Here is a 57,671-nt window from a genome sequence, read left to right on the forward strand (position 1 = left end):
GTGTCATCTTCGCTTTGGTTGCAATGTTTGCAACAGCTTCAAGAAGAGCTACCAGCTACAGAATTCAGTATGTGGGTTCGTCCGTTACAAGCGGAGCTCAATGACAATACTCTTACTCTATTTGCACCGAACCGCTTTGTGCTGGATTGGGTGCGTGATAAGTACCTAAACAGCATTAACCGTTTACTGCAGGAATATTGTGGTAACGATATCCCACACCTTCATTTTGAAGTGGGCAGCAAGCCGGTATCGGCACCTAAGCCTGCAGCGCCTAAGCCTGCTCGTACCGCCGCAGATGTCGCAGCTGAATCATCGGCTCCGGCACAACTTCAAGCGCGTAAACCAGTTCATAACACGTGGCGTGATGAAGAGCCTGCAGCAGAGGTCGACCTTAACCACCGCTCAAACGTCAATCCTAAGCATAAGTTCAACAACTTTGTTGAGGGTAAGTCGAACCAACTTGGTTTAGCCGCAGCACGCCAAGTTGCGGATAACCCAGGCGCAGCGTACAACCCACTATTTCTTTATGGTGGTACTGGCCTAGGTAAAACCCACTTGTTGCACGCGGTAGGTAATGCCATTGTTGATGGCAAGCCGAATGCTAAAGTGGTGTACATGCACTCTGAGCGTTTTGTTCAGGATATGGTTAAAGCCCTACAGAACAACGCGATCGAAGAATTCAAGCGCTACTACCGTAGTGTTGATGCATTGCTTATCGATGACATCCAATTCTTCGCTAACAAAGAGCGTTCTCAAGAAGAGTTCTTCCATACCTTTAATGCGCTCTTGGAAGGCAACCAACAGATCATCCTAACTTCAGACCGTTATCCAAAAGAGATCAACGGTGTAGAAGATCGTCTTAAATCTCGATTTGGTTGGGGCCTAACGGTTGCGATCGAGCCGCCTGAACTTGAGACTCGCGTTGCGATCTTGATGAAGAAGGCAGAAGACCATCAGATTCATCTTGCTGATGAAGTGGCGTTCTTTATTGCTAAGCGTCTGCGTTCGAATGTTCGTGAACTTGAAGGTGCATTGAACCGTGTAATCGCGAATGCGAACTTTACCGGTCGTCCAATCACCATCGATTTTGTACGTGAAGCACTGCGTGATCTATTGGCACTGCAAGAAAAGCTAGTGACAATCGACAATATTCAAAAGACCGTAGCGGAATACTACAAGATTAAAGTGGCGGACCTACTGTCGAAGCGTCGTTCTCGTTCGGTTGCGCGCCCGCGTCAATTAGCGATGGCACTGGCAAAAGAGCTGACCAACCACAGCTTACCTGAGATTGGTGATGCATTTGGTGGTCGTGACCACACTACGGTTCTACACGCTTGTCGTAAAATTGCTCAGCTTCGTGAAGAGAGCCACGACATTAAAGAAGACTATTCTAACCTGATCCGTACCCTTTCTTCTTAATACACAGTATTCTTACACCAGAGATAATAGAATATCGGCCGCTCGTTGGATAACGGGCCGCCCTTGATACCTTAAGAGTAAGCTATGAAATTTACCATTGAACGCAGTCACCTGATTAAGCCGTTACAACAAGTCTCTGGCGCACTGGGTGGTCGACCAACCCTACCAATCCTAGGTAACCTTCTGATCAAGGTTGAAGATAACGTGTTATCGATGACCGCCACCGATCTAGAAGTGGAATTGGTGAGTCGCGTGACGCTAGAAGGTGAGTTTGAAGCGGGCAGCATCACTGTACCTTCTCGCAAGTTCCTTGATATCTGTCGTGGTCTACCAGATAGCTCAGTGATCACTGTTGTTCTGGATGGTGACCGTGTTCAAGTGCGCTCTGGCCGCAGCCGTTTCTCATTAGCTACGCTGCCAGCCGCGGATTTCCCAAATATTGAAGACTGGAGCAGTGAAGTTGAAGTGTCTGTGACACAAGCAGAGCTACGCGGTCTTATTGAAAAAACGCAATTTTCAATGGCGAACCAAGACGTTCGTTACTACCTCAACGGCATGCTGTTTGAGATTGAAGGCTCAACACTGCGCAGTGTCGCGACCGATGGTCACCGTATGGCGGTATCGCAAGCAGCATTAGGCGCTGACTTTGCACAGAAGCAGATCATTGTGCCTCGTAAGGGCGTTCAAGAGCTAGTTAAGCTATTAGATGCACCTGAGCAGCCAGTGACGCTGCAAATCGGTAGCTCAAATGTGCGCGCAGAAGTGAACAACTATGTCTTCACTTCTAAGCTTGTTGATGGTCGTTTCCCTGATTATCGCCGCGTAATGCCGCAAAATACCACTAAAACGCTAGAAACTAGCTGCGATGAGCTACGCTCAGCTTTCTCTCGTGCTGCCATTCTGTCGAATGAAAAATTCCGTGGTGTGCGTGTGAATCTTGCGGACAGTGAAATGCGTATTACAGCGAACAACCCAGAGCAAGAAGAAGCAGAAGAGATGCTAGACGTGAGCTACGAAGGCGATGCGCTAGAGATCGGCTTCAACGTAAGCTACGTTCTGGATGTACTGAATACGCTACGCTGCGAACAGGTACGTGTTTCTATGTCGGATGCCAATGCCAGTGCACTGATCGAGAACGCACAAGATGACAGCGCAATGTACGTTGTTATGCCAATCCGTCTATAGAGATGGTGCCGTCGTTAATGATTAATATGATGACGTTATGCCACTCTCTCGTCTGATCGTTAAGCAGTTTAGAAATATTGAAGCCTGTGACATTCAACCGTCATCAGGCTTTAACTTTCTTATAGGGGCGAACGGCAGCGGTAAAACCAGTGTCCTTGAAGCGATTTATCTGCTCGGGCATGGCCGCTCTTTTAAGAGCTCCTTAACCGGTCGCATCATCCAAAATGAGTGCAGTGAGCTGTTTGTTCATGGCCGTTTTTTGACCTCGGATCAATTTGAGCTGCCTATTGGCATTAATAAGCAGCGCGATGGCACAACAGAGGTTAAAATAGGCGGTCAATCTGGGCAAAAGCTGGCGCAATTAGCACAAGTCTTACCTTTGCAGTTGATTCACCCTGAAGGGTTTGATTTACTGACGGATGGGCCGAAACATCGTCGTGCCTTTATTGACTGGGGTGTGTTTCATAGCGAGTCTGGTTTTTACGATGCATGGGGACGGGTTAAGCGTCTCAACAAGCAACGTAATGCTCTGCTTAAAACGGCAACTCATTATCGCGAACTCAGCTACTGGGATCAGGAGTTGGCACGATTAGCTGAAAACATCAGCGAGTGGCGAGCTACCTATGTTGAGCAGCTTAAAGAAGTTGCGGAAGAGATTTGCGCCACTTTCTTGCCAGAGTTTGAGATAAAGATTAACTACTATCGCGGTTGGGACAAAGATACGCCTTATGCCGAGATATTAGAAAAGAATTTTGAAAGGGATCAGCAGCTTGGTTACACCTTTAGTGGGCCAAACAAAGCGGATCTAAAGATAAAAGTGAACGGCACTCCTGTGGAAGATGTCTTGTCACGAGGTCAACTGAAGTTGATGGTGTGCGCACTGCGCGTGGCTCAAGGGCAACACCTCACTCAGATGACAGGTAAGCAGTGTGTCTACTTGATAGACGACTTCGCTTCCGAATTAGATAGCCAACGCCGAGCACGCCTTGCGGAGTGTTTAAAGGCGACCCAGGCACAAGTTTTTGTAAGCTCTATTACCGCTGATCAGATTGCCGATATGCATGATGAAAATAGCAGGATGTTTCATGTGGAACATGGCAAAATAGAGCAAGGATAATTAGTCAGAGAGTAACTATGTCAGATAATTACGATTCATCGAGTATTAAGGTACTGAAGGGTCTGGATGCGGTACGTAAGCGTCCTGGAATGTACATTGGCGACACGGATGATGGTACCGGTCTGCACCACATGGTCTTCGAGGTGGTAGATAACTCTATTGATGAAGCACTTGCTGGTCACTGTAATGACATCATTGTTACTATTCATGACGATAACTCGGTTTCTGTTCGCGATGACGGCCGTGGTATCCCAACCGAAATGCACCCAGAAGAGAAAGTATCTGCAGCAGAAGTAATCATGACGGTACTTCACGCGGGTGGTAAGTTCGATGACAACTCATACAAGGTATCGGGTGGTCTGCACGGTGTAGGTGTTTCTGTAGTAAACGCACTGTCAAAGCAGGTTACTCTTACTATCCACCGCGGTGGTCAAATCCATACTCAAACCTATCACCACGGTGAGCCTCAAGCGCCACTAGCTGTGATTGGTGAGACGGACAAAACGGGTACAGAGATTCGTTTCTGGCCAAGTGAAGAGACCTTCTCTAACACAGAATTCCACTACGATATTCTAGCGAAGCGTCTGCGTGAGTTGTCTTTCCTAAACTCTGGCGTATCGATCAAGCTGCGTGATGAGCGTGAAGAAGACAAAGGCGACCACTTCATGTTTGAAGGTGGTATCCAGGCGTTTGTTGAGCACCTAAACACCAATAAAACACCGATCATCCAGAAAATCTTCCACTTCGATAACGAGCGTGATGATGGCATCACTGTAGAAGTGGCGATGCAATGGAATGATGGCTACCAAGAGAACATCTACTGTTTCACCAACAATATCCCTCAACGCGATGGTGGTACTCACCTTGCAGGCTTCCGTGCAGCGCTAACGCGTACACTGAACAGCTTCATGGATAAAGAAGGTTTCTCTAAGAAAGCGAAAACAGCGACGTCAGGTGATGATGCTCGTGAAGGTCTAACTGCGGTTATCTCGGTGAAAGTGCCAGATCCTAAGTTCTCAAGCCAAACCAAAGACAAGCTGGTTTCTTCTGAAGTGAAATCGGCGGTTGAGCAGGCGATGGGTGAGAAGCTATCTGAGTTCCTAATTGAGAACCCAGCAGAAGCGAAAACCGTTTGTACTAAGATCATCGATGCGGCTCGCGCACGTGATGCTGCACGTAAAGCACGTGAAATGACTCGTCGTAAAGGCGCGTTAGACCTAGCAGGCCTACCAGGTAAACTGGCTGACTGTCAGGAAAAAGACCCAGCACTTTCTGAACTATACATAGTGGAGGGTGACTCGGCAGGCGGCTCCGCAAAACAAGGCCGTAACCGTAAGAATCAGGCTATCCTACCGCTGAAAGGTAAGATCCTGAACGTTGAAAAAGCGCGCTTCGATAAGATGTTGTCTTCACAAGAAGTAGCAACGCTGATCACTGCTCTTGGCTGTGGTATCGGTCGCGATGAGTACAACCCAGATAAACTGCGTTACCATAACATCATCATCATGACCGATGCCGACGTCGATGGTTCGCACATCCGTACGCTATTATTGACCTTCTTCTACCGTCAAATGCCAGAGCTTATCGAGCGTGGCTACGTGTACATCGCTCAGCCACCGCTTTACAAAGTGAAGAAAGGTAAGCAAGAGCAGTACATCAAAGATGAAGATGCAATGAACCAGTACCAAGTAGCACTGGCTCTTGATAACGCAGCACTGCACGTAAACGCAGACGCGCCAGCATTGGCTGGTGAAGCGCTAGAGAAGTTGGTTCAGCAATACAACTCAGGTATCAAGCTGGTGGAGCGCATGAGCCGCCGTTACCCACATGCTCTAATGCATGAAATGATCTACATGCCTCGTCTAACTGCTGAGCAGTGTCACGATGAGTCAGCAGTAGAAGCATGGGGCAAACAGCTTGTTGAGCAATTGAACGCGAAAGAAGTTGGTGCAAGCCAATACTCGCTAGAAGTTGAGAAACACGAAGAGCTAGGTTTAAGCCTACCTAAAGTTGTGGTTCGTACACACGGTGTCACTCACGAGCACGCATTGAGCGTTGAGCTGTTCAACTCTAAAGAGTACGACAAGCTAGCAAGCCTATCTGAAGCTCTTGACGGCCTAATCGAAGACGGCGCATACATCAAACGTGGTGAGCGTACTCAAGAGGTGAGCAACTTTGTTGATGCACTGAACTGGTTAGTGAAAGAGTCTCGTCGTGGTCTAAGCCTACAGCGATACAAAGGTCTAGGTGAGATGAACCCAGATCAGCTTTGGGAAACCACCATGGATCCAGAAACGCGTCGCATGATGCAAGTAACGATTGAAGATGCAGTCGGTGCAGACCAGCTGTTCACCACACTAATGGGTGACCAAGTTGAGCCTCGTCGTAACTTCATCGAAGAAAACGCATTGAAAGTAGCCAACCTAGACGTTTAATCACTACGATGCGTCGTTATTTCGCATGATTTCTGCGTTCGGCGTACTCACATACACTTGTATGCTGCGTGCGCCTCGCTTGAACTAATGCGAACTAACTTAGCCTCGCAGCAATTAAATTAATGGTTTAGTTAACCAATTGAAAATTTAAAGCACTATCCTTTGGATGGTGCTTTTTTATGTTTGTAAGGTATTGAAAAACATCGAGTTGCAAAAATAATTGAAAATAATCCCTTGAAACTATTTTTCTCAATCCATATATCTATTTGTGAAGAGGGAAGCTGTCTTGCTCAACAGAGAAGAAACAGGCCTTCTGGAACGCTGAAGAGGTATCGCTCAGGAGAGGATAACCTTGAAGGCACACAATTGAACTGATTTATTACTACGTCCCAGCGTTATGAGAACCCGAGGAGTAGAGGATAAATCCCTTAGTCGGCAGCGATCGAACACACACTCGATCCGTGCAAACTCACGACTAAGACTATTGCTTACTAAAAGGATAGCATTATGAGAACTGTAGATTTCACTCCACTATACCGCAACGCAATCGGCTTCGATCGTCTATTCAACATGATGGAAGCGAACACATCGAAGAACTCTTCTGGCGGTTACCCTCCATACAACATCGAGCAGAAAGATGAGAACAACTACCGTATCACTATGGCAGTTGCAGGCTTTGCTGAAGAGCAGCTAGACCTAACTCAAAAAGAGAATATGCTGATTGTTAAAGGTGAGCGTAAACCAGAAGCAGAAAAAACTTATGTGTACCAAGGTATCGCAGAGCGTGATTTTGAGCGTAAATTCCAACTGGCTGACTACGTAAAAGTCGTCGGTGCGAGCATGGAAAATGGTCTTCTACATATCGACCTAGAACGCGAAATCCCAGAAGCGATGCAACCACGTAAGATTGCTATTAATGGTAATAGCCTACTAGAAGGTTAATTACTGTTAGCTCTTGAGAGCTAAAAATATCGGGAAATAAGAGTGAAAGAGCACCCAATGAGGTGCTCTTTTTTGTTTGTGCGGTTGGCGTCATTCCATAGAGGAACGACCGAGTCGGGGGAGCTCTATTTGCTCTCGCGATAAGCCTTTTCCACTTCTTCAGCAATAATCTTAATGCCTTTTTGCATTGCTTCATCGTCTTGTACGTAGTTCATACGTAAGCACTGATGCGCATGATCCCATTCGTCTTCTTGACCAATAAAGAAGTACTCTCCTGGAACAATCAATACTCCGCGTTCTTTTAAGCGCTTGTACAATTCCATTGTTGTGATTGGTAGTTCATCAAACCATAGCCACAAGAAGATAGCGCCCTCTGGCTTATGAATGCGAAAACGTGAGTCGGTAATGGTTTGCTGCAATAACTCAACAGCACGCTGTGATTTCTGTTGGTAGAACGGCTTGATGGTGTTCTCGCTCAGATCAAGCAGATCACCCTTTTCAATCATATGATGCGCCAGTGCAGGTCCGATACTGCCCGGAGCTAAGCTAATGATGCCATTCATATTCGTCATCGCCTGTGTCACTTCTTCGCTCGCAATCACAATACCGCAGCGCACCCCTGGTAAGCCAAGCTTAGAAAGGCTCATGCACAGAATCGTATTCTCATTCCAGAACGGTTCGACATCTTCAAAGATGATGTTTGGAAACGGCAGGCCATAAGCATTATCGATAATCAGAGGGATGTTGTTGTCACGCGCCAGTTTATCTAGCTTGCGGATCTCTTCATCGGTCAGTACGTTGCCAGTCGGATTGGTAGGACGTGAAGCACAGATTGCAGCGACCGATTCATCCACCTTCAGCTCTTCAAAATCGACGTGGTATTTGAACATGCGGTTGTCGAGCATTTCAATTTCAGGGTGGTAAGAGATAAAGATGTTTTCATCAATCCCAGCATCACCATAACCGATGTACTCTGGTGCTAATGGCAGCAGGATTTTCTTGTGTGAGCCATCTGGTTGCTTGCCTGCAAGTAGGTTGAATAGGTAGAAGAAGCCGCTTTGGCTGCCATTGGTTAGGCTGATGTTCTTTTCACTGATATTCCAGCCATAGGTCTCTTTAAGTAGAGAGGCCAACGCTTTTACAAAAACATCTTTGCCCTGCGGACCATCGTAGTTGGCGAGGGCGTTAATCAGGCCTCCATTGGCGAGGAGTTCTCCACTGGCTTGGTGAAAGTAGTCGAGCATGGCAGGAATGGCTGCTGGGTTACCACCACCGAGCATGATGGCACCTGGTGTGCGTAGACCATCATTTAAATCATCCATTAACTGCGTAATACCTGAGTACTGATTAAATTTTTCACCAAATTGAGAGAATTGCATTACTTACTTTACCTAATTCATTGTGATTGCTTGTTATGTGTCATTAAGGCAGACCTTATGTCTGCCATCAGTGTATTCCTTGAACATACCGCAATGTTTTTGCGACGCATAGCGCCAAATGCTCTAACACGTAAAAAACTTCTATAAAGTTTGGATAATGAGTAACAGCTTGCTTATTGAATACGATTTTTGTGATCAAAAAAGGAGAAGCCTGAGCTTCTCCTTAAATTTCTATGGGTTGTCTCCGGCATGAATTACTTTGAGCCGGTATAAACCACAAGCACCTTGTCATCTTGATACTGACGTTCAAAGGCGTAGTACCCATCGCTGTTGCGCAGGATATGTTTACCTTGTGCAACGGCTGGATGACGTTGGCGGAATTGGCCAAGTGTCTGCCAGTGCTCAAGTAGCTCTGCACGCTCTCCATTGATTTGTTCCCAAGGCATATCAGAACGTGTGCCCTGCATAGGATCTGATCCCGTTGGACCGAAGTCGCGAGCAATCTCATCTCCGTAATAGATCTGCACTGCACCCGGAGCTAACATCAGAGCGTTGGCCGCTTTGGTCTGTTTGCTAAAGTCACTGCCGTGCTGCGTCCAGAATAGCGAGGTGTCGTGAGACGATAGGTAGCTCAGCACATTGAATTTATCGTCACTGTTGATCTTCTCTGCGTAGCGAAGGTAATCGGCATCGAGATCTGAAAGGCACTTAAGCGCTTTAGGGGCGATGTCACTCTGGAATTCAAAGTTGATGATCGAATCAAAGCCGTTAGCAAAGTAGTCGGATTTCACCACACTGTGTGCCCACACTTCGCCCGTCATCCAGAATGGTAAATCATCCAAGGCTTTGTCTGGGTTGTTCTGTTTCCACTCTGCGAGTGCTTGAGTGGTACTCTCTTTTAGCTCTGCCCACGCATCAAGTTCGACGTGCTTGGCTGTATCGACCCTAAAGCCATCGACGCCGTATTCTCGTACCCAATCAGATAGCCAAGTGATTAGGTGGTCACGAGGTGTTTTGAGCTCATCGGTCGCGCTGGTGGATTTATTGCGATAGAAATTCGGTAGGCCAGTTGTTTCTGTCGATTCTGTCTTCAAATCTGGTAAGTGTGCCAAAGACATAGTCAGGTTGTTGTAGCCCGGTGAGTCGTAAGCACCGATATCACTGCGCAGCCACGCCTTGCCCCACCATTTTTCCCACGCCTCTTGATCGCTGTAGGAGATGTAATTGTTGAAGTAGTGCCAGTTTTGTCCCTCTTTTGGCTGCCAGTCTGTCCAGTTTTTACCAAGCGTCTGCTGCGCTTCTTGGTCACTGAGGTTGAGTTTACCGAAATCGAACTCCTGCATGTCGGCGAGGGTTGCGTAGCCGGTGTGGTTCATCACCACATCCCAAATCACGCGGATACCTTTACTGTGAGCGGTGTCGATGAAGGTTCTAAGTTCGTTTTCTGTACCCATGTTGTCATCGAGCTTGGTCCAGTCTTGGTGATAGTAGCCATGGTAAGCGTAGTGCTTAAAGTCACCACGATCACCACCGCCAACCCAACCATGGATTTGCTCTAAAGGAGAGGTAATCCAGATAGCGTTAGCCCCAAGCGATTCGATGTAGTCGAGCTTTTCGGTTAAGCCCGCTAGGTCACCACCGTGGAAGGTACCGATTTCGTCTTGACCATCTTGGCTGCGTCCATAGCTGTTGTCATTGTTTGGGTTGCCGTTGTAAAAGCGATCGGTCATCACGAAGTAAACCGTGGCGTTGTCCCAACTGAACGTTGCTTTTTCTGCTGAATCAACCTCTTCAAGCAGCAATAACCCTTGGCTTGAATTGGCAGGCTTCATGCTGATGGTGCCGTTAGTCACGGTCGCTTGTTGGCCTGAGAGTGCATCACGTAACAAGGTGCCATCTGCAAAGGTCTTGGTCACATCGACGGTGGTTGGTGAGTCGCTAGGCACCGGACATGTGAAGCTCTGAACCTTCTTCTGTTTCGGTTTTACCTTAACTGTCAGTTCATTAGATTGTGGATTGAGGGTAAATTGGTAGGTATTGGCCTTGAATACCTTGATATCTATCTGAGACTCTTCCGCGCAGTCGTCTACACGCAGAGGCTTATTAAACTTCACTCGGCTCTCTTCTGCCAAGGCGTAGCTTGTGCCACAGGTTTGCGCGGCGTCGCTGATGGAAAAGGTGTGTGTGCCTTTGCTGAGCTCGTGCTCGGCAATCAATGTACCTTGTCCTGTTGATTGAAAGGGCGGCGCTTGATCATCAATGGTCAACAGTAGTGGATTGTCGCTGGTTTGGCTGCATGCGCTGAGTGCAAGAATTGAGAGCGCGAGAGTGGTCTTCTTCATTGTATCCTTCCCCGAATAAGACTCTCGTTATATCAAAGGTTGGGATCTACATTCTGAGGAGTAATACAATCGAGGGGAGGCTATTACCTCTACAAATAAATACAGAGTTCACAAAAACAAAAAGGGAAGCACGCGCTTCCCTTTGGGTATTTACCTTTTGTTGCTCAGAGCATCGCTTTGAACAGCTTTCTCTCTCGTACTTATTTTTGCAGTAGAGAGATGTCAGCAATCTGTAGGAACAGGTTACGTAGGTTGTTCAATAGCGTTAGACGGTTCTTTTTAAGCGCTTCGTCATCAGCCATAACCATTACGTTATCGAAGAACGCATCAACAGGCTCACGTAGAGCTGCTAGCTTGCTTAGGGCTTCTTGGTAGTTACCTGTCGCGAATGCTGGTTCTAGTGCTTCCGTCATTACGGCAACGTTTTCAGCCAGTGCTTTCTCAGCGTCTTCTTGAAGAAGGGCTAGATCGATGTCTGCCGCTAGCTCACCATCGAATTTCGCAAGGATGTTACCTACACGTTTGTTCGCTGCTGCTAGAGCTTCTGCCGCTTCTAGTTCACGGAAGTGAGATACGGCTTTAACACGTTGGTCAAAGTCAGTTGGCTTAGTTGGACGATTCGCCAGTACCGCTTGGATGATGTCGACGCTGAAGCCTGCATCTTGGTACCATGCGCGGAAACGACCTAGCATGAAGTCGATAACGTCAGCTTCTACGTTTTCGTTAGTTAGCTTATCACCTAGCAGCTCTTTCGCTTTTGCGATCAGATCGGTTAGGTCTAGGTTGTAGCCATTTTCAACGATAATACGTAGCACACCTAGTGATGCACGACGTAGAGCGAATGGGTCAGAACCTTTTGGCGCTTGGCCAATACCGAAGATACCAACGATAGTGTCTAGCTTGTCTGCCATTGCAACTGCAGAAGAGATGCCTGTGCTTGGTAGGTCATCGCCTGCGAAACGAGGCATGTACTGCTCGTAAAGTGCTAGTGCAACTTGCTCGTCTTCACCATCGTGAGTCGCGTAGTGCATGCCCATTACACCCTGAGTATCCGTGAATTCGAATACCATAGAGGTCATTAGGTCACATTTAGCCAGTAGGCCTGCGCGCTTCGACTTCTCAACGTCAGCATCGATTTGCTCAGCGATGTAGCCAGCAAGTTCTGTGATGCGGTCTGTTTTGTCTTTGATAGTACCAAGCTGCTTCTGGAAGATAGCTTGGTCTAGCTCAGGTAGACGGTCGATCAGAGGACGCTTACGGTCAGTGTTAAAGAAGAATTCTGCATCCGCTAGACGTGGACGTACAACCTTCTCGTTACCTTCGATAACGTGGCGAGGCTCTTTCGATTCGATGTTAGATACAAAGATAAAGTTAGGAAGCAGCTTCTTGTTGTCATCGTAAACAGGGAAGTATTTTTGGTCACCCTTCATGGTGTAAACCAATGCTTCAGAAGGCACTTTTAGGAACTCTTCTTCAAACTTCGCTGTTAGTACTACTGGCCATTCAACCAGAGACGTTACTTCTTCAACTAGGTCATCTTCTAGGTCAGCAGTACCGCCAACCGCTGCTGCCGCTTTTTGCGAGTCAGCAAGGATGATTGCCTTACGCGCTTCGTAATCTGCCATTACTTTACCGCGCTCTTCTAGGATCGCTGGGTATTGCTCTGCAGAATCGATAGTGAACTCTTGCTCACCCATGAAACGGTGACCACGGATAGTGCGATCTGAAGCTACGCCTAGGATCTCACCTTCAATAAGGTCAGAACCCATTAGCATAGTTAGTGTTTTAACCGGGCGGATGAACTGAGTGGTCTTGTTACCCCAGCGCATTGGCTTAGCGATAGGCAGGTTTCCTAGTGCTTTTGCTGCTAGCTCAACAACGATTTCAGATGTTGCTTGGCCTTTTACTTCTTGTTTGAAAAGAAGCCATTCGCCTTTGTCTGTCACTAGACGGTCAGCTTGCTCAACCGTGATACCGTTACCACGAGCCCAACCTTGAGCGGCTTTAGTTGCGTTGCCGTCAGCATCGAATGCGACAGAAACCGCTGGGCCACGTTTTTCAACCACTTTGTCTTCTTGGCCTTCTGCCAGTGCTGCTACTTTAAGAGCAAGACGACGAGGTGCTGCATACCATTTCACGCCTTCGTGCGCTAGGTTTGCATCTTTAAGCTCAGCTTCAAAGTTTGCCGCGAATGCTTCTGCTAGAGTACGAAGCTGCGTTGGTGGTAGCTCTTCAGTACCCAGTTCAATTAGAAATTCTTTAGCCATGATTACTTCTCCTCGTCCTTTTTGCACATTGGGAAGCCAAGAGCCTCACGCGATGCGTAGTATGCTTCAGCAACAGACTTAGTCAGGTTGCGGATACGAAGGATGTAACGTTGGCGCTCTGTTACAGAGATAGCTTTACGCGCATCAAGGATGTTGAATGCGTGGCCAGCTTTTAGAATGCGCTCGTAAGCTGGAAGCGGAAGTGGCTTCTCAAGCTCAAGTAGCTCTTTACACTCTTTCTCACACTGATCAAAGAACGTGAATAGGAAATCGACGTCTGCGTGCTCGAAGTTGTAAGTTGATTGCTCAACCTCGTTCTGATGGAAGATGTCACCGTAAGTTACCTTGCTGCCGTCTGGTGCGATGTTCCACACTAGGTCGTAAACAGAGTCTACTTCTTGGATGTACATAGCTAGACGCTCGATACCGTAAGTGATCTCACCAGTAACAGGCTTACACTCAAGGCCACCAACTTGTTGGAAGTAAGTAAACTGAGTTACTTCCATGCCGTTTAGCCATACTTCCCAACCAAGACCCCATGCGCCTAGCGTTGGGTTTTCCCAGTTGTCTTCTACAAAACGAATGTCGTGTACTAGCGGGTCGATACCAAGAACTTCAAGTGAGCCTAGGTACAACTCCTGAATGTTGTCTGGAGATGGTTTTAGAGCTACTTGGAACTGATAGTAGTGCTGCAGACGGTTCGGGTTTTCACCGTAGCGACCATCGGTCGGACGACGTGAAGGTTGAACGTATGCCGTAGACATTGGCTCTGGGCCAAGTGCACGTAGACATGTCATTGGGTGAGAGGTGCCAGCACCTACTTCCATATCTAGAGGTTGAACAATAGTACAACCGTTTTGTGCCCAGTAATCCTGCAGCGCGAGGATCATTCCCTGGAAGGTTTTGATATCGAATTTTTGCATAGTCAGGTTCGCGCGATTCTTATAAATGATTTGAAAAATAACAATCAAGTATACCCAGATATTTGCCCAGCGAGTAGCGTTAATCTTGTTTAATTAATAGCCTTAAATCCCTTTTAATGGATTTTTTACCCTTTAATCTTCTTTTTTCGACTTAACGGGAATTTTTAGTCACTTTTCAGCTTGTTTTAGAGGAAGGGGCTCGCTAGAATCACGCCGTCTTTGGGGAGTAGCTTACCTATTTATCAACACTGGGATAATAGGTTCGTCCGTCAACATAATTGATGCAAAATCATCATGGCGTTCGAGACGACAATCGACCATAACCACATATAAGTCGACATCGTTTAGCAAGACCTTAGACAAACATCGTGAACCGGGGTGGGGCGCGAGGTTTGTCTACGGTTAAAATAATAATCCCGCCCCAAATGAGCATGTCGTGAGCGTTTTAGCAATCTCTATTACAACTGTAGCCTTGGCCGAAATCGGTGATAAGACACAGTTACTCTCTCTTCTGTTAGCCAGCCGTTATCGCAAGCCGATACCGATTATTGCTGCAATCTTCTTTGCCACTATTGCCAATCATGCTCTTGCAGCGTGGCTCGGTGTGGTCGTCGCTGATTACTTGTCGCCAGAAGTTTTAAAATGGGTGCTGGTGATCAGTTTTATTGCAATGGCGGGCTGGATTCTGATTCCCGATAAGCTCGATGATGACGAACAGATCTCAAACCGTGGCCCTTTTGTCGCTAGCTTCATTGCGTTTTTTATCGCTGAAATTGGTGATAAGACCCAGATTGCGACTTCTATTCTAGGGGCGCAATACGCCGATGCTTTGGCGTGGGTGATTCTGGGTACAACCATAGGCATGTTGCTAGCTAATGTACCTGTAGTGATCATTGGTAAGCTGTCGGCAGACAAGATGCCACTCGATCTGATTCGTAAAATCACAGCCCTGTTGTTTGTTGGTTTAGCCATCGCAGCGGCAATTTATTGATGATTTATCGGTGATTGGCCCGTGGGTTAGCTGGTGGGCCTATTGCTATATCTATCAATCTATAATTATAAACGTGCCAGTTTTTTCGGTGCGTTGTGCATTCTGTGTTGTAGTTCAAACTCTAACAGAGAGTTGCTGTGAGTAGCGTCAACTGACATATCACTGTCACACTTGTCATGATATTTTAATGTTGTGAGTTGAGAACACGAGGGCATGATTATGTTGACGCGTTATATGGGAATCACTCCACAAAGCCAAAGCTATCTGTTTACTTTTGGCTTGGCATTAACTCTATTGGGGATGGTATTAACTGACATGTGGCTGCCGATGGTGGCAGGTGCAATGATCATGACTGGGCTCGCCGTTGAGGCTTGGATTCGAGTCGCTCATATTATCCCGATGCGTAAAGAACTACGCTCAATTCAACACCAACTCGACAATATGCAGCAACGCAGTCGAGATAACGAATAACAAAAAGCCGCTCACTGAGCGGCTTTTTTACATCTGAATCAAATCGTTCGATTAGGCTTCTAGGCCTTTCTTGATCAAGTATTGGTATGGCACAGACTCAGTGTGCTGTCCGACGAGCTGGTGATCCATAAATCGACAGAAACTTGGAATGTCGCGTGTGGTTGAGGGATCGTCTGCCGTTACCAGTAATACATCGCCATCCTGCATGTTTCGAATTGTCTTTCTGACCATCATTACCGGTTCTGGGCAGCGTAGCCCTTGTGCTTCTAAAGTGTGTGTGGCCAGTTCAGGATTGAATGTCATGATAGGTGTCTCTTTCTGTATAACGAGGGGAATAATACGTCTGCAGAAAAAATATGCAATAAGTGCTTGGCAAACAGAATTATTTACTATAAATTATTTAACAAGTTGGTAACAACTTAAACAAATGACAACTAGCTAAGGAGTGGCGATGTTGACAGCACTTGATAGATTAACCATATATTCGGTTCTCTGCTTTATCTCTTTTTGCGCGTTAGTGTTACGCACACCAGCAGAGACCTCGTTAATGCCAATCTTTGGCATTGCAGCAACAATTATTGGTATTTGGGTTGAAATGAGACGCTGGCGTGGCTTGCCAGAAGAGCAGGAACATTAAACCGCGAAATCTCTAAACTTAAGTACAAAACGTTTTTCCGATACGACACATTCCGACACTATCCCCAAATTTTCTTGGGCTTCCCCGCGTAATTGCGGGATTTTTTTTATCTAAAGCATGCTATAAACACATTAATAATCAAACGTAATTGTTAACAAGCTCATTGGGTAAGCGTGTGGAATTAGAAGACATCTATCGTCGAGACTTAAACCTGTTGGTTGCTCTCAAAGTACTGATTGAAGAGGGCAGTGTTAGCCAAGCGGCCTTGCGTTTGAATCTCAGCCAGTCTGCGACCAGTCGTGTGTTGGGCCGACTTCGTGAACTTCTAAATGATCCGCTCTTTACCCGACAGGGGCAGCGTCTACTTCCGACGAAAAGAGCGCTCGAGATCAGCCAGCGTATTGATCAGCCGTTAGAATCGTTTCGTCAGTTGTTAAGCCCGAGTGACTTTGACCCGTATTATTGCACTGAACGTTTCCTGATCGCGACCACAGATTACGCGATGCAAACCATACTGCCATATGCACTGCCTAAGATTTATGAGCAAGCACCAAACATCTCTTTAGAGTTTGCGCCACTTCAGCATGAGCATTTGTTTAAACAGTTGAGCACAGAGCGTGTTGATATGGCGATATGCCGACCAACAGGGCCGGTAGCCCCTTTGCACCAGCAAGTATTAGGGCCTGTCGGCGTATCATGCTTGCTTTCTAAGAATCACCCTTTGGCTGATAGCACTTTGAGCCTCAATGATTATGTATCACTGCCTCATGCAATGATTGCGATCAGTGATGGCGTAAAAGCCTTGCTCGACAATGCGTTGGCAAATCAACCGCCTAGAAAGATGGTGTTGCGTGCGTACCATCTTGAAGCAGCCTTAGCGATTGTCGATAAAATGCCTCTGGTGATCACTGTGCCTGCCGATCTCGCCTATTTGGTGGCAGAGCGCTATGACCTAGTCGTCAAGCCACTACCGTTCGAATTTATGCCGTTTGATTATTCATTGATTTGGCATTCACGTTGCGATTCGTCAGCTTCTCAACAGTGGTTGAGACGAGTCGTGAAAGAGGAGTGTGGTGAGTTGATTCAGAAGCGGATTGCTGATGTAGGGCTTGGTTAATAGATAGAGAAAGGGCTGATTGATATCAGCCCTTTGTATTTGTTGCCTGAAGATGAAAAGCTTCCGGCTGTTGAAAACCTATGGCTTTATTAATACCTATAGCTTGATTACGACGCGACCTGTGATTTGACCATTAGTAATGTCTTCAGCAGCTTGAACGGCATCATCCAGTGATACTTCTTTAGTTGCTTGTTGGTAGAACGACTCTGGAAGTAGTTCAGCCAGTTGCTCCCACGCTTTGATGCGTTTCTCACGTGGACACATTACTGAGTCAACACCCTGTAGACGCACATTACGTAGGATGAATGGCATCACCGTTGTTGGTAGGTCGAAACCGCCTGCTAGGCCACACGCTGCTACTACACCGTTGTAATCGATCTGTGCCAGTACTTTCGCTAACACTTTGCTGCCTACTGTATCGATAGCACCTGCCCAAAGTTGTTTTTCTAATGGTTTTGCTGGCTCTTCTAGCTCTGCACGCTCAACAATGCGCGATGCACCTAGAGATTTAAGTAGCTCACCGTTCTCAGATGCACGGCCGGTTACGGCTGCTACTTTGTAGCCTAGTTGGTTAAGTAGAGTGATAGACACACTGCCCACACCGCCACTTGAACCTGTTACTAGAATCTCGCCATCTTCTGGTTTAACGCCAGCATCAACGATAGCTTGAACACATAACATTGCGGTGAAGCCTGCAGTACCAATCGCCATCACTTTTTTGGCGTCTAGGCCTTTTGGCATTGGTACTAACCAGTCGCCATTTAGGCTTGCCTTTTCAGCCATACCACCCCAGTGGCCTTCACCCACACCCCAACCAGTCAGTACTACTTCGTCGCCTGCTTTGTAGCGAGGGTCATCTGATTGAGAAACCACACCAGAAAGGTCAATACCCGGCACCATAGGGAAGCTGCGAACAATGCGTCCTTTACCAGTAATCGCCAAACCATCTTTGTAGTTCAAAGATGAGTAGTTCACATCAATCTTTACGTTGCCTTCTGGAAGTTGTGACTCGTCAATTTGAGAAACGCTAGCAATGGTTTTTTTGTCTTCTTGGTTTAGTACAAGTGCTTTAAACATGATGCTCTCCACTGGAGGAATATTAGGAAACTGAAGTAACTGTAGTTGAATAATTGAGGAAAAAATAATGAAACGTCGACATTGAATCTATGCATCATGCGCATAGATCTATTTTTGTGAAGTCGATGAGTCAACGCGTAAAAAAATGCAGCCTTAGAGACTAAGACTGCATTTCGACCGTTACCCTACTAACGATTATTTATTGGTCTCTTAACACAGATTTATTTGAGGCTAAGGGCGCTCAAACACGGTTGCGATACCTTGGCCTAAACCAATACACATAGTAGCTAAGCCGTATTTCACGTCTTTCGCTTCCATTAGGTTAATCAAGGTGGTTGAGATGCGCGAACCTGAACAACCCAGTGGGTGACCAAGTGCGATTGCACCACCATTGAGGTTTACTTTTTCATCGACCACATCCAGAAGGCCTAGGTCTTTCGCACATGGCAGAGACTGCGCTGCAAAGGCTTCGTTAAGCTCAATGACGCCCATGTCTTCAATTGATAGACCAGCACGCTTAAGTGCTTTCTTAGTCGCTGGAACGGGTCCGTAACCCATGATGGATGGATCGCAACCAGCAATAGCCATTGATTTAACACGTGCACGAATCGTCAAACCAAGTTCATTGGCTTTCTCTTCGCTCATGATCAGCATTGCAGATGCACCATCTGATAGCGCTGATGATGTACCAGCGGTTACGGTACCGTTAGCTGGGTCGAATACTGGGCGAAGCTGAGATAGGCCTTCAACGGTTGTCTCTGGGCGAATAACTTCGTCGTGATCCAGAGTGAACAGTGAACCGTCTGCCGCGTGACCTTCAGTTGGTAAGATCTCATTTTTAAAGCGACCTTCAACCGTTGCAGCATGTGCACGAGCGTGAGAGCGTGCAGCAAAAGCGTCTTGGTCTTCACGGCTAATGCCATGTAGCTTACCTAGCATCTCCGCTGTAAGGCCCATCATGCCGGCTGCTTTGGCTACGTTCTTTGACATACCTGGGTGGAAGTCCACACCATGCGTCATCGGAACATGACCCATATGCTCAACACCACCAATCAGACAGATATCCGCATCGCCAACCATGATTGAGCGTGTTGCATCATGCAGAGCTTGCATAGATGAACCACATAAGCGGTTAACGGTTACGGCGCCAATTTCAATCGGTAAGCCAGCAAGTAGCGCAGCATTACGTGCCACGTTAAAGCCTTGCTCAAGTGTCTGTTGGACACAGCCCCAGTAGATATCTTCAATCTCGCTTGGGTTAACTTGTGGGTTACGCTTAAGAATGCCTTTCATCAGGTGTGCAGAGAGGTCTTCTGCACGTGTATGACGGAAAGCGCCACCTTTGGAACGGCCCATTGGGGTGCGAAGGCAATCAACAACAACTACGTTCTTCATTTTGTAATTCCTTTTCCAAATGTGGGTTATAGAGAGCTAGCTTGTTGAGCGTCGTAAAAGCTTTCGCCTTTCTCTGCCATATCAAGCAACAGTTGAGGTACTTGGTACATTGCGCCAAGGTCTTGGTAGCCTTTCGCTTTCTCAACAAAGTTCGCGATGCCCACACTGTCTAGGTAGCGGAAAACGCCGCCTCTGAATGGAGGGAAGCCCAATCCGTAAACCAGAGCCATATCTGCTTCTTGTGGTGAAGCGATGATGCCTTCTTCTAGACATAACACGACTTCATTAATCATCGGGATCATGACACGCTGGATAATGGTCTCTTCATCAAAGTCCTGTGGTGCTTGGCATACGTCTGCCAAGATAGGAAGGATATCTTCTGAGAAAGCTTTCTTCGGACGACCGCGTTTGTCGACACTGTAGCTATAGAAGCCGCTGCCATTTTTCTGGCCAAACTTGTTCGCTTCAAACAACGCGTCGATCGCATCGCGACCTTCTTTACCCATGCGCTCGGGGAAACCCTGTGCCATTACATCTTGTGCGTGATGCGCTGTATCCAGACCAACCACATCCAGTAGATATGCTGGACCCATCGGCCAACCAAACTTACGTTCCATGATCTTATCGATCTTAGTGAAGTCAGCGCCGTCACGTAGCAACATGCTAAAGCCACCAAAATATGGGAACAGAACACGGTTGACGAAGAAGCCTGGGCAGTCGTTAACCACAATTGGTGATTTACCCATTTTCGCTGCATAAGCGACAACGCGATTGATGGTTTCATCTGAAGTGTGTTCACCGCGGATGATCTCAACCAGCGGCATGCGGTGTACTGGGTTAAAGAAGTGCATACCACAGAAGTTTTCTGGGCGTTGCAGTGATTTTGCCAGTAGATTGATTGGAATCGTCGACGTGTTTGAAGTAATCACGGTATCAGGGCTAACCTGTTGCTCTACTTCGCTTAACACAGCAGCTTTAATTTTCGGGTTCTCTACGACCGCTTCAACAATCACATCTGACTGCTCAATACCTGCATAGTGAAGGCTAGGGGTAATAGAAGAGAGAATACCTGCCATCTTGAAGCCATCGATGCGACCACGAGAAAGTCGTTTATTCAGAAGCTTAGATGCTTCGTTCATCCCCAAATCTAGCGATGCTTGAGCAATATCTTTCATCATCACAGGCACGCCTTTCAGCGCAGATTGGTAGGCAATACCGCCACCCATGATGCCTGCACCTAGTACAGCAGCACGCTCAGTCGCTTTGTTCGCTGATTTGCCTGCTTTTTTCGCGATGCCTTTAATGTATTGGTCGTTAAGGAATAGGCCAACCAGTGCTTTCGCTTCTTCAGACTTCGCCAGTTTAATAAAGTGCTTACGCTCGATATCCAATGCAGCATCACGATCGCAGCGAGCGGCTTCCTCAATCGCGATAACAGATGTAATCGGTGCTGGGTAGTGAGGCCCTGCTTTTTGAGCGACTAGACCTTTCGCCATAGTAAAGCTCATCATCGCTTCAAGCTTGCTTAGAGATAAAGCTGACGTTTTTTGTTTGCGGCGAGCAACCCAGTCAAGCTTTTCATTAGCAGCTAGAGATACGGTATTAATAGCGGATTCGAGTAGTTGGTCGGTTTCAACAATCGCGTCTAACAACCCAATTTTCAATGCTTCATCTGCTCGGCATGCTTTACCTTGCGTGATGATTTCCATTGCGCTGTCTGCACCAATCACACGTGGCAGACGTACACAACCACCAAAGCCAGGCATGATGCCTAATTTGGTTTCTGGTAAGCCGATGCTGGTGGTTTTGTCACCAATACGGAAGTCGGTGGCGAGTACGCACTCACAACCGCCGCCAAGAGCATGGCCACGCATCATTGAAAGGGTAGGAACAGGTAGGTCTTCAAGTTTGCTAAAAATAGAGTTCGCAAAAACCAACCACTCATCAAGTTCAGCTTCTGGTTTGGCGAATAGACCTAAAAACTCAGTGATGTCTGCACCGACGATGAAGGCATCTTTGTTTGAAGTTAAGATCAGGCCGCGCAATCCAGCATGGTTATTTAAAGCATCAAGTGCTTTGTCGAGTGATTCTAATGTAGCAAGGTCGAGCTTATTTACAGAGGCAGGAGCACAAAAACTGAGTTCGGCTATACCATCTTGTAATTCCTTTACCTGTAGGGTGTTAGCTTGGTAAATCATTGTCTATCTCCATGACATACAATCGACGATTGTTTGAGAGAATTTTGTTATCTTTCTGTAAGTGTAGAACACCTGGTAAGACCAGTTATCTTAGTTTGTACCCACCACTGGTTAATTTCAATACATTTTTTAAACAATTGTTTAACATTGTGCGTTAGCACAGATCCGCTAACCCTTATTATTCACCCGTGATACACTTTGCCGCCCTGATCGCTAAAGTAAATTATATGAATGAACAACCATATTTGATTCCGGCTGCTTCGGCTGTTTTTGAAGAAGAAATCAAGAAGAGTGTCTTCATTACTCACCTCGCACATACACCGAGTATCGAGGCGGCTAAGCTGTTTGTTGATCAGATAAAACAAAAGCATAACGCCGCAAGGCACAATTGCTGGGGATTTGTTGCTGGGCGACCAGAAGATTCGATGAAATGGGGTTTTAGTGATGACGGTGAGCCTTCTGGGACTGCAGGTAAGCCAATATTGGCTCAGCTTTCTGGTTCTGGTGTTGGCGAACTGACGGCGGTAGTGACTCGCTACTCTGGCGGGATCAAGCTCGGCACAGGTGGTTTAGTGAAGGCGTATGGCGGTGGCGTACAACAAGCGCTTAAGCTGCTTCAAACTATAGAGAAAAAAATAACCACAAAATTGCGCCTAGAGTTAGACTATGGGTTTATGCCAATCGCCCAATCAATCATGTCGCAGTATCAAGTGGTAGAAGTTCAGGCGGAGTATGGTGTTCAGGTCGAAATGGTTGTAGAGATTGAACTGCTTCAAGTCGAAGCCTTTACTCAAACCATGATCAATAAAAGCGGTGCCAAGGCACTGGTCACTCAAGTAAAAGATAACTAGGAAGTGTGAAGCCTTTCGCTTCGTTCATTAGCTCATGCAATTTCGCTCAATTATTCGAATCGTCGGATTATTATTAGCACTCTTTAGTGTCTCAATGCTTGCACCCGCGCTGGTGGCATTGATCTATCGAGATGGTGCTGGTGTTCCTTTTGTTACGACTTTCTTTGTTTTACTTTTTTGTGGTGCTACCTGTTGGTTTCCAAACCGTCGTCATAAGCATGAATTAAAGGCCAGAGATGGCTTTCTTATCGTTGTTCTTTTCTGGACCGTAATCGGTAGTGCCGGTGCACTCCCTTTCTTAATCGCAGATAACCCAAACGTTTCTGTTACCGATGCCTTCTTTGAATCCTTCTCGGCTTTAACCACAACAGGTGCCACTGTGATTGTGGGGCTTGATGATCTGCCTAAAGCGATTCTTTTTTATCGCCAGTTCCTACAGTGGTTCGGTGGTATGGGGATCATCGTACTCGCGGTAGCGATTTTACCGGTATTGGGCATCGGTGGTATGCAGCTATATAGAGCGGAAATCCCTGGTCCTGTTAAAGACAGTAAGATGACACCGAGGATTGCCGAAACCGCGAAAGCACTTTGGTATATCTACTTAAGTTTAACTATTGCTTGTGCGGTGGCGTTTTGGTTGGCGGGGATGAGTTTCTTCGATGCAATTAGCCATAGCTTCTCGACTATAGCCATCGGTGGCTTCTCGACGCACGATGCCAGCATGGGTTACTTCAATAGCCCGGCGATTAACATGATCACGGTAGTGTTCCTGCTTATTTCGGCATGTAACTACTCTCTCCACTTTGCCGCATTTGCATCTGGTGGTGTTCATCCGAAGTACTATTGGAAAGATCCTGAGTTCCGTGCCTTTATCTTTATTCAAGCAGTGTTGTTTTTGGTTTGCTTCTTATTACTACTGAATCACCACTCTTACGACTCTTATTATGACGCGTTTGATCAGGCGCTGTTCCAGACGGTCTCGATTTCAACGACTGCCGGTTTCACAACTACGGGTTTTTCAGAGTGGCCACTGTTCTTGCCAGTTCTGCTTTTATTCTCTTCTTTTATAGGGGGGTGTGCAGGTTCGACTGGTGGCGGTATGAAAGTCATCCGTATTCTACTGCTGACCCTGCAAGGCGCTCGTGAAATGAAGCGCTTGGTTCACCCACGTGCGGTTTACACCATCAAGGTTGGTGGTACGGCACTTCCTCAACGTGTTGTTGATGCGGTATGGGGATTCTTCTCTGCTTATGCTCTGGTGTTCGTAGTCTGTATGCTGGCTCTTATCGCAACAGGTATGGATGAACTGAGTGCATTCTCTGCTGTGGCGGCGACATTGAACAATCTAGGCCCTGGTCTAGGAGAAGTAGCAGTCCACTTCGGTGATGTTAATGACAAAGCAAAGTGGGTATTGATTGTCTCTATGCTGTTTGGGCGCTTAGAGATTTTCACTCTATTAATTCTATTAACGCCTACGTTCTGGCGTAGCTAAGGAACCATTGTGGCAAAAGCACTATTTCTTTACTCAAGCCGAGAAGGGCAGACTAAAAAGATTCTTAACTATATAAAAGAAGAGATGGTGGAGTTTGATTGCGACATTCGCGATCTGCATACCGTCGGCGACGTAGATTTCGCTCAGTATGACAAAGTACTGATTGGTGCCTCTATTCGTTATGGTCATCTTAATAAAAAGCTGTATCAGTTTATTGAGCACAATCTTACTCAGCTTCAATCGAATAAAGTGGCGTTCTTCTGCGTGAACCTAACCGCTCGCAAAGAAGACCAAGGTAAAGATACGCCGGAAGGCAGTGCTTATATAAAGACATTCCTTAAGAAGTCTCCGTGGCAACCGTCTTTAATAGGTGTGTTCGCAGGTGCCCTCTATTACCCTAGATACAACTTCTTCGACAGAACCATGATTCGCTTTATTATGACGATGACTGGTGGTGAAACGGATACCAGTAAAGAAGTTGAGTACACCAACTGGCAAAAAGTCTCTTTATTTACTGAAAAACTCAAGAATCTATAAGAGAAAAGCCTACTTTTGAGGCGTTTTGTTTTCTTTTTAATCGAACAATTAAAAAAAGCAAAAAAACTTAAAAAAGGGCTTGCCAATGTGATCGCAATCTCTATAATGCCACCTCGCTGACACGGGATGGCTTCTTAGGAAACCAAAACGAATCAGCAAGCCAAATTAGCCAAGCTAAGCGCTTGAAAAAAGTTTTGAAAAAAGTGGTTGACACTAAAACTTAAATCGCTAAAATGGCCGTCCGATTTGAGCGAAGCTCAAAAAGGAAAAGCTCTTTAACAATTTAAACCTATCAATCTGTGTGGGCACTCGTTGATGAATATCAAAAATGAAACTTCGGTTTCAACTTGATTTCAATGAACTGAGTGACCAATCGATAATTTATTATCGGCACAGTCAATTCACAGTCACTATTCGTAAGAATAGGGAATGTAATCAGTATTCATTGAGTCACAAAATCTTAAATTGAAGAGTTTGATCATGGCTCAGATTGAACGCTGGCGGCAGGCCTAACACATGCAAGTCGAGCGGAAACGAGTTATCTGAACCTTCGGGGAACGATAACGGCGTCGAGCGGCGGACGGGTGAGTAATGCCTAGGAAATTGCCTTGATGTGGGGGATAACCATTGGAAACGATGGCTAATACCGCATAATGCCTACGGGCCAAAGAGGGGGACCTTCGGGCCTCTCGCGTCAAGATATGCCTAGGTGGGATTAGCTAGTTGGTGAGGTAATGGCTCACCAAGGCGACGATCCCTAGCTGGTCTGAGAGGATGATCAGCCACACTGGAACTGAGACACGGTCCAGACTCCTACGGGAGGCAGCAGTGGGGAATATTGCACAATGGGCGCAAGCCTGATGCAGCCATGCCGCGTGTATGAAGAAGGCCTTCGGGTTGTAAAGTACTTTCAGCAGTGAGGAAGGGGGTGTCGTTAATAGCGGCATCTCTTGACGTTAGCTGCAGAAGAAGCACCGGCTAACTCCGTGCCAGCAGCCGCGGTAATACGGAGGGTGCGAGCGTTAATCGGAATTACTGGGCGTAAAGCGCATGCAGGTGGTTTGTTAAGTCAGATGTGAAAGCCCGGGGCTCAACCTCGGAACTGCATTTGAAACTGGCAAACTAGAGTACTGTAGAGGGGGGTAGAATTTCAGGTGTAGCGGTGAAATGCGTAGAGATCTGAAGGAATACCAGTGGCGAAGGCGGCCCCCTGGACAGATACTGACACTCAGATGCGAAAGCGTGGGGAGCAAACAGGATTAGATACCCTGGTAGTCCACGCCGTAAACGATGTCTACTTGGAGGTTGTGGCCTTGAGCCGTGGCTTTCGGAGCTAACGCGTTAAGTAGACCGCCTGGGGAGTACGGTCGCAAGATTAAAACTCAAATGAATTGACGGGGGCCCGCACAAGCGGTGGAGCATGTGGTTTAATTCGATGCAACGCGAAGAACCTTACCTACTCTTGACATCCAGAGAACTTAGCAGAGATGCTTTGGTGCCTTCGGGAACTCTGAGACAGGTGCTGCATGGCTGTCGTCAGCTCGTGTTGTGAAATGTTGGGTTAAGTCCCGCAACGAGCGCAACCCTTATCCTTGTTTGCCAGCGAGTAATGTCGGGAACTCCAGGGAGACTGCCGGTGATAAACCGGAGGAAGGTGGGGACGACGTCAAGTCATCATGGCCCTTACGAGTAGGGCTACACACGTGCTACAATGGCGCATACAGAGGGCGGCCAACTCGCGAGAGTGAGCGAATCCCAAAAAGTGCGTCGTAGTCCGGATTGGAGTCTGCAACTCGACTCCATGAAGTCGGAATCGCTAGTAATCGTAGATCAGAATGCTACGGTGAATACGTTCCCGGGCCTTGTACACACCGCCCGTCACACCATGGGAGTGGGCTGCAAAAGAAGTGGGTAGTTTAACCTTCGGGAGGACGCTCACCACTTTGTGGTTCATGACTGGGGTGAAGTCGTAACAAGGTAGCCCTAGGGGAACCTGGGGCTGGATCACCTCCTTATACGAAGATATTCACGATAAGTGTCCACACAGATTGATACGGTTTAGAAAGTAAAAGAGACGAAGATATCCCAATATCTTCATGCAGTGTCCCGTTCGTCTAGAGGCCTAGGACACCGCCCTTTCACGGCGGTAACAGGGGTTCGACTCCCCTACGGGATACCATTGGGTCGTTAGCTCAGTTGGTAGAGCAGTTGACTTTTAATCAATTGGTCGCAGGTTCGAATCCTGCACGACCCACCATTCTTTCCACGAAGAATGGCTTTTGTTTCACTTTTTTAAAAAGTGAAAGCAAGAGGAAACTATCGTGGGCGATTAGCTCAGTTGGGAGAGCACCTGCCTTACAAGCAGGGGGTCACTGGTTCGAGCCCGGTATCGCCCACCATTCTCTAAATATTCTTGGAAGTTCAAAACTCCAAACCACAATTTAGGTTGCTGGTTGGATTTTTCGACTGTGAGAGTCTTTAGAAAATGAACTTCTAACGAAGTCTCATGCTCTTTAACAATTTGGAAAGCTGACTGATTTAAATAACAGAGTTATTTAAATCAAATTAAAAGTTCTCAATGTTTACTTTTCGAAGTAAACACAACACAAACACATTCAAGTGTCTTGTATTCGAATCAAACTTAGTTTGATTCACCATTGAGTCCGGCAAACACGTAATAAGAACTAACCCTTCTTATTACAACCAAAAACCTTGGTTGCTATTTTGTCTTCACTTTGAAAAGTGAAAGCAAACAGTCATACATTAAGACCTCTTCGGGTTGTATGGTTAAGTGACTAAGCGTACACGGTGGATGCCTTGGCAGTCAGAGGCGATGAAGGACGTATTAACTTGCGATAAGCCCAGATTAGGTAGTAAAAACCTTTTGAGTCTGGGATTTCCGAATGGGGAAACCCACTTACATAAGTAAGTATCTTGTTGTGAATACATAGCAACAAGAGGCAAACCGGGGGAACTGAAACATCTAAGTACCCCGAGGAAGAGAAATCAACCGAGATTCCGAAAGTAGCGGCGAGCGAAATTGGATTAGCCCTTAAGCTTTTAATGATGCAGGTGAAGGCTCTGGAAAGTGCCGCAATAAAGGGTGATAGCCCCGTAACCGACACATCATAATCAGTGAAATCGAGTAGGGCGGGACACGTGATATCCTGTCTGAATATGGGGGGACCATCCTCCAAGGCTAAATACTACTGACTGACCGATAGTGAACCAGTACCGTGAGGGAAAGGCGAAAAGAACCCCTGTGAGGGGAGTGAAATAGAACCTGAAACCGTGTACGTACAAGCAGTAGGAGCGGGCATTGTCCCGTGACTGCGTACCTTTTGTATAATGGGTCAGCGACTTATATTCAGTGGCAAGGTTAACCGTTTAGGGGAGCCGTAGGGAAACCGAGTCTTAACTGGGCGTTCAGTCTCTGGATATAGACCCGAAACCAGGTGATCTAGCCATGGGCAGGTTGAAGGTTGAGTAACATCAACTGGAGGACCGAACCGACTAATGTTGAAAAATTAGCGGATGACTTGTGGCTAGGGGTGAAAGGCCAATCAAACCTGGAGATAGCTGGTTCTCCCCGAAAGCTATTTAGGTAGCGCCTCGGACGAATACTACTGGGGGTAGAGCACTGTTAAGGCTAGGGGGTCATCCCGACTTACCAACCCTTTGCAAACTCCGAATACCAGTAAGTACTATCCGGGAGACACACGGCGGGTGCTAACGTCCGTCGTGGAGAGGGAAACAACCCAGACCGCCAGCTAAGGTCCCAAAGTATAGCTAAGTGGGAAACGATGTGGGAAGGCTCAGACAGCCAGGATGTTGGCTTAGAAGCAGCCATCATTTAAAGAAAGCGTAATAGCTCACTGGTCGAGTCGGCCTGCGCGGAAGATGTAACGGGGCTAAGCTATACACCGAAGCTGCGGCTGCACACTTTAGTGTGCGGGGTAGGGGAGCGTTCTGTAAGCCGTTGAAGGTGGTCTGTAAGGGCTGCTGGAGGTATCAGAAGTGCGAATGCTGACATGAGTAACGATAAAGGGAGTGAAAAACTCCCTCGCCGGAAGACCAAGGGTTCCTGTCCAACGTTAATCGGGGCAGGGTAAGTCGACCCCTAAGGCGAGGCCGAAAGGCGTAGTCGATGGGAAACGGGTTAATATTCCCGTACTTCTTACAATTGCGATGGGGGGACGGAGAAGGCTAGGTGGGCCTGGCGACGGTTGTCCAGGTTCAAGTACGTAGGCGGAAAGTTTAGGTAAATCCGGACTTTCTTAACGCTGAGATACGATGTCGAGCCACTACGGTGGTGAAGTCATTGATGCCATGCTTCCAGGAAAAGCCTCTAAGCTTCAGATTGTAAGGAATCGTACCCCAAACCGACACAGGTGGTCGGGTAGAGAATACCAAGGCGCTTGAGAGAACTCGGGTGAAGGAACTAGGCAAAATGGTACCGTAACTTCGGGAGAAGGTACGCTCTTATCGGTGAAGTCCCTCGCGGATGGAGCTGACGAGAGTCGCAGATACCAGGTGGCTGCAACTGTTTATTAAAAACACAGCACTGTGCAAAATCGTAAGATGACGTATACGGTGTGACGCCTGCCCGGTGCCGGAAGGTTAATTGATGGGGTTAGACTTCGGTCGAAGCTCTTGATCGAAGCCCCGGTAAACGGCGGCCGTAACTATAACGGTCCTAAGGTAGCGAAATTCCTTGTCGGGTAAGTTCCGACCTGCACGAATGGCGTAATGATGGCCACGCTGTCTCCACCCGAGACTCAGTGAAATTGAAATCGCTGTGAAGATGCAGTGTACCCGCGGCTAGACGGAAAGACCCCGTGAACCTTTACTACAGCTTGGCACTGAACATTGACCCTACATGTGTAGGATAGGTGGGAGACTTTGAAACCGCGTCGCTAGATGTGGTGGAGTCGTCCTTGAAATACCACCCTTGTAGTGTTGATGTTCTAACGTTGGTCCCTGAATCGGGATTACGGACAGTGCCTGGTGGGTAGTTTGACTGGGGCGGTCTCCTCCCAAAGAGTAACGGAGGAGCACGAAGGTGGGCTAATCACGGTTGGACATCGTGAGGTTAGTGCAATGGCATAAGCCCGCTTGACTGCGAGAATGACAATTCGAGCAGGTGCGAAAGCAGGTCATAGTGATCCGGTGGTTCTGAATGGAAGGGCCATCGCTCAACGGATAAAAGGTACTCCGGGGATAACAGGCTGATACCGCCCAAGAGTTCATATCGACGGCGGTGTTTGGCACCTCGATGTCGGCTCATCACATCCTGGGGCTGAAGTCGGTCCCAAGGGTATGGCTGTTCGCCATTTAAAGTGGTACGCGAGCTGGGTTTAGAACGTCGTGAGACAGTTCGGTCCCTATCTGCCGTGGGCGTTGGAAGATTGAAGGGGGCTGCTCCTAGTACGAGAGGACCGGAGTGGACGAACCTCTGGTGTTCGGGTTGTCATGCCAATGGCATTGCCCGGTAGCTAAGTTCGGAATCGATAACCGCTGAAAGCATCTAAGCGGGAAGCGAGCCCTGAGATGAGTCTTCCCTGGCGCTTTAAGCGTCCTAAAGGGTTGTTCAAGACTAGAACGTTGATAGGCAGGGTGTGTAAGCGCTGTGAGGCGTTGAGCTAACCTGTACTAATTGCCCGTGAGGCTTAACCATACAACACCCAAGGGGTTTTAATGGACTCAAAACATTGTTTCCGCTTTAAAAAGCAGAGGCAAACAAGAGCACTTGAATGAGTTTAGAGAATAAACAGCTTTCCAAATTACTTTTCTGAAAGAAAATCAGAGAAGAAAGAATTTGCTTGGCGACCATAGCGTTGTGGACCCACCTGATTCCATGCCGAACTCAGAAGTGAAACGCAATAGCGCCGATGGTAGTGTGGGGCTTCCCCATGTGAGAGTAGGACATCGCCAGGCTCCAAATTTATTTTCACTTTTCAAAAGTGAAGACAAAAAGCTTCGTTATTTGCACAGCAAATAACAACCTCAACAGTGTACTAATCTGTTGATGACAATTTGTTGGAGGGATGGCTGAGTGGTCGAAAGCACCGGTCTTGAAAACCGGCAACCGTTAATAGCGGTTCTAGGGTTCAAATCCCTATCCCTCCACCACCATTGAAAAGCCCGCTGAGAAATCAGCGGGCTTTTTTCATTTCTGTCGTATCAGAATCCAGCCAATAAAAAAGAGCACTAGCGTGCTCTTTTCTATGTTTCTACCAAACAGTCATCTCGCTCATTAATCCGTTAAATATTTCCCTTCTGCAACCTGCCAGAATGCTCGAATAAGTGGGTTATCCAATTGCGCTCGCTTACAACATACGCCTAATTCAAAGGGCTTAATTGGTTCTATCTTTAAGCGTTCAACCTTATCTCTTACTGGGCTGTTATTGATCACTACATCTGGGGCAATTCCAATACCACACCCAAGCGCCACCATACTAACTATCGCTTCATGTCCAGATACCTGAGCATAGATATTAGGTTTGATTTTTAGCTTCTTAAACCAGGCATTGGCACGCTCACGAGCTGTGCCTGCCTCTGGGATGATGAATGGCAGATCATTCCAATCGATGTGCTCAGCCTGTAGTTGTTGGCTGAAGCTACTGACTCCTGCTGGAGAAATAACAGATAGCGGGATATCACTAATCGTTTCAAATTCGAGGCGTGATGGAAGGATATCTGGCTTAGCGGAAATAGCGATATCGACTTCGTCATTGAGGATCTTATCTATCGCTTGAGCTGGGTCGCCCGTTGAGAGTTTAAATTCAATATAAGGATGGAGCGCTCGAAACTCAGTAATTAACTCAGGCAGATGACTATAGCTTGCAGTCACTGAGCAGAAGATTCGAATCTCACCTTTCAGCTCTTGTTCTCCGCCTTTTAAATGAAGGTTGTACTGTTGCCATTCACTGACAATATTGAGTGCAACGGGAAGCAATTGTTTTCCTGCTGGAGTGAGGTCGACACTACGGTTATCTCGAATCAGCAGCTCTTGCCCTGTTTCATCTTCGAGTTTCTGTATTTGGCGACTTAAAGCCGATGGGCTGACGTGCATCGCCGCCGCAGTCTTGCTGAAGTTTTTGCTGTCACACAAATGTATGAATAACTGTAATGATTTTATGTTCATATATTACGAATGTTTCCACGTTGCATTAATTGCAATAACTAATTGTGAATATATCACTTTAAGCAACCGTATGTCTGTTTTAGTATGAACTCATTCGGTAACAAAGCTACCGACCTCAACGGAAAAATTCTTAAAAGGAGCGCCCAGATGGCTAACTATTTCAATACTTTAAACCTACGCGAGCAGCTAGACCAATTAGGTCGTTGTCGTTTCATGGACCGCAGTGAATTTGCAACTGAAGCGGATTACCTGAAAGGTAAGAAAGTCGTTATCGTTGGTTGTGGTGCTCAAGGCCTAAACCAAGGTCTAAACATGCGTGATTCTGGTCTAGACGTAGCTTACGCACTTCGTCAGGCTGCGATTGACGAGCAACGTCAATCTTACAAAAACGCGAAAGAGAACGGTTTTGAAGTAGATAGCTACGAAAACCTAATCCCTGAAGCAGATCTAGTGATCAACCTAACTCCAGACAAACAGCATACAAACGTTGTTGAGACAGTAATGCCTCTAATGAAAGAGGGTGCTGCACTAGGTTACTCACACGGCTTCAACATTGTTGAAGAAGGCATGCAAATTCGTAAAGACCTAACGGTTGTTATGGTTGCACCTAAGTGTCCAGGTACAGAAGTACGTGAAGAGTACAAGCGTGGCTTCGGTGTTCCGACTCTTATCGCCGTTCACCCAGAGAACGATCCAAAGGGTGAAGGTTGGGATATCGCGAAAGCATGGGCTGCTGGTACTGGTGGTCACCGTGCGGGCTGTCTAGAGTCTTCATTTGTTGCTGAAGTGAAATCGGACCTAGTGGGCGAACAGACTATTCTATGTGGCATGCTACAAGCAGGTTCTATCGTTTCTTACGAGAAGATGGTTGCTGAAGGTATCGATCCGAGCTACGCAGGTAAGCTTCTACAGTACGGTTGGGAAACTGTTACGGAAGCACTAAAGTTTGGTGGTGTGACACACATGATGGACCGTCTATCAAACCCGGCGAAAATCAAAGCGTTCGAGCTTTCTGAAGAGCTAAAAGATCTAATGCGTCCACTGTACAACAAGCACATGGATGACGTAATCACAGGTCACTTCTCTAGCACTATGATGGCTGACTGGGCAAACGACGATGCGAACCTACTAGGCTGGCGTGAAGAGACAGGTCAAACTGCATTCGAAAACTACCCTGAAGGTGATGTTGAAATCTCTGAGCAAGAGTACTTCGACAACGGTATCCTAATGGTTGCGATGGTTCGTGCAGGTGTTGAACTAGCATTCGAAGCAATGACTGCATCTGGCATCATCGATGAGTCTGCGTATTACGAATCTCTACATGAGCTTCCACTAATCGCGAACACGGTTGCTCGTAAGCGCCTATACGAAATGAACGTAGTAATCTCTGATACAGCTGAATACGGTAACTACCTATTTGCAAATGTAGCAACGCCATTACTGCGTGAGAAGTTCATGCCTTCAGTATCGACAGACGTGATTGGTAAAGGTCTAGGTGAAACATCTAACCAAGTCGACAACGCTCGTCTAATTGAAGTTAATGAAGCTATCCGTAACCACCCAGTTGAGTACATCGGTGAAGAGCTACGTGCTTACATGAGCGACATGAAACGTATCGCAGTAGGCGGCTAATTTCGTAACTCGACACGATAGCAAGAATTTAAAGAACTCCAAAAAATTGGAGTCATAAATAAAAAACACAACATCTAATTAAAAGGCTTGGTCGCCGTTGACCAAGCCTTTTTGTTTTTACAGAGCTCGCCAACTTGTTCCTGAAGATGTGGACCATGTATGTCTTAACTATCACGCCTTAAAGCAATGGAAGAGTATTGCTTGGAGTATACCTTCCAGAATATGAGCGTATAAAAAAGGGTTGATGCTTACACATCAACCCTTTTGTATTTTTGCATTTACGCTTATTTGTCAGCTAGCTTCGCTTCTAGATCTGCTAGTTTTTGTTCCATCTCAGTCAGCTTCTGACGTGTACGCAGTAGAACCTGAGTTTGAACATCGAACTCTTCACGGCTGACAACGTCTAGCTTGTTTAGTTGGCCTTGGATAACTTGGCGAACCTTTTGGTCCACATCAGAACCTAGCTCTTTCACTGGCTGAGGCATAGAGTCATGGATTTGTTTCGCAATCTGCTCTAGTTTTTTTGGATCAAACATATCAATTAAAACTCCTGATTATTTCCTACTATTCTATTTAATCGCAGTGGAGATGTCGCCTGTGGCGTATAAAAAAAGGCCACCGAAGTGACCTTTTTGCGATTAACGTGAAACTCGAGGTTAGTTGTTGTCAGCTAATTCTCTTTGAGCTGCTTTTGCCTCGTCGACACGAGCCAGTTTCTCTAGGTCTTTATCTTCAACAAAAACCGGTAGTGGCTTGTGTTTCTCTGCTAGGTAGCTGTAGATAACAGGCAGTACGAACAGAGTAAAGATAGTACCAATAGCCAAACCAGCAACGATTACGATACCGATACTAAAGCGCTGAGCTGCACCTGCACCACTTGCGTACATCAGTGGGATAAGACCAGCAATCATTGCTGCAGTTGTCATTAGGATCGGACGTAGACGAACCTTCGCCGCTTCCATCACCGCTTCAATACGTGATTTCTGGTGGTGTAGCTGTTCTTCTTTTGCAACCTCACAAATCAAGATACCGTGCTTGGTAATCAGGCCAACCAGCGTGATCAAACCGACTTGTGAGTAGATGTTCATGGTTGCTGCACCCCACGCAAGGGCAATCAATGCACCACAGATTGCTAGCGGTACCGAAACCATGATAACCAGTGGATCTTTCACAGACTCGAACTGAATCGCCAGTACTAGGAAGATGATCGCCAGTGCTAGACCAAATGTTGCGTATAGCGCGCTACCTTCGGTTACGTATTGGCGAGCCTCACCCATGTAGTCATGGTTGTAACCACTTGGTAGCTTGGTCTCTGCAATGTTTTCAAACCATGCAATTGCGTCACCCATCGCAGCGCCTGGAGCAGGTACTGCACCAATCGTTGCTGAGTTTAATTGGTTGAAGTGAGGAAGAGAGCGAGGCTCTGCCACCACATCAATGGTAATCAAGCTGCCTAGAGGAACGGCTCTGCCATCAGCTGCACGTACGTAGTAGTTGTTCATCGACTCAGGGTTAAGACGGAATTTACGCTCAACCTGTGGGATAACCTCGTACGAACGACCATTGAGGTCGATACGGTTTACGTAACCATCTGACATCATGGTACCTAGCGTGATACCGATATCTTGCATTGTCACGCCGTAAGCACCGGCTTTGTCTTTATCGATGTTGATCTTCATGGTTGCTGAGTCGTAGTTCAGATCAAGATCTGAGTAAACGAATAGCGGGTTTGAAGATACTTCTGCCAGAATGTCAGTCGTGATCTGGAAAAGGCTCTCAAAGCTGTTTGGTGTTGTGATAACAAACTGAATTGGAAGACCTGAACCTGCACCTGGAAGCTCTGGCATTTGGAACGCCGTTACTGCCATCCCTGGTACATCTTTAACTAACTCACCGACACGGTTAGCCACTTCTGATTGACTTGTCTCACGCTCACTCCAAGGCACCATAGATGCAATACCAAAGGCTTGGTTTGCGTTTGGTACACCGGTAAATACTTGAGCGTACGCTACTTCTGGTTGATCAGATAGAATCGTATTGACGTCGTTCATGGTGTTTTGCATGAAGTCTAGGTTCGCATTCGATGGTGCGGTACCCATAAGCATGATTACACCTTTATCCTCAGATGGCGCAAGCTCACTAGGGATAAATTTGAACAGCATTGGCAGGCTGGCAAATACGATGATAGCAAAACCGATGAACACCGGACGATGTTGCATAACAGCGCCAAGCATGCGCTCGTAGCGGTTAGTCATACCATCAAGAACACCGTGTACCTTCTGCTCAAACTTGCTTGGCTCAGCGTGAGCTTTAAGCATTTTTGAACACATCATCGGTGAAAGCGTCAGTGCCACGATACCGGATACAAAAACCGAACCGGCAAGTGTCAGTGCGAACTCTTTAAATAGTGAGCCCGTGATGCCACCCATCATCGCGATCGGCGCGTATACCGCACCTAGCGTTAGCGTCATTGCAATAACTGGAACCGCGATTTCACGAGTACCGATGATTGCTGCACGGAATGGCGACTCACCAAGCTTGATGTGACGGTCGACGTTCTCAAGAACAACGATCGCATCGTCTACTACCAGACCGATCGCGAGTACCATTGCCAGTAGTGTCATTAGGTTCCATGAGAAGCCCATCGCCTGCATTACCATTGCCACACCGATTAGAGACAGTGGAATAGTAACGATTGGAATCAGTACCGCACGGAACGAACCTAGGAACAGGGTGATAACGACCAGTACGATCAAGGCCGCTTCAAGAATGGTCTTAATAACCTCTTGAATAGACTCATTTATAGCGATGGTCGAGTCATACATCACGTTCATCGAGATGTTGCTTGGTAGGTTCTTCTCTAGTTGAGGAAGAAGCTCAAGTACATCTGCTGCAATATTGATCGGGTTAGCACTCGGTGCTGCGTTGATCGCTGCTACAACAGCCTCTTGGCCATTGGCACTCGCACGATAAACATCATGGCTCTTCTCAAGAGATACCTTAGCAATGTCAGACAGACGAATGATCTCGCCTTCGCCACTTCTTACAACAAGGTTTTCTAGCTCTTCAGTATTTGAAACCTGTGTATCGGCACTACCGTTGTAAAGTACGAACTCACCCGTTGCTTGGCCTGTTGCCGATTGGTAGTTGTTGGCGTTCAATACCGTCATAACATCGCTAGCAGTTAGGTCAACTGCCGCCATTTTTGACGGATCTAGCCATACACGTAGTGCGTATTTCATACCACCATATAGATCAACTTTCGATACACCGTTTACCGTGAATAGCTGCGGGTTAATTACACGTTCTAGGTAGTCGGTAATCTGACTCGAAGCCAACTCATCACTGGTAAAGCCAATGTAGAGTACCGCCGTAGTTGAACCTGTAGACATCGTTACGGTTGGATCTTCTGCCTCTTTTGGAAGCTGAGAACGTACCGAGTTTGTCTTGGCCAATATGTCCGACAGAGCCGCGTTTGGATCTGTGTTCAACTTCATGTTGACGGTAATGGTAGAGCTACCAAGAACCGACGATGAAGTCATATAGTCAATATTATCCGCCTGAGCAACAGCTTGCTCTAGGGGTTGGGTAATAAAACCTTGTATAAGGTCGGCACTCGCACCGTAGTAACTCGTGGTAACGGTTACTACGGTATTCGTCATTTCTGGGTATTCACGCACCTGCATTTTGAAGATTGCTTGCAAGCCAAGCAGGGCTATCAAAAAGCTGATGGATACCGCTAGAACTGGACGTTTAATAAAAACATCAGTAAAGCGCATTGTGACTCCAATTATAACTGTGGTGTTTCAGAAGGTGGGGTGATTGCATCACTCTCAACAACTCGCACCTTGGCACCATTACTTAGACGAACTTGACCTGAAGTCACCACTACATCACCGGCTTTCACACCTTCAAGGATGTGTGCGATGTCTGCAGTACGTTCGCCTACTTTTACTACGTGTTGTGTTACGCGTTTCACGCCATCTTCTTCAGTCAAGATGTAAACATTGTCACCGTATAGAGTGAAAGTGATCGCTGTTTGTGGCAGCGCAACTTGGTTCTCTAGAGTCGGTAGAATGATGTTGGCACGAGCGAACATACCGCTACGTAGCTTGCCATCACTGTTTGGAATGTCTGCTTGAACTTGAATCAGACCACTTTGCACGCTTACTGCTGGCTCGATAGCACTGATTGAGCCTTCAAACGGTGTCTCTGGGTAAGCATCAACAAAGATATCAACCGCTTGGCCAACATTAATGCGTGAGATGTCCGTTTGAGAAACCGTGAAGCGCAGGCGCATCACACTGGTGTCTTCTAAACGTACGATGTCTGTACCTGATTGTAGGTATTGACCTAGGTAAACATTACGAATACCCACAGTACCGTCGAATGGTGCGCGAATTTCACGACGAGCGATCGAAGCCTTTAGGCTCTCAATATCAGCCGATAGAGAGAAGTAGTTCGCTTCTGCTTCATCGTATGCTTCTTTTGAGATAGAACCTTTCTTGAATAGACCTTGGTAACGCTTGTACTTAGCTTGAGCAGCCGGTAGACGCGCTTGAGAGCTTTTCAGATTAGCTTTCTCAACGTCTGAATCTAGGCGAACTAATAGTTGGTCGCTCTTAACCTCAGTACCAGATTCAAAAGAGATTTGATCGATAACGCCGCTGGTTTCGTTCGCCAGTGTCACACCTTGGTTGGGTTCGATGAAACCGATAGCTTCGATTACTGGAACCCAGTCGATCGGTTGAACGTCAGTTACCGTTACTGGGAACTCAGGCTCAGGTCGGTTTGCCATGTATTCAGCAATTTTTTGTTGTTTGAACATGTTGAACCCAATTACGCTGCCAAAAAGAAGCACAGCGATGAGTAACATGAAGAAAGTCCACTTTTTCATTATGGTCAAAACTCCGATCAGTGTTTAATTATTGCGTCCCAGCTCGCTTCAATGGCTGCTTCGAGAGCCTCATCATCGAGATGGTAAAAACCTAAAGAATGCTTACGCGCGAGTGAGACACTTGCCGCTAAGCTCAGCCCACCTAATACTTCATTATCAAGTGGTTTAAATAGCCCTTGCTCTTTGCCTTCGTTAAACAACAGCTCAACTTGGGCAAACATTTTTCTTTCTAGTTCCCTGAAAGTTTTACTATTTGTTACAGGTAAAGAGTCATATTGAACGCGGTTTTTGATTGCCGCTAAATTGGTACCAGCCAAGTTCCATATGTTGAGCCACATAGTTCTGTAACGCTGCTTGATCGGTGCGGAGTCATCGACTCCATGTTGAACCGCTTCTGCAATGCGTTGAGTAACTTGAATACGCACCTCTTCAATTAAGTGCTCTTTATCATCGAAATAGCGATATATAGTGCCAGCAGCGACTCCTGCTTCTTTCGCCAACTTTTGCATTGAAAGGCCTTGAAAACCTTCCGCTGCGATCAGTGTCTCGGCGGCAGAGAGTATCTGTAAGCGCTTATCCTGAGAGGTATGATTGGTCATAATCTCATCACTAGTGAATGAACGTTCATTCATTATAGCTCAAGAACCATACATTCGTGCAAGTTAGTTTTATACAAAAAGCGTAAAAATCTTGTATAAGAGAACGTAGCATTCAAAACATTGCAGCATTATTATAGTCGCGAATTCCAATTGACCCTGAGATGACATCGAGAATCTAATGAGACTGAACCCAAGACAAGACGAAGCCGTGAAGTACGTGTCGGGCCCCTGCTTAGTATTAGCGGGAGCTGGATCGGGTAAAACACGTGTTATCACTAATAAGATCGCCTATTTGGTTCAGGAGTGTGGCTACAAAGCTCGAAATATTGCGGCTGTGACTTTTACCAACAAAGCCGCGCGCGAAATGAAAGAGCGTGTGGGGCAAACATTAGGCAAGAATGAATCAAAAGGGCTGATTGTCTCAACGTTTCATACTATGGGTTTGAACATCATCCGTCGTGAATACAAAGCACTTGGCTTGAAAGCTGGGTTTTCTCTGTTTGATGATCAAGACCAACTGGCTCTACTCAAAGAGCTAACGGAAAAGCAGATCGATGGCGACAAGGATCTTCTGCGTCAGTTACTGAGCACAATCTCGAATTGGAAAAATGACATGCTCACGCCAGATCAAGCGAAAGCGCGCGCTAAGAGTGAGCAAGAGCAGCTATTTGCCTTCTGTTTCGAGATGTACCAAAAGCAGATGAAGGCGTATAACGCTCTCGATTTTGATGATCTGATTGCGATGCCCGTATTGCTGCTGAAAACCAATCAAGAAGTGCGTGAACGTTGGCAGTCGCGTATTCGTTATTTGTTGGTCGATGAGTACCAAGATACCAACACCAGCCAATATGAGTTAGTGCGTCTATTAGTCGGCGAGCGCGGTCGTTTGACGGTGGTAGGCGATGATGACCAATCTATTTACTCATGGCGTGGTGCGAAACCGCAAAACTTGGTGCTACTTGGCGAAGACTACCCGAATCTTCGTCTAATCAAGCTAGAGCAGAACTATCGCTCAACCAGTCGTATCCTGCGAGCAGCTAATATCCTGATCGCCAATAACCCGCACGTTTATGAAAAGTCTCTTTTTTCAGAGATCCCAGACGGCGAAAAGCTCAAGGTACTCAATGCTAAGAATGAAGACCATGAAGCAGAGCGTATTACTGGTGAGATCATCGCGCATAAGTTTTTAAATCGTACCGACTATAAAGATTATGCGGTGCTCTACCGCGGTAACCACCAGTCGCGTTTGATAGAAAAAGCGCTGATGCAGAACCGTATTCCTTACAAAATCTCCGGCGGCACTTCTTTCTTCGCTCGCGCAGAGATTAAAGACATCATGGCTTACCTGCGAGTGTTGGTGAACCCAGATGACGATAATGCCTTCCTACGTATTGTGAATACGCCACGCCGTGAGATTGGTCCTGTGACACTTGAGAAGTTGGGTAGTTACGCTAATATGCGTGGCAAGAGTTTGTTTGAGGCAAGCTTTGAAATGGGCTTGGAGCAGACTCTGACTGGGCGAGGCCTAGAGAACCTGCGCCGATTCACCGACTGGATTGTCCGTATTTCTGATAATGCTGAGCGTGGTAATACGGTCGATGCCGTGCGTTCTTTGGTTCGTGATATTAATTACGAAGATTGGTTATACGAAACCTCTGCAAGTCCGAAAGCGGCAGAGATGCGTATGAAGAACGTCTCTGATCTTTACAGCTGGATCGTGGCTGACCTCGAGGGTGACAACTACGATAAAGAAGAGAAGACATTGAGAGAGGTGGTTCAGCGATTGACTCTGCGTGATATGATGGAGCGCGGTGAAGATGATGACGATGCAGACCAAGTTCAATTGATGACACTACACGCTTCAAAAGGTCTGGAGTTTCCGTATGTATATCTCATGGGGGCTGAAGAGGGGATTCTTCCACACCAAACCAGTGTTGATGAAGGCAATGTCGAAGAAGAGCGCCGATTGATGTATGTAGGCATCACTCGTGCTCAGAAAGAGCTAACCTTTACTAAGTGCCGTGAACGCCGACAATTTGGTGAGCTGATTAAGCCGACACAGAGCCGTTTCTTAGATGAACTGCCGCATGATGATGTGGAGTGGGAAACAGTGAAAAAGCCTCAATCTCAAGAAGAGCGTATGGAGAAAGGCCAAGCGCATATTGCGAACATCCGAGCGATGTTTAATAAGAAATAAGCCAGAAAAACAAAAAGGAGACCATTTGGTCTCCTTTTTTAGAATTTCGGTTTACTTACAGACCTGCGATCATGTGCTCGATAGCGTCTTTGATCTCATCATCTGAACAGTCCATACATGAACCTTTTGCTGGCATCGCATTGAAGCCGTTGATTGCGTGGTCAGCAAGAATGTCTCGACCTTGAGCAATACGAGGAGCCCAATCTGCAGCATCACCCGTTTTAGGTGCGCCACTTACGCCTGAAGCGTGACAAGCAATACAAAAAGTACCATAAACAGTTGCGCCATCACGAGGACCAGTTGGTTCTGCAGCAACGGGTTCGCTGCCAACTAGGTAAACTTGACCAACGGGCTTGATGCGCTCAGCAATAGCGTCTTGCTCTGCTTGGCTCAGTTCTGATGCGACCGCTGTCGTTGAAAAAGTCACTGCTGCGATGACAAGGCTTAAAATTCGACGAGACATATCCATTAAACTCACTTTACATTCCCAAGGTAAGTACGTGCCTACCAATTATAGTGTTAGAGGGGTGTGTTGATTTTAGTTGCAAAAAGCGACTGTTAAATCAATGTAAATAATGGGTGATTATATCCCGATAAGTTGTTGCAATAAACAACAACTTATAGGCAATAGGGGGTTCTAGTACTCAAATAAGGGGTTTATCACATATTAACTGTCGAAAAAGAGAGCAAACGAGAAAAAAAATAAAAAAAGTACTAGACGACCTAGGGTGATATACGTATTATTCCACTCCGCCGACAGGGCATGCGCCTGTAGCTCAGCTGGATAGAGCGTTGGCCTCCGGAGCCAAAGGCCGAAGGTTCGAATCCTTTCAGGCGCGCCATCCGGACACTTGTTTCGACAAGTGAGTATTGGCAAGAAAGAAACAATGGTGGCTATAGCTCAGTTGGTAGAGCCCTGGATTGTGATTCCGGTGGTCGCGAGTTCGAATCTCGTTAGCCACCCCATTTTTCTTTTAAGAATATCGGTAGCTTCGGCTTCCAGTTCTGATAAAATCAGGACAAAACATAAGTCGGTGAATAGCGCAGCTTGGTAGCGCATCTGGTTTGGGACCAGAGGGTCGGGGGTTCGAATCCCTCTTCACCGACCACTATTTCAATAATCGCTTAGGCGGTTATACAAAAAAATTAGTGGTGGCTATAGCTCAGTTGGTAGAGCCCTGGATTGTGATTCCGGTGGTCGCGAGTTCGAATCTCGTTAGCCACCCCATTAATTTTGTCGGTGAATAGCGCAGCTTGGTAGCGCATCTGGTTTGGGACCAGAGGGTCGGGGGTTCGAATCCCTCTTCACCGACCACTATAAGAAAGCCTCGTCAGAAATGACGGGGCTTTTTTGCATCTGAAATCTTGATGGTTTTAGATCTGGGGGCTGGTGCGCCAGTCCGATGAAAATCCAGTCGCATCGCCTCCCTTTTCTCCGACCACCTTGAGAATCCTCAACTCAGTCACTCACATTAATCTCTGTTCATCGATCTCAGGGTGAAAATTAACGAACTGTCAGTGACCACTCTTAAATGCACATAAAGGCATATGATGAACCTCTAGTTGATAGGCTTTGCCCTAAATCAGTGCTACGGCGATTAATGTATTGAAGTGGTTGATGAAAGTTTGCACTAATATTAAGCGTGCTTGCCTTTTTAGGGCGTTTATCTCATTAAGAGAATGTTCTTTTTCTTAGGTTGGTGGGTGATTTGTCATCAAACCTTACTGAGGGAATATTTTGCGAATAGAGCCGCTTTAGGTCACCTTATTGAGGTAAACACAAGGTGAGCTCTTCCGGTTATTTTACCTTTCAAAACACGAATACCCACGAAATATTACTGCCTTTTCTACAAGGTTCTTACTATCAATTCTGTAAATAATTTTTAGTTTAAACTTCTGTTTTTGTGATGTTATTCGGATTAAATGATGGCTATTTTGATCTAAAGTAGATTATGTTTCTATATTGTTAAGTGTTGTGTGGAATAATTATTTAAATAAAGTGACTAAAGACAAAATATGCTTTGGCGGTCTGTAAATCTTATACATGCATATGAATAAAGGCATTTGTTTAGCTTTTTTGACAGGGAATAAATACTGATTTCTTCTTACTATATGCTTGTTTGGTGAATAATTATATGGTGTTTTTACTTGCTTGACGTTTAATGTCGACTTTTTATCCTATTTTTGTTGCTTTTCTGTGAATTATTTGCCAAATTGTGAACCGTATAAAATATCAGAACATTATTCTGGTAAGAATGGATTCAATTTTGCAGACAGGGCAGAAAGCTGCCAAAGCAGTAGAGGTCTGGTAATGTCACTTTTAGAAGTAAAAAATCTTCGTATCGAATACCCATCTCGTCATGGTGTGCACGCTGCGGTGAAATCACTCTCGTTCAATATTGAGCGCGGAGAGATCGTGGGTGTAGTAGGGGAATCTGGTGCTGGTAAGTCAACGGTTGGTAACGCAGTTATTGATCTATTGAGCCCTCCAGGTCGCATCGCGAGTGGTGAAGTTTTCTTAGATGGTGAGAAAGTATCAGGCTTATCACCTGAAGATATGCGTAAAGTACGCGGTTCAAAGATCGGGTTCATCTTCCAAGACCCGATGACATCTCTTAACCCTCTTTTCACCGTTGAGCAGCAACTGAAAGAGACGATTCACGCTAACATGAAGGTTTCTGATGAAGAGGCTTATCAACGCGCTCTGGATCTAATGAATCAGGTTGGTATTCCTCAACCTGAAAACCGTCTTAAGCAGTACCCTCACCAATTCTCCGGCGGTATGCGTCAGCGTGTGGTTATCGCAATTGCACTGGCGGGTGAGCCAGATCTTATTATTGCTGATGAACCAACCACAGCACTTGATGTATCGATCCAAGACCAAATCCTAGGTCTGATTCGTGAATTGTGTATCAAGAAGAATGTAGGTTGTATGTTGGTAACGCACGATATGGGTGTGGTTTCCAACGTAACCGATCGCGTCGCGGTAATGTACCGCGGTGACTTAGTTGAGTTTGGCCCAACGGCGCAAGTCCTTGGTACTCCTGAGCACCCATACACACACAGCTTGATCTCTGCGGTTCCGCGTTCAGATCGTAAACTCGATCGCTTCCCTCTAGTGAGCTACATCGAAGAAGCGCACGAGATGGAGCCTCTGGACGTTAAGAACCACTGGCTAGGTCAAAGCCAAGATCATCGCGAATACACTGGCCCACTACTGAATGTTGAAAACGTAAACCTACGTTTTACTACTAAAGATTCATTTTTTGAAAGCCGCCGCGAGTATGTTCAAGCATCAAACAACGTGAGCTTTGAGGTACATGAAGGCGAGACGTTTGGTTTAGTAGGTGAGTCTGGCTCAGGTAAATCAACAATCGCACGTGTGATTGCCGGTCTGTATGCTCCTAACTCGGGTAAGGTAACATTTGAAGGCGTAGACCTTACGGGACTTAAATCTGAGAAAGAGCGTCGCCCAATGCGTCGTCAGATGCAGATGGTGTTCCAAAACCCTTACACATCAATGAACCCTCGAATGAAGATATTCGACATCATTGCAGAGCCTATCCGTTTCCATAAACTAACTCGTAACGAGAATGAAACGCGTCAGATCGTACACGATCTCTTAGATCACGTAGGTCTGGGTAAGATGGCTGGTGTTAAGTATCCACATGAATTTTCTGGTGGTCAGCGTCAGCGTATTTCTATCGCTCGTGCTCTGGCAACTCGTCCTCGTCTTCTGATTTGTGATGAACCAACGTCGGCACTGGATGTGTCGGTTCAAGCGCAAATTCTTAACCTACTAAAAGACCTACAGGATGAGCTAAACCTAACCATGCTGTTCATCAGTCACGATTTACCGGTTATTCGTCAAATGTGTGACCGCGTGGGTGTGATGCAGATGGGTACACTGCTTGAGGTCGCGCCGACCGAGCAGTTGTTCCAATCACCTCAGCATGAGTACAGCAAACAATTGATTTCTTTAATGCCTGAATTTACGGGCTTACGAGAAGAAAAAGCAGTGGCTAACGCCGCGGTATAAATGTAAGCGGGTGAGGTTGAGCCTGCTTTAAAAATAAAACAGACGCAAATACAACAACTAGGGATCTGGATTCCCGCATGAAGGAGTTATGCAAATGAAAACCATGAAAAGCAAATTAGCAGTCGCTTTGATGGCAGCTGGCCTAAGCTTTAGTGCAGCAGCAGCAGATATTACCGTTGGCTACGCAGCTGACCCAGTATCACTTGACCCGCACGAGCAGCTGTCTGGTGGCACACTGCAAATGTCTCACATGGTGTTTGACCCTCTAGTACGTTTCACTCAAGAGATGGATTTTGAAGGCCGCCTAGCATCTAGCTGGGAGCGTGTTGATGAAACGACTTTCCGCTTTAACCTACGTAAGGGTGTGAAATTCCACTCTGGTAACGAACTAACAGCTGACGATGTTGTGTGGACTTTCGAACGTCTACAAGCATCTCCAGACTTTAAGTCTATCTTCACACCATACGAGAAGATGGTAAAAGTAGATGACTACACAGTTGAGCTAGTATCTAAAGCGGCTTACCCACTAGTACTACAAACAGCGACTTACATCTTCCCAATGGACAGCAAGTTCTACTCTGGTAAGACTGCAGATGGCAAAGATAAGTCTGAGCTAGTGAAGCACGGTAACTCGTTCGCTTCGACTAACGTTTCTGGTACAGGTCCATTCATCGTTACTGAGCGTGAGCAGGGCGTAAAAGTTCAGTTCAAACGTTTCAACGATTACTGGGACACAGAGACAAAAGGTAACGTTGATAACCTAACGCTAGTACCAATCAAAGAAGACGCAACGCGTGTAGCAGCACTTCTTTCTGGTGACGTAGATATGATTCACCCAGTAGCACCAAACGATCACAAGCGTGTTAAGAACGCGAAAGGCATCGACCTTGTGACGCTACCTGGTACTCGTATCATCACGTTCCAAATGAACCAAAACAGCAACGAAGCTCTTAAAGACGTTCGCGTTCGTCAGGCGATTGTTCACGCAATCAACAACGAAGGTATCGTTAAGAAGATCATGAAAGGCTTCGCAACCGCTGCTGGTCAGCAAAGCCCAACAGGCTACGCAGGTCACAATGAGGAGCTAGTGCCACGTTACGATCTTAAGAAAGCAAAAGAGCTGATGAAAGAAGCGGGCTACGCAGATGGCTTCACGCTAACAATGATGGCACCAAACAACCGTTACGTGAACGATGCGAAAGTTGCTCAAGCATCTGCAGCTATGCTGTCTAAGATTGGCATCAAGGTTGACCTGAAGACAATGCCTAAAGCGCAATACTGGCCAGAGTTTGACCTATGTTCAGCTGACATGATGATGATCGGCTGGCACTCAGATACAGAAGATTCAGCGAACTTCAACGAGTTCCTAACAATGACTCGTAACGAAGAAACTGGTCGTGGTCAGTACAACTGTTCTGGTTACTCTAACCCAGAGATGGATGCGATCGTAGAAGCGTCAAACACGGAAACAGATCCTGCTAAACGTTCTGTGATGCTGAAAGGCGTTGAAGCAACACTATACAACGACGCTGCATTCGTACCGCTACACTGGCAAAGTGAAGCGTGGGGCGCGAAGTCTAACGTTGGTGCTGCTGACGTAGTTAACCCAATGGTTATGCCTTACTTCGGCGACCTAGTTGTAAAGTAATCTAGCATGCTAGATGTGAGAGCCTGTTGGTTCAGGCTCTCGCTTTTTTAAGTTGTTCTATTAAGTTTCGGTATTTAGTCTTCCTTCAGTCTGGCTAGATACCTTTTTTAAGACTGAATATTTGTTGTCTAGTTACGGATTTAACTAGATAGTCATGGATAGATAAGGGGCAAGGAATGTTTACGTTTCTGGTCAAGCGCCTGTTTCAGGCACTGATAGTGATGTTTGTGATCAGTTTGGTGGCGTTTGCCATTCAGGATAACCTGGGCGACCCGTTACGTGAGTTGGTAGGTCAGTCTGTTTCAGAAGCGGAGCGTCAAGCGCTGCGTGATGAACTGGGCCTCAACGATCCCTTCATTACAAAATACACTCGCTTTGTAGGCGCGGCTCTACAGGGTGACCTTGGTACTTCGTACTTCTTTAAGCGTCCTGCAGTTGACGTTATCTTAGACAAGCTGGTGGCCACACTTGAGTTAGTGTTTGGTGCATCGCTTATCATTGTTTGTTTGTCGATCCCACTTGGGGTTTACTCGGCGATTCACCCAAAAAGTTTCTTTACCAAGCTGGTCATGGCGGGCAGTAGTATCGGTATCTCGATCCCGGTGTTCCTAACGGCCATTATGCTGATGTATGTCTTCTCTATTGAGCTTGGCTGGCTGCCTTCTTATGGACGTGGTGAAACCGCTAACTGGCTTGGCTGGGAGTCGGGCTTCTTTACGCTAGATGGCCTTGCACACCTAGTTCTACCAAGTATTGCACTGGCTTCTATCATGCTACCGCTCTTCATCCGTCTAGTTCGTTCTGAGATGCTAGAAGTTCTAAGCTCTGAGTACATCAAGTTTGGTAAGGCGAAAGGTCTAGCACTGAACAAGATCTACTACCAACACGCACTGAAAAACACCATGCTACCAGTACTAACCGTGGGTGGTGTGCAAATCGGTACAATGGTGGCTTACACCATCCTGACTGAAACAGTATTCCAGTGGCCGGGTACCGGCTTCCTATTCCTTGAAGCGATTAACCGAGTGGATACACCACTGATTACCGCATACGTTATCTTCGTTGGTCTTATCTTCGTAGTAACCAACACCATTGTTGACCTGCTATACGGCATCATTAACCCAACAGTGAACATTACAGGGAAAGGAGCATAATCATGGAACAATCAACAACAGCTCCATCTCGTTGGGAGCGCTTTAAGCAGTCAGACATTCTGTACTACTTCTTACGTGACAAAGTGGCGATGTTCAGCTTCGCTGTCTTTACCGCATTCTTGGTGATGGCTTTGGCTGCACCGATTCTCGCGCCGATGGACCCATATGATGTGACGTCGATTGACATCATGGACTCAGAGCTACCGCCATCATGGATGGAAGATGGCGATGAGCGTTTCCTATTGGGTACGGACGAACAAGGTCGTGATATTCTATCGACCATGCTTTACGGCTCTCGTTTGTCACTAACGATTGGTTTCTTAGCGGTAGGCCTTCAGCTAACACTGGGTATCATCATCGGTCTGTCAGCGGGTTACTTCGGTGGTCGTATCGATAGCTTCCTGATGCGTTTTGCCGATGTTCAGCTCTCTTTCTCAACCATGATGGTTGCGATCATTGTTTCGGCTATCTTTAAGGCGAGCTTTGGTAGTGACTTCTATGCGCAGTATGCCGTAGTCATGCTGGTGGTGATCATTGGTATTGCGGAATGGCCACAATATGCGCGTACCATTCGTGCATCGGTATTAGCAGAGAAGAAGAAAGAGTATGTAGAAGCGGCGCGTGTGATGGGCTTTAAAGCTCCACGAATCATGTTCCGCCACATTTTGCCGAACTGTTTATCTCCAATCTTGGTTATTTCTACGGTACAGGTGGCAAATGCCATCATGTCAGAAGCGGCACTTTCTTTCCTAGGTCTTGGCCTTCCAGTTGACCAACCATCGCTTGGTGCCTTAATCAGCATTGGCTTTAACTACATTTTCTCTGGTGCATGGTGGATTACTGCCTTCCCAGGTGTGGTATTGGTAACGTTAGTGCTAGTGATTAACCTGCTTGGTGACTGGTTACGCGACGTATTTAACCCGAAAATCTACAAAGGTTGATCCCGAGCGATTGATTTTTAATAAAAAAGCTCACTAAACTAAGAGTCGTAAGCAATTACGGCTCTTTTTTTGCTTATAGTTTAGGAACTATGAGTTATTGATGTAGTCAATAATGTCTAAAATGGAATTCATTTTTTATCGACACTGTGTCGGTAATAATTTTACCCTTGAGGGTTGAGTGATGGGTATGAAAGTGACAATTAATGCAGTATGTCGTGGTTCACGGAAAGGTTTGGGTTTAGCGCTGTTCGCGATTGGGGCATCATTGTCTGGTCATGTGCAGGCGGAGTCGGTTCTTTGTGATGCTACTCAGGCCAGTACAGATCAACTGCCTCAACTAGAAGCTTCTTGTCCTATTGGTAAAGGGGTATGGGGCAATAAAGCACCTAAAACCCATTCAGAGAGCAATCTATTTTGGGTTCAGTGTGGACTGCTTAACGACCCGTTGCCGCTAGAGAAAGCGAAACCCATCTATAAGAATATATCGACCAATGTATGGATGAAACCAGAGCAGGGTAACTACCGGTGCTTGATTGGTCCATACTCCAACTATGCGGATGCACGCAAAGAGCTGCTTCAGGTTCGTAAGGTACCGGGCTACAAAGAAGCCTTCATCCGTATGGTCGATAAATCTCAATCAACCAATGTAGCGCCACTTACTGCGGCTACTGCAAAAGCGGATAAAGCGTCTTCACCGAAGCCTCGAGTAGAAGCACAACCTATCGAGCGTGCTGCACCAAAATCGCCTGCGACGGCAACTGTTGCTAAAGCTTCTACACCAGCGCCGAAGGCTCCAACTCCTAAAGCAGCGAGCAAATCGGCTGTTGAGCCGATGGCGATTCAATCACTTCCTGATAACTCAAAAAGCAGCAATGATGCTGAGGTAGAGGTTCGCTTGACGGCTTCTGTCTCTGGTAAAACTTACTCTGTTCCTTACATTCTTGATGGCAAGCAACAGTTTTACATGGAGCAAGGTAAGCCTTGGAGTCGTTTGGATTACGATCAAGCGAGCAAGACCTGTAATGGTTTAGGCATGGAGCTGTTGAGTGAAGAAGATTGGCAATCCATTTTGAACTCGAAAGTGATGGAACAGAAAGACTGGCCAATGCATCTGCCATACTGGGGCGCACAAAAGAAAGGCCTGTTTACCAATGGCAATGTCACTCAACTTAAAGGCTCATCACTTCTTAACGTGATGTGTGTGAAGTAGCTCTAAGAGTATTTGAGCTGCTGTAGGCCAAAAGGTCCAGATAAAAGAAACCCCAGCGATTGGCTGGGGTTTTTGTTGTTAGTTCGTTGAACTTAGTCTTGGATTAGTGGAAGTTTGTCGATCACCTTTTCCATTGATTCTTGGTCGTATGAATACAGGCCGAACTCAGGAGCAGATACGTAGTTCCACTGTGGTTCCTCGCTCCATTTTACCCCAATGTAGAAATCACCAAACTCACGTTGGATGTAGCGGTAGCGTGTCTTGTAATCAGAGTCAGCCCCTGTTTCTTCTAGTACAATTCCTTCACGGCCAAAGCTATCAAGCTCGTAGCTCAGGTTTCCTGGCGTTTCGAAGCCTGTAGGTTTGATTGACTTGTAGTCATATGAGTTTTCAGCATATACAAATTGACCAGCAGCATACGTTAGCGGGTAGCCGTCAAGTTCTGGATCGAATTCCTCTCCAGCCTCAACTGTAAGATCGAAGTCAGTGAAACCAGAGATGATTTTTTCAGAAGCTGGCAAAGTTTGTGCAAATGTTAAAGCAGTTGAATCGAGCCAGAATAGTTCGTCTTGATTTACTTTCAAGATAATCTGGTATTCATTGTCTTCTGGTTGATGTTGATAAAGCATCTCGTAGATACTGCCTTCTTTATCAATCATTTTCCCGTCATTGAGTGTCACATCCATACAGTCTTTATCTTGATGTGACATGTAGTCATTATGCTTATCTAGCTCGGCTAGCTTAACAAAAGGTGCGTAGCTATTACCCGATTGATCAAGTGCGTCACTCATGTTACCTGAGTAGTTTTCATCGCTATTCGAGCCCCAGCAGAACATTAGTCCGTGCTCGTCTTTAGCAAGTGATGCGTAGCCGATTTCACCGTCATTGTCGGCAAAGCTACCCATTTTCCACTCTTGGTTATTGAAGTGTGCTTCTGTAAATCCGAGTTCTGGTACTGGTGGTTCAACAGGAGCTCCTTCTAATACGTGAGGCATTAGAAATAAGGCATCTTCTGAATAAGCGTTGTCATTATCTCGAACGCTAATTGTTAGTTTGCCATGTTGATTCCATGATGTAGTTGGAGTGCCATGGATAGTGACGAGCATGTTTTCTCTATCTGTATCAACAGAAAGTCCATCAACAACACCACCTAAACCAACTCTAATCCCCTCAATCGAGCCATCTTCATCTTTAAATAGCTGGCTGATATTGAGAGTTTGAGAGAAAGCCTCACCTTCTTGTAAGTACCATGTCTCTACCTCTTCCTTCTGAAGACGGGCTTCTTCATCTTTATTTAGAACGGGTGCTGTATTTTCTGCTTCAACAGTTACTTTGAGGTTGAGAGGGTAAGATAGTGATTGATGTTCATCTTTCGCGAATATTTGGTAATTGAATTCACCAACAGTCTCAGGGGTTCCACTAATGACACCTGTTACTTTATCAATGATTAGGCCGTTTAGTTTTCCTGTGAGCTCTTTGAGTTCATAAGTTAAAACATCACCTTCAGCATCACTAAAGTTTTGCGATGCATTGATAGGAGCCCAAGCATCTCCTTTAACCATAACAATAGGGTTCAACTGACTATCAGCTTGGTCATGTACAGGTCGAGAGTTTGGCGTGACAATGGGAGCACTACCATCTTCAGGAACTTCGATAACAGGCGAGAAGTCTTCTAGATTTTCACCGTTATCAATCACTTCTTTTGTTTCTTGAGCGATAGCGTCAGTTAGCTCAAGTTGCTTTTCTACTGGTAGTTCAGCGTTATCAACTAGACTTTCACCGATGACGTTAAGTGCTTCAGCTTCTTGCGATTCGTCAGCAATGTAGTCACCAAAGATAAGCTCATTAGAAGCTTCAAGACCAGATTCGGTTACAGAATTAACCACATTTTCTTGTGCTTGCTCTAGAGTAAGGCTGCTATCAGCTTCCATTTGCTCAACAACCATATTGGTCATTGGGCTAACAACGGTAGCACCTGCTGTAGCTGCTAGGTCGAAGTCGGATGTTACTAAGCCACGAGTTTTATCGATTGTTTGACCAGCAATAGCTTTAATGAAAACGGCTTTGTCTTTGTACTCATTTGGAAGAGTAATCTCGCCGTTTGCATTGGTGTTGCTCTCGAGTTGTTTATCTTCTGAATCTAGTTTTAGGTTGTTGTTAGTATCAACCCAAACTTGTGCATTCTCTAGGTAGCCATCGATTGCAGTAATCACAATACCGCCTGGAGCTACGCCATCTGATGAGCCACCATCTGAACCGCCACAACCTGAGAGTGCAATAGCCACTGACGCTGCTAGTAAACTAACCTTCTTCATTCTTTTCATCCTTACCGAGTGAAATCTGTATTTATTTGAAGTGATTTATAAAAACTGGCAAGGTTTTACCGTGTAGATGACTGTGGTTCAAGATACGGAAAATGAAGAAAAACCCGTAAAGAATCTTATAAAAATTGAATGAAATATTGGGTGATTTTTGAGGTGAATGTGTTGCGGATTATTGTATTTTTGTGATGAATAAACCCCGCATTTGCGGGGTTTAGATAAAGCAGCCTAATTACTCTTTGTTAAAACTAAAGACGATGGTTTCAGCTTCATCTGAACTATCTGCTTTGAACTGGATAGAGAAGAGGCCAGGTTCTAAAGCTTCACCACTGTTTGGCTTACGTTTTATGTAACAACCAGGCTGTTCTGGATCTTTTAAGTCATCTATAACAGATAAGTTCCAGAATCCTTGACCATTGCTTGCGGATACATACATGTTATGTCCCGGATAAATAGCTTCAAACTGATCGCAACTCATATCACCAATGTGAATTTCTGCTGCTACATAGCTTTCTGAGTGTTCTTGCACAACTGCACTTACATCTAACTCTTGTGCATTACCTTCCACATAGGTATGAACGATTCGAGTCTTCCATCCTGCTTCAATAACAGGCTGGTAGATCATGTTTTCTACAGCTACCGCATTCTGGTAATAAGAATACAGTTCAGTGTCACCATTTTCATCGAGAGATACAAAGTAGTGATCAAGGTTGTCGCCGTATATATCTTCACTAATTACATCTAAGGTCATACCATCGAAACTGATGGTTTTATCCGCATTCACAGTGTAGGTTGGACCGGCTTCAAATAATGAAAGATCTTCTGACGTACATTCCCAGTTGTTATTGTCATTGCGGATATTCCAGTACATAACCTTAGTTTTAGAATCGAGATATACAGTATCGCACCATGCTGACATGTAATCTCGATCACCATCACCATGTTCTACGAAGTGCAGGAATTGGTCTTCAAGAACATGTTCACCAGGTGTAGGTTCTGGTGAAGCGCCTTCTTCTATTTCAGGTAGGTTAAGAGTGACTGTCTCCCACTCGCCCTCACTGTGGAACTCATCAGTAGCATCGATACTTAAAGTGCCTTTGTTTGCTACTTTTGTTGGAGTACCTGATAGAGTGATTGTAGTGAAGTCGTCAGAGTATGTTGCTTCAATGCCGCTTTCTAGGTATGCGGTGGATAGACGAGGTTTTGTACCAAACTGGATCTTATTACCTTCTTCATCTGTGAATAGGTTAGTGATATCCAGAGTCATGTTAGAAATTGGAGTACCAACTTGGAACGACCAGTCGCTATCTATTTCATTTTGTAGAGCGGTGTCAGCCCCAGGAGTTACTGTTGGTAGTGAATTTTCAGAAGCAATAGTTAGAGTAAAGATTGCACTTGTAGGGTTCTGTGAGACTTCGCCCTCTGAGTTAGTATCAAATGCTTGAAGTTCGATAGCGAAGTTACCACTCTTCAATATTTCAACACCTTTAGAGTAGATCATCAGGCTGTTGCCACTTAGTTGTACTGAAATACCTGCTTCTTTTAGTGCAGCATTTTCTAATATAGTTACATCTACATTAGTGCCTTCGGTTAAGTCTGCATCTGAAAAAAGTAGGTTACCTTGAGTATTTGAAAGAGAAATAAACTCTTCAGTCAGAGGGTCGCCAACTTGAAGATCTAACTCATCAATTTCTGTTTGTGCAGTGTCATAAATAGATGTATTTACAACTAGCTTTTCATTGGTAACTATAACAGGGTCAAGAGCTTCACCTGTTCCGTTATCAATAATTACAGGTTTAACATTATTGTTTTCAAGATCTGCTGGACTCATACCATCAACCACGTCATCAGCTTTGTTTGCAAACTGATTCGCCTTGTCTTCGTATGTCGCTGGGTTAGCTGCTTTAGACTCAGTTAGGATTTGCGCGGTTTTATGCAGTTCTGCATCTGCATCGTCACCTTCAACAAAATCATCGTAAAGTGCTACAGGCTCAGAATCGGTACCACCAAGAGCTACGTTTACTGCGGTTTCCGCCGCTTCTAGATCACCACCATTTTTTTCAGCTTCAATTGCCACTAGGTCAGTGATTGGTGAAATAACTTTCGATGATGTCGGTGCGCGGAACACAAGCTCATGAGCCATAGCTTGAGATGGGTGGTCCATGTCGATCGTGTATTTGCCAGCAACTTCAAACTCATCGTTATTGTGTGCAATAAGTGCTTGTTGAACTGTACCGCCCGGAGTAAGAGTTTGTAGTGCTAGAGCGCCTTCAATAGAGCTTGGTACGGTGATCTGACCGTTAGTATCAGTTAAGCCGAATACAAGGTCAGCTCCTTCAGTGCCAAGTGTATTGATATCAAGCTGACCATTGTTGTTTGTATCCTGGAAGGCAATTGCTTGATTAAAGTAACCATCAAAACCAGTAATCACTACACCACCTGGTGCTGCACCTGAACTGTCGCTATCTGAGCCACAGCCTGTTAGAGCGAAAGCCACTGACGCTGCTAGTAAACTAACTTTTTTCATTTCATATCCTTTGTAGAGAGCTCTAGCCAAGCCCTATTTGTTTCATTTTCTGAGACTTATATTAATCGGGTGAATGTTTTACTTGGGATTGATCGCTTTTTCAACACACGTAAAAGCAGAAAAAAACCGTAAAATTTATTTGATTTTTATTTGCTCGTTCGCTCTTCAAATCGATTTCTAATTTCAATAGCATGCTGCCCCGAATTGACTAGGTGTATATTAAAATGAAAAAGTGGATCGGTTTGAGCTTGTTGCCGTTTACAGTAATGGCTCAGCAAACGCATGATAATGATAAGTATGGCTACTCGTATTTCACAGTTGGATTGGAGAATGTCACCTACCAAGAGCATTTTGGAGGGCTAAAGTCGGATGTAACGGTGACCAACCCGATACTGAATACCGGCGGGCTGTATTATGTGAATGATGATTTCGATTTCTCTATCGATGCATTGGCGTCTTTCTCGCCACAAAGTTCGAAAGAAGAGTGGGTTAATAATGGAGCCTCTATTCAAAAGAATCAGATGGAGTACCTGAAGACCGCAACTAATATACAGCTGCATTACAAGTTGCAAGATAATTGGCGTGTGATTGGTGGCCCATCTCTGACTTATCAAACCTTCACTCGTTATGGCGTGAAAAACTATAGTGCTGATGGTAACAAGTATTTCTATGGTACTTGGGAGGAAACCTCGACTGATATCTTTATAGATGTCGGTCTTGCCTATGATGATGGCAGTCTATATTTGAGTGATAAGTGGCATGTGAGTGGTAAAGCGACGTTTGGCTTACCTGTTTGGAGTATCACATCAAATACCCAGTTTGAAGGCGTCGATTTTTACGATTTTGGCTATCGAGCTGCGTTAGAAGGGAATGTGAGCTATGAACTGAGACCGGGTTTACATCTGGGTTGGTATGCAATGTTTGGTTACGAGAAACGCTTTCAATCTGATACTGAAACCGTAACGACCACTTATTGTAAAACCATGGTTGATGGAAAATGTACCGAGTATGTTACCGAGCAAAAACACGCCACATTACCTGAAGCCGACACTTTTACTTTTAGTACCGGCTTGCAGGCGTTGTGGAGTTTTTAAGCGTCAGGATCTAGGTATCGAACGTTGAGTTTCATCTCTTCAACCTTATGACGCCACTCTTTCTTGGGGCGGAGTATGATGCTAAATACTTCGCCATGTTTGAACTCATCGAACTCTAAGAAATCAACATCAAAATAAGAGTACTGAAGATGGCCCAGGGGTTGCTCTCCACACTCGATAGGTTCGAAGTTTTCGCCGATGGTTTGACCAATGATGTCGCCGTATACCCCTTGTCCGCCAACTGAGTAGTGTTCGAACTTACTCAGTAAATCTTCGCAAATCACCGTAGTGTTGTAGGATTGAACATTGAGGTCGCCGTCCATTCGATCTGGCCAATCAGGGTTATGTAGTTGGTAATTGCCAATATGCATGCCATACCAGCCAAGATAATAGCGGCCATCGTTGGCAAGATACATGTAGTTGAGCGGTGTCAGTTGTAGCGCTTCTAAGCCTGTCACGGTGTTTATGCGCTGCTCTATTTGCGCTTTCGACGCCACCGTATAGGTTTCATACTCATTGTCCATTTTAACTTGTGTCACATGAGCGGTCGTGAAGGTGGGGTGACTTGGGTAGGTCTCTAAAATTTTCCAGCGCATGTCGGTGTCAAAAATCGACTGATTGCTAGAGACAACTAAGGTATTACCATCGACATAGTACCCCCCAACTTTACGCAGCTCGTGTTCACTCGGGCAGGTGGTTAAGTTGCTTGAAGAGGCAAAAAACACTTCGTCATTGATAAACTTAAACGCCTCGCAGTAGACCTTTTCATAGTTGTACGTCTTGCCAGCAAATTGATGGTTAGTCTCTAGTCGATACCAAGTTTCGCCAATCAAAGGGTGCAAGCCATCATCCTCTAAACCTGAATACATGGATGGAAGGGAGAAGTGGGTGGTAACCCAAGCTTCCTCTTCTGAGCCATGATAATCATCTTTAGCGCGAGCAATCAGCTGAGTAGGTGCTTCTCCAACTTTTGGGGTGCCTTGGACGCTTGTCCGCCCGCCGAGGTTTGAAACAGAAAACTTCGGATGATTAACGGCAATCTGTGTCGTCAGTAAGTCATCATCAGGGTCTTCAAATAAGCCTGTCACATCAATCGAGTAGTTAATCGGAGAGTTTTCGATAAAGGACCATTGATTGATTTCGTGTTGAATACTTTGCTGTACCGCTGAGTTGACTTGTGGTTTCTGATTGCGATCGGCACGGTCTTTGTCATCAGCGACAACTAAGGTTTCGGTATCGCTGTAAAATTTCTCAGCAGGGTCCTCAAATCGATCTTTTTGGGCTTCGAAAGTAGCCGCTGGGAATGAAACCTCTGACGGGGTTGTCTCGGCTTTGCTTTTTATCAGCGTTGCTGATGAGGTACGACTTTGCGTAGGCTGAGTGTTCGCGGCGGTCTGCGCGCCTTCAGCAGCAGTTTGTTTGACTGAGAGTAACGAGTCACCTCCGATTAAACGGGGTGCATTCACTTCTTCAGAAGCAAGCCAAGGTGG

Annotated in this window: 37 protein-coding genes, 9 tRNA genes and 3 rRNA genes (1 of these 49 running past the window's edge); 32 read left to right on the forward strand and 17 right to left on the reverse strand. The window is 46.0% G+C overall.

The window, feature by feature from the left end; translation table 11 throughout:
• The 5 genes from dnaA (at window position 1) to OCV50_RS00025 (ending at window position 7,098) form a co-directional block, all read left to right on the forward strand.
• Window positions 1-1,419, forward strand: coding sequence for a chromosomal replication initiator protein DnaA (dnaA, locus tag OCV50_RS00005; protein ID WP_239843000.1), 1,419 nt, complete (start codon window positions 1-3; stop codon window positions 1,417-1,419).
• An 84-nt stretch (window positions 1,420-1,503) separates the two neighbouring features.
• Window positions 1,504-2,604: a DNA polymerase III subunit beta gene (dnaN, locus tag OCV50_RS00010; protein WP_239843001.1), complete on the forward strand. Its 1,101-nt coding sequence runs from the start codon at window positions 1,504-1,506 to the stop codon at window positions 2,602-2,604.
• 37 nt (window positions 2,605-2,641) lie between these two features.
• Window positions 2,642-3,721 (forward strand): DNA replication/repair protein RecF, encoded by a 1,080-nt coding sequence (gene recF / locus OCV50_RS00015; RefSeq protein ID WP_239843002.1) that lies wholly within the window; start codon window positions 2,642-2,644, stop codon window positions 3,719-3,721.
• Between the two features lie 17 nt (window positions 3,722-3,738).
• Window positions 3,739-6,156 carry a DNA topoisomerase (ATP-hydrolyzing) subunit B gene (gene gyrB / locus OCV50_RS00020; protein ID WP_261903362.1) on the forward strand — a complete coding sequence of 806 codons (2,418 nt, stop codon included), beginning with the start codon at window positions 3,739-3,741 and terminating at the stop codon, window positions 6,154-6,156.
• A 507-nt stretch (window positions 6,157-6,663) separates the two neighbouring features.
• Window positions 6,664-7,098 carry an Hsp20 family protein gene (locus tag OCV50_RS00025; RefSeq protein WP_239843004.1) on the forward strand — a complete coding sequence of 145 codons (435 nt, stop codon included), beginning with the start codon at window positions 6,664-6,666 and terminating at the stop codon, window positions 7,096-7,098.
• Between the two features lie 125 nt (window positions 7,099-7,223).
• Here the strand turns inward: OCV50_RS00025 and OCV50_RS00030 are convergent, their stop codons facing one another.
• From OCV50_RS00030 to glyQ, 4 genes are all read right to left on the reverse strand, one after another.
• A complete protein-coding gene (locus OCV50_RS00030) occupies window positions 7,224-8,477 on the reverse strand; it encodes a valine--pyruvate transaminase (RefSeq protein WP_261903363.1) in 1,254 nt (417 codons plus the stop codon).
• A 254-nt stretch (window positions 8,478-8,731) separates the two neighbouring features.
• Window positions 8,732-10,819 carry an alpha-amylase gene (locus OCV50_RS00035; RefSeq protein ID WP_261903364.1) on the reverse strand — a complete coding sequence of 696 codons (2,088 nt, stop codon included), beginning with the start codon at window positions 10,817-10,819 and terminating at the stop codon, window positions 8,732-8,734.
• A gap of 200 nt (window positions 10,820-11,019) precedes the next feature.
• A complete protein-coding gene (gene glyS, locus OCV50_RS00040; RefSeq protein WP_261903365.1) occupies window positions 11,020-13,086 on the reverse strand; it encodes a glycine--tRNA ligase subunit beta in 2,067 nt (688 codons plus the stop codon).
• A gap of 2 nt (window positions 13,087-13,088) precedes the next feature.
• Complete coding sequence (glyQ, locus tag OCV50_RS00045; protein WP_032548614.1) at window positions 13,089-14,009, reverse strand: glycine--tRNA ligase subunit alpha; 921 nt, start codon at window positions 14,007-14,009, stop codon at window positions 13,089-13,091.
• A 436-nt stretch (window positions 14,010-14,445) separates the two neighbouring features.
• Between glyQ and OCV50_RS00050 the strand changes: the two genes are divergently transcribed.
• The gene (locus OCV50_RS00050; protein WP_239843008.1) at window positions 14,446-15,000 is read left to right on the forward strand and encodes a TMEM165/GDT1 family protein; all 555 of its coding nucleotides are present in this window, start codon (window positions 14,446-14,448) and stop codon (window positions 14,998-15,000) included.
• A 213-nt stretch (window positions 15,001-15,213) separates the two neighbouring features.
• Window positions 15,214-15,471 carry a hypothetical protein gene (locus tag OCV50_RS00055; RefSeq protein ID WP_261903366.1) on the forward strand — a complete coding sequence of 86 codons (258 nt, stop codon included), beginning with the start codon at window positions 15,214-15,216 and terminating at the stop codon, window positions 15,469-15,471.
• 51 nt (window positions 15,472-15,522) lie between these two features.
• Here OCV50_RS00055 and tusA read toward each other — a convergent pair whose 3' ends face one another.
• Window positions 15,523-15,774 (reverse strand): sulfurtransferase TusA, encoded by a 252-nt coding sequence (gene tusA, locus OCV50_RS00060; protein WP_239843010.1) that lies wholly within the window; start codon window positions 15,772-15,774, stop codon window positions 15,523-15,525.
• Window positions 15,775-15,922: 148 nt separating this feature from the next.
• On the opposite strand from tusA, the gene OCV50_RS00065 reads away from it, so the two are divergent.
• Both OCV50_RS00065 and OCV50_RS00070 read left to right on the forward strand, forming a co-directional pair.
• Complete coding sequence (locus OCV50_RS00065) at window positions 15,923-16,108, forward strand: hypothetical protein (RefSeq protein WP_239843011.1); 186 nt, start codon at window positions 15,923-15,925, stop codon at window positions 16,106-16,108.
• 175 nt (window positions 16,109-16,283) lie between these two features.
• Window positions 16,284-17,225, forward strand: a complete 942-nt coding sequence (locus OCV50_RS00070; protein WP_261903367.1) for a LysR family transcriptional regulator — start codon at window positions 16,284-16,286, stop codon at window positions 17,223-17,225.
• 96 nt (window positions 17,226-17,321) lie between these two features.
• Here OCV50_RS00070 and acuI read toward each other — a convergent pair whose 3' ends face one another.
• From acuI to fadB, 3 genes are all read right to left on the reverse strand, one after another.
• On the reverse strand, window positions 17,322-18,302 hold the full coding sequence (acuI, locus tag OCV50_RS00075) for an acrylyl-CoA reductase (NADPH) (RefSeq protein WP_261903368.1): 981 nt from the start codon (window positions 18,300-18,302) through the stop codon (window positions 17,322-17,324).
• Between the two features lie 231 nt (window positions 18,303-18,533).
• Window positions 18,534-19,697 carry an acetyl-CoA C-acyltransferase FadA gene (fadA, locus tag OCV50_RS00080; RefSeq protein WP_261903369.1) on the reverse strand — a complete coding sequence of 388 codons (1,164 nt, stop codon included), beginning with the start codon at window positions 19,695-19,697 and terminating at the stop codon, window positions 18,534-18,536.
• A 26-nt stretch (window positions 19,698-19,723) separates the two neighbouring features.
• Window positions 19,724-21,895: a fatty acid oxidation complex subunit alpha FadB gene (gene fadB, locus OCV50_RS00085; protein ID WP_261903370.1), complete on the reverse strand. Its 2,172-nt coding sequence runs from the start codon at window positions 21,893-21,895 to the stop codon at window positions 19,724-19,726.
• Window positions 21,896-22,122: 227 nt separating this feature from the next.
• On the opposite strand from fadB, the gene OCV50_RS00090 reads away from it, so the two are divergent.
• From OCV50_RS00090 to OCV50_RS00135, 10 genes are all read left to right on the forward strand, one after another.
• Complete coding sequence (locus OCV50_RS00090; RefSeq protein WP_261903371.1) at window positions 22,123-22,746, forward strand: YigZ family protein; 624 nt, start codon at window positions 22,123-22,125, stop codon at window positions 22,744-22,746.
• Window positions 22,747-22,780: 34 nt separating this feature from the next.
• On the forward strand, window positions 22,781-24,238 hold the full coding sequence (locus OCV50_RS00095) for a TrkH family potassium uptake protein (RefSeq protein ID WP_032548605.1): 1,458 nt from the start codon (window positions 22,781-22,783) through the stop codon (window positions 24,236-24,238).
• 9 nt (window positions 24,239-24,247) lie between these two features.
• A complete protein-coding gene (gene hemG, locus OCV50_RS00100) occupies window positions 24,248-24,775 on the forward strand; it encodes a menaquinone-dependent protoporphyrinogen IX dehydrogenase (RefSeq protein ID WP_261903372.1) in 528 nt (175 codons plus the stop codon).
• 462 nt (window positions 24,776-25,237) lie between these two features.
• Window positions 25,238-26,790: ribosomal RNA gene (locus OCV50_RS00105) — 16S ribosomal RNA — on the forward strand.
• An 88-nt stretch (window positions 26,791-26,878) separates the two neighbouring features.
• A tRNA-Glu gene (locus tag OCV50_RS00110) sits at window positions 26,879-26,954 on the forward strand.
• Window positions 26,955-26,956: 2 nt separating this feature from the next.
• A tRNA-Lys gene (locus OCV50_RS00115) sits at window positions 26,957-27,032 on the forward strand.
• A gap of 66 nt (window positions 27,033-27,098) precedes the next feature.
• A tRNA-Val gene (locus OCV50_RS00120) sits at window positions 27,099-27,174 on the forward strand.
• A gap of 386 nt (window positions 27,175-27,560) precedes the next feature.
• Window positions 27,561-30,452 (forward strand): 23S ribosomal RNA (locus OCV50_RS00125).
• Between the two features lie 144 nt (window positions 30,453-30,596).
• Window positions 30,597-30,712: ribosomal RNA gene (rrf, locus tag OCV50_RS00130) — 5S ribosomal RNA — on the forward strand.
• The 16S, 23S and 5S rRNA genes sit together here with 4 tRNA genes alongside, the layout of an rRNA operon.
• Window positions 30,713-30,816: 104 nt before the next feature.
• Window positions 30,817-30,907 (forward strand) — tRNA-Ser (locus OCV50_RS00135).
• Window positions 30,908-31,031: 124 nt separating this feature from the next.
• Here the strand turns inward: OCV50_RS00135 and ilvY are convergent.
• Window positions 31,032-31,922, reverse strand: coding sequence for an HTH-type transcriptional activator IlvY (gene ilvY / locus OCV50_RS00140; RefSeq protein ID WP_032551007.1), 891 nt, complete (start codon window positions 31,920-31,922; stop codon window positions 31,032-31,034).
• Window positions 31,923-32,069: 147 nt separating this feature from the next.
• Here ilvY and ilvC point away from each other — a divergent pair, with 147 nt between their 5' ends.
• The gene (gene ilvC / locus OCV50_RS00145) at window positions 32,070-33,554 is read left to right on the forward strand and encodes a ketol-acid reductoisomerase (RefSeq protein ID WP_261903373.1); all 1,485 of its coding nucleotides are present in this window, start codon (window positions 32,070-32,072) and stop codon (window positions 33,552-33,554) included.
• 284 nt (window positions 33,555-33,838) lie between these two features.
• Here ilvC and ubiK read toward each other — a convergent pair whose 3' ends face one another.
• The 4 genes from ubiK to OCV50_RS00165 form a co-directional block, all read right to left on the reverse strand.
• Entirely contained in the window at window positions 33,839-34,090 is a 252-nt protein-coding gene (gene ubiK, locus OCV50_RS00150; RefSeq protein WP_032551009.1) for a ubiquinone biosynthesis accessory factor UbiK, read from the reverse strand.
• A 120-nt stretch (window positions 34,091-34,210) separates the two neighbouring features.
• Window positions 34,211-37,333 carry a multidrug efflux RND transporter permease subunit gene (locus tag OCV50_RS00155; protein WP_261903374.1) on the reverse strand — a complete coding sequence of 1,041 codons (3,123 nt, stop codon included), beginning with the start codon at window positions 37,331-37,333 and terminating at the stop codon, window positions 34,211-34,213.
• An 11-nt stretch (window positions 37,334-37,344) separates the two neighbouring features.
• Window positions 37,345-38,451 carry an efflux RND transporter periplasmic adaptor subunit gene (locus tag OCV50_RS00160; RefSeq protein WP_239842158.1) on the reverse strand — a complete coding sequence of 369 codons (1,107 nt, stop codon included), beginning with the start codon at window positions 38,449-38,451 and terminating at the stop codon, window positions 37,345-37,347.
• A gap of 17 nt (window positions 38,452-38,468) precedes the next feature.
• Window positions 38,469-39,050: a TetR/AcrR family transcriptional regulator gene (locus OCV50_RS00165; RefSeq protein ID WP_239842308.1), complete on the reverse strand. Its 582-nt coding sequence runs from the start codon at window positions 39,048-39,050 to the stop codon at window positions 38,469-38,471.
• Between the two features lie 178 nt (window positions 39,051-39,228).
• Between OCV50_RS00165 and rep the strand changes: the two genes are divergently transcribed.
• The gene (gene rep / locus OCV50_RS00170) at window positions 39,229-41,247 is read left to right on the forward strand and encodes a DNA helicase Rep (RefSeq protein ID WP_261903375.1); all 2,019 of its coding nucleotides are present in this window, start codon (window positions 39,229-39,231) and stop codon (window positions 41,245-41,247) included.
• A 55-nt stretch (window positions 41,248-41,302) separates the two neighbouring features.
• Here rep and OCV50_RS00175 read toward each other — a convergent pair whose 3' ends face one another.
• Window positions 41,303-41,716 carry a c-type cytochrome gene (locus OCV50_RS00175; RefSeq protein ID WP_239842160.1) on the reverse strand — a complete coding sequence of 138 codons (414 nt, stop codon included), beginning with the start codon at window positions 41,714-41,716 and terminating at the stop codon, window positions 41,303-41,305.
• A gap of 296 nt (window positions 41,717-42,012) precedes the next feature.
• On the opposite strand from OCV50_RS00175, the gene OCV50_RS00180 reads away from it, so the two are divergent.
• From OCV50_RS00180 to OCV50_RS00225, 10 genes are all read left to right on the forward strand, one after another.
• Window positions 42,013-42,089 (forward strand) — tRNA-Arg (locus OCV50_RS00180).
• Between the two features lie 48 nt (window positions 42,090-42,137).
• Window positions 42,138-42,213 (forward strand) — tRNA-His (locus tag OCV50_RS00185).
• A 66-nt stretch (window positions 42,214-42,279) separates the two neighbouring features.
• Window positions 42,280-42,356 (forward strand) — tRNA-Pro (locus OCV50_RS00190).
• A gap of 43 nt (window positions 42,357-42,399) precedes the next feature.
• Window positions 42,400-42,475: transfer RNA gene (locus tag OCV50_RS00195), tRNA-His, on the forward strand.
• Window positions 42,476-42,485: 10 nt separating this feature from the next.
• Window positions 42,486-42,562, forward strand: a tRNA-Pro gene (locus tag OCV50_RS00200).
• A gap of 996 nt (window positions 42,563-43,558) precedes the next feature.
• A complete protein-coding gene (locus OCV50_RS00205; protein ID WP_261903376.1) occupies window positions 43,559-45,286 on the forward strand; it encodes a dipeptide ABC transporter ATP-binding protein in 1,728 nt (575 codons plus the stop codon).
• A 94-nt stretch (window positions 45,287-45,380) separates the two neighbouring features.
• Complete coding sequence (locus OCV50_RS00210) at window positions 45,381-46,934, forward strand: ABC transporter substrate-binding protein (RefSeq protein ID WP_239842162.1); 1,554 nt, start codon at window positions 45,381-45,383, stop codon at window positions 46,932-46,934.
• Between the two features lie 176 nt (window positions 46,935-47,110).
• Complete coding sequence (locus OCV50_RS00215) at window positions 47,111-48,088, forward strand: ABC transporter permease (protein WP_032551023.1); 978 nt, start codon at window positions 47,111-47,113, stop codon at window positions 48,086-48,088.
• A 2-nt stretch (window positions 48,089-48,090) separates the two neighbouring features.
• Entirely contained in the window at window positions 48,091-49,029 is a 939-nt protein-coding gene (locus OCV50_RS00220) for an ABC transporter permease (RefSeq protein ID WP_239842163.1), read from the forward strand.
• A 187-nt stretch (window positions 49,030-49,216) separates the two neighbouring features.
• Complete coding sequence (locus OCV50_RS00225) at window positions 49,217-50,239, forward strand: SPOR domain-containing protein (protein ID WP_261903377.1); 1,023 nt, start codon at window positions 49,217-49,219, stop codon at window positions 50,237-50,239.
• Window positions 50,240-50,331: 92 nt separating this feature from the next.
• Here the strand turns inward: OCV50_RS00225 and OCV50_RS00230 are convergent, their stop codons facing one another.
• Both OCV50_RS00230 and OCV50_RS00235 read right to left on the reverse strand, forming a co-directional pair.
• Window positions 50,332-52,554 carry an Ig domain-containing protein gene (locus OCV50_RS00230; RefSeq protein WP_261903378.1) on the reverse strand — a complete coding sequence of 741 codons (2,223 nt, stop codon included), beginning with the start codon at window positions 52,552-52,554 and terminating at the stop codon, window positions 50,332-50,334.
• A 238-nt stretch (window positions 52,555-52,792) separates the two neighbouring features.
• Window positions 52,793-55,087: a hypothetical protein gene (locus tag OCV50_RS00235; protein ID WP_261903379.1), complete on the reverse strand. Its 2,295-nt coding sequence runs from the start codon at window positions 55,085-55,087 to the stop codon at window positions 52,793-52,795.
• 224 nt (window positions 55,088-55,311) lie between these two features.
• On the opposite strand from OCV50_RS00235, the gene OCV50_RS00240 reads away from it, so the two are divergent.
• A complete protein-coding gene (locus OCV50_RS00240; protein WP_261903380.1) occupies window positions 55,312-56,181 on the forward strand; it encodes a hypothetical protein in 870 nt (289 codons plus the stop codon).
• Here OCV50_RS00240 and OCV50_RS00245 read toward each other — a convergent pair.
• Window positions 56,178-57,671 carry the 3' portion of a hypothetical protein gene (locus OCV50_RS00245; RefSeq protein WP_261903381.1) on the reverse strand. Its footprint extends 57 nt past the window's final position, so 1,494 of the gene's 1,551 nt are visible here — the last part of the coding sequence; the start codon falls outside the window, past its right edge; the stop codon is at window positions 56,178-56,180. The two genes, OCV50_RS00240 and OCV50_RS00245, sit on opposite strands and share 4 nt — an antisense overlap.

The organism is Vibrio fortis (genome assembly GCF_024347475.1).
In the GTDB taxonomy this organism is placed as follows: Bacteria; Pseudomonadota; Gammaproteobacteria; order Enterobacterales; family Vibrionaceae; genus Vibrio; species Vibrio fortis.

Bases quoted from the DNA above. Each gene is read 5' to 3' on its own strand.
- OCV50_RS00235 (WP_261903379.1), bottom strand. From the start codon at position 55,087: ATGAAAAAAGTTAGTTTACTAGCAGCGTCAGTGGCTTTCGCTCTAACA.
- OCV50_RS00175 (WP_239842160.1), bottom strand. From the start codon at position 41,716: ATGGATATGTCTCGTCGAATTTTAAGCCTTGTCATCGCAGCAGTGACT.
- glyQ (WP_032548614.1), bottom strand. From the start codon at position 14,009: ATGCAAAAATTCGATATCAAAACCTTCCAGGGAATGATCCTCGCGCTG.
- OCV50_RS00230 (WP_261903378.1), bottom strand. From the start codon at position 52,554: ATGAAGAAGGTTAGTTTACTAGCAGCGTCAGTGGCTATTGCACTCTCA.
- ubiK (WP_032551009.1), bottom strand. From the start codon at position 34,090: ATGTTTGATCCAAAAAAACTAGAGCAGATTGCGAAACAAATCCATGAC.
- OCV50_RS00225 (WP_261903377.1), top strand. From the start codon at position 49,217: ATGAAAGTGACAATTAATGCAGTATGTCGTGGTTCACGGAAAGGTTTG.
- OCV50_RS00210 (WP_239842162.1), top strand. From the start codon at position 45,381: ATGAAAACCATGAAAAGCAAATTAGCAGTCGCTTTGATGGCAGCTGGC.
- OCV50_RS00155 (WP_261903374.1), bottom strand. From the start codon at position 37,333: ATGCGCTTTACTGATGTTTTTATTAAACGTCCAGTTCTAGCGGTATCC.
- OCV50_RS00090 (WP_261903371.1), top strand. From the start codon at position 22,123: ATGAATGAACAACCATATTTGATTCCGGCTGCTTCGGCTGTTTTTGAA.
- OCV50_RS00035 (WP_261903364.1), bottom strand. From the start codon at position 10,819: ATGAAGAAGACCACTCTCGCGCTCTCAATTCTTGCACTCAGCGCATGC.
- ilvC (WP_261903373.1), top strand. From the start codon at position 32,070: ATGGCTAACTATTTCAATACTTTAAACCTACGCGAGCAGCTAGACCAA.
- OCV50_RS00205 (WP_261903376.1), top strand. From the start codon at position 43,559: ATGTCACTTTTAGAAGTAAAAAATCTTCGTATCGAATACCCATCTCGT.
- tusA (WP_239843010.1), bottom strand. From the start codon at position 15,774: ATGACATTCAATCCTGAACTGGCCACACACACTTTAGAAGCACAAGGG.
- OCV50_RS00240 (WP_261903380.1), top strand. From the start codon at position 55,312: ATGAAAAAGTGGATCGGTTTGAGCTTGTTGCCGTTTACAGTAATGGCT.
- OCV50_RS00095 (WP_032548605.1), top strand. From the start codon at position 22,781: ATGCAATTTCGCTCAATTATTCGAATCGTCGGATTATTATTAGCACTC.
- fadB (WP_261903370.1), bottom strand. From the start codon at position 21,895: ATGATTTACCAAGCTAACACCCTACAGGTAAAGGAATTACAAGATGGT.
- OCV50_RS00055 (WP_261903366.1), top strand. From the start codon at position 15,214: ATGATTATGTTGACGCGTTATATGGGAATCACTCCACAAAGCCAAAGC.
- recF (WP_239843002.1), top strand. From the start codon at position 2,642: ATGCCACTCTCTCGTCTGATCGTTAAGCAGTTTAGAAATATTGAAGCC.
- fadA (WP_261903369.1), bottom strand. From the start codon at position 19,697: ATGAAGAACGTAGTTGTTGTTGATTGCCTTCGCACCCCAATGGGCCGT.
- gyrB (WP_261903362.1), top strand. From the start codon at position 3,739: ATGTCAGATAATTACGATTCATCGAGTATTAAGGTACTGAAGGGTCTG.
- OCV50_RS00165 (WP_239842308.1), bottom strand. From the start codon at position 39,050: ATGACCAATCATACCTCTCAGGATAAGCGCTTACAGATACTCTCTGCC.
- acuI (WP_261903368.1), bottom strand. From the start codon at position 18,302: ATGTTTAAAGCACTTGTACTAAACCAAGAAGACAAAAAAACCATTGCT.
- glyS (WP_261903365.1), bottom strand. From the start codon at position 13,086: ATGGCTAAAGAATTTCTAATTGAACTGGGTACTGAAGAGCTACCACCA.
- rep (WP_261903375.1), top strand. From the start codon at position 39,229: ATGAGACTGAACCCAAGACAAGACGAAGCCGTGAAGTACGTGTCGGGC.
- OCV50_RS00160 (WP_239842158.1), bottom strand. From the start codon at position 38,451: ATGAAAAAGTGGACTTTCTTCATGTTACTCATCGCTGTGCTTCTTTTT.
- OCV50_RS00220 (WP_239842163.1), top strand. From the start codon at position 48,091: ATGGAACAATCAACAACAGCTCCATCTCGTTGGGAGCGCTTTAAGCAG.
- dnaN (WP_239843001.1), top strand. From the start codon at position 1,504: ATGAAATTTACCATTGAACGCAGTCACCTGATTAAGCCGTTACAACAA.
- ilvY (WP_032551007.1), bottom strand. From the start codon at position 31,922: ATGAACATAAAATCATTACAGTTATTCATACATTTGTGTGACAGCAAA.
- OCV50_RS00030 (WP_261903363.1), bottom strand. From the start codon at position 8,477: ATGCAATTCTCTCAATTTGGTGAAAAATTTAATCAGTACTCAGGTATT.
- OCV50_RS00215 (WP_032551023.1), top strand. From the start codon at position 47,111: ATGTTTACGTTTCTGGTCAAGCGCCTGTTTCAGGCACTGATAGTGATG.
- OCV50_RS00065 (WP_239843011.1), top strand. From the start codon at position 15,923: ATGTTGACAGCACTTGATAGATTAACCATATATTCGGTTCTCTGCTTT.
- OCV50_RS00025 (WP_239843004.1), top strand. From the start codon at position 6,664: ATGAGAACTGTAGATTTCACTCCACTATACCGCAACGCAATCGGCTTC.